Genomic DNA, 44,209 nt, shown 5'->3' with positions numbered 1-44,209 from the left:
CTCTAGCGGCGCGGGGCGCCCAGGACGTCGGCCAGGACCTCTTTCTGGAGGGCGATCAGCTGGCGGATGCCCCGCTCGGCCAGCCCCAGCAGCTGCAGCAGTTCGTCCCGGGTGAAGGGGAGGCCCTCGGCGGTTCCCTGGACCTCCACGAAGCGCCCTGATTCTGTCATCACCACGTTCATGTCCACCCGGGCCCGCGAGTCCTCGGCGAAGGTCAGATCCAGCACAGGCTGCCCGTCCACGATGCCGACGCTGGTGGCCGCCAGGACCTCCCGCACGGGCCAGACCGTCAGGATCCCCGTCTGGCGCAGCAGGTGCAGAGCGTCCACCAGGGCCACGAAGGCCCCGGTGATGGCCGCCGTCCGGGTCCCGCCGTCCGCCTGGATGACATCGCAGTCGATCCAGATGGTCCGCTCCCCCAGCCGCTCCAGGTCCACCGCCGCCCGCAGCGAGCGGCCCACCAGCCTCTGGATCTCCACCACCCGCCCCCCGGGCCGCAGTACGTCCCGGGGGCTGCGCTCCTGGGTCGACCGGGGGAGCATCCCGTACTCGGCGGTGATCCACCCCTGCCCCGATCCCCGCAGCCACTGGGGAACGCGCTCCTCCACGCTCGCGGAGCACACGACCCGGGTGTCCCCCACCTCGATGAGGACGGACCCCTCGGCATACTTCAGGTAGCGCCGGGTGATGCGGACCGGACGCAGCTCCTCCGGCCCCCGGCCGTCGGGACGGGGCATCCTGCCTCACACCTCGTAGGTGGCGCCTTCCTGGGCTACCTCGGCTTCGGCAAACTCCTTCGCTGCGGCCGCCTGGGTCTCCTGGACGTCGCCGCGCGGGTGCAGGTGGGTGAGCAGCAGGCGGCGGGCCCCGGCCCGGGCGGCCAGGGATCCGGCCAGGGACCCCGTGAGGTGTCCCAGGGAGACGGCGAGGTCCGCGTCGGCCTCCCGCAGGGTCGCCTCGCACAGCAGCAGGTCGCACCCCCGGGCCATCTCCTCCACCTGCGCCGACGGGCCGGTGTCGGCGGTATACACCAGGCGGCGGCCGCCGGCCCGGACTTCCACCGCATGGCAGGGCACGGGGTGGAGGGTGGGCGCAAAGCGCAGCCGCACCCCGCCCACCTCTCCGGCGCCTTCCTCCAGGGGACGGAAGTGGAACCCTGCGGCGAACTCGCGCCGGGACTCGGGTCGCGGCAGCCACGCCACCAGCGCCCGGGCGGCGTCCGCGGGCGCGAACAGGGGCAGGGGCGGCGCCGGGGGACCGGGCAGCCGTCCGTAGGCCAGCTCGTTGCGCAGCACGTAGATGTCGGTGACGTGGTCGGGGTGCAGATGGGTGAGGACGACGGCGTGGAGGTCGAACGCCGTGCATACCCGGTGCAGGGCCGCCACCACGCCCGATCCGCAATCCAGGAGAATGCGCACCCCGCCGGCCTCCACCAGGTATCCGGGACACGACCCGCCGGCCGGCGGGTAGGGCGACCACTTGCCCAGCACCGTCAGCCGCACGGCCGGCGGCCTCAGGGCGCCGCCTGGGGCACAGGGTAGATGGCCAGGAACCGCACGATGCCGCGGTGGACAGCGGCGGCGATGCGCTGGCGGAAGCCGTCATCCCGCAGGCGCGCCTCGCCGTCGGGGTGGGAGATGAACGCCGTCTCCACCAGCACCGAGGGCACCCCGCTGTCCCGCAGCACCACAAAGCCCGCCGTCTTCACGCCCCGGCTGGGCAGGTCCAGGGCCGCCGCCAGTTCCTCCTGGATCATCTGCGCCAGGGCCAGGCTCTGGGGAGTGAGGTAGTAGGTCTCGGTGCCGTCGACCGCCGCCCGCGGGCTGGCGTTGGCGTGGATGCTGATGAACACCGTCGCCCCGCCCTCCCGGGCCAGGCGAGTGCGCTCGGACAGGTCCACGAACACGTCCGCGTCGCGGATCATCAGCACGCGGATTCCGTCGGCCACCAGGAGGTCCCGGACGCGGCGGGCAATGTCCAGGACCACGTCCGCCTCCCGCAGGCCCGTAGGACCCAGCGCACCCGGATCCTTGCCCCCGTGGCCGGCGTCGAGGGCCACCACGTGGGCCCGGGCGACGGATGCGTCCAGGTCGATGACCAGGCTGCCGCCGGACTGGGCGATGAGGTAGTTGAGCTTGCGCTTGAGGGTGACCACCACCCGGGTAACCGGGGGGCGCGCGGTGAACTGCGCCGCCCGCACCACCGCCACCGCCGGCCCGTGGACCGCGATCTCCTGCCGCACGGGGACGAAGACAGTGTCGGCGATGTCCACCGCCAGGCGGTCCGGGTAGACAAACTCCCGAACCCGGTACTGCACCGGCCCGGTGGTCTGCACCACGACCCGCCCGGCCTGTCCGGAGGGTTCGAAAGCCACGCCCAGGATCCGGGCCGGGCCCTGCTGTGGCGGGGCGTCGGCCCGGGCGGAGGTCTTGGGGGTCACCCGCAGCGTCACCGCGTAGGTGGTGGGCGACGCCGTCACCTGAAGATCCACCGGATCGGTCAGGTCGAATACCACCCGGGTGATGTAGGGCTTGATCTGAAACTGGCCGACGCGGATGCGGATCACGCCCGCCGCTCCCGCGGGGTACTCCCGCTGGGCCACCCGCAGGGCGGCGTTCTGGAGGTCGACCACCAGGCGGTCGGGGTTGGTCAGGACGGTCGAGTCCACCTGCACAGGCCCGGTGGCATCCACCACCACCTCCACGATGCCGTCCTTGACCTGGGGGGTGAGGGCGGTGATCTGGGAACTGACGTGCAGGATCCGCGCGGCGTCGTCAAACGCCACCCAGGCCCCCAGCAGCTGCGCCACCGCCTGCACGGGGATGTACGGAACGCCGTCCACCAGCACCGGCGCGGTGGGCAGCGGGCGGGCCTCCCCGTTGACCGTGGCCTGGGCCTCGCCCATCCGCAGCCGGATGGTGGTCTGCAGGCGGTTGGTGACCACGACGGTGCGGTCGGCCTCGTAGTAGGCGGCCACCGCTCCCAGCGGGTCCCACAGTCCCGTGGGGGGAGCCAGGACCTGGCCGTCGCGGATCAGGGCAGGCGCGGGGAGGGGCACCTCAACGCCGTTGACCACCACCCGCACGCCGGCGGCGTGGCCGGACGCGGATGCTGGCGGCGCACCCATCGCCACGACCGCCAGGAGTGCGGCTGCGACGCCCTTCATGCCCCTCCCTCAGCGTGCGCTCACCACCTGCCGTTCCCCTGGAGTGCCCTTCCTATACCGCCTCTCCCGGTCCCCCTCTGTTTCTCCCGCCGGGAGACTTCTCCTGCGGCGGGAGGACGCCCGGACGCGTGGAACTTCCGGACCGGCGCTCCGTCCACCTTCAGAGGAGAGGATGACCGTGCGCATCGACATCCACATGATGTACCGGACACTGGCGGAGGTCCCAGATGTTGTGCGGACGGCCGAGCGGCTGGGGGTGGATGGCGTCTGGGTCAGCGAGACCGCCCACGATCCATTCCTGGGCGCGGCCCTGGCGGCCGAGCACTCCGCGCGACTGCTGGTCGGGACGGGCGTGGCCATCGCCTTCACCCGCAGCCCCACCGTCCTGGCGCATCTGGCCTACGACCTGGCGGAGGCCTCCCGGGGGCGTTTCGTGCTGGGGCTGGGCACCCAGGTGCGAGCCCACATCGTACGCCGGTACGGCCTGACCTGGGATGCCCCGGCGGCCCGGCTGCGCGATGTGGTGGGGGCGGTGCGGGCGGTCTGGGAAGCCTGGCGCACCGGCGCGCCGCTGGCCTACCGCGGCCGGTACTACACCCTCACCCTGATGACGCCCGCCTTCTCCCCCGCCCCCCACCCCTACCCGATCCCCATCATGACGGCGGGGGTCAACCCCCGGATGTGCCAGGTGGCCGGAGAGGTGGCCGACGGGTTTCTCGTCCACCCGCTGCACACCCGCGGCTACCTGACCGACGTCATCCGCCCTGCCCTTGCCCGCGGCCGCGCCCGCGGCGGTCGCCCGGATCCGTGCCCGGTGGTGGCCAGCGTGCTGGTGGGGGTGGGCGAGTCCGCGACGGCGGTCCGCGATGCGGCGGCGCGGGTGCGGGAGCGCATCGCGTTCTATGCCAGCACGCCCTCGTACCGGCGCGTGCTGGACCACCACGGGTGGGGAGAGCTGGGCGTGCGGCTGCGGACGCTCGCCGCCCGGGGCGCGTGGGCGGAGATGGGAACCCTCATCCCCGACGAGATCCTCCACGAGGTGGCGGTCGTCGGCGGGCCCGAGGACGTGGGCGACCGCCTGCGGGAGCGCTACCGGGGACTGGCGGACCGGGTAGTCCTGGACGGCCCGCCCCTGCCCGGCCGGGAGGACGTCTGGAGCGCGCTCCTGGACCGCTGCCGCGCCTGACAAGCCGTCATGCCGGCGGGCAGCCGTCGCCTGCCCGACCTCGCCGCGTCCGCGGTCGGCACCCGTCCCCTACCCTGCGCCGCCGAACAGCACAAACCGGCTGGTGCCGATGTACTGGGAGGCCAGCACGTTCAGCGGTTTGCGGGCCAGGGGGAACATCTCGGCCAGCGCCTCCAGCGGGCGCTCCATTCCCAGGCGTCGGGCCATCCGGTGGCTGGCGGCCAGGCGGTAGAAGCGGCGCCCCTCCTCCTCGTACTCCTCGAGGGTCCGCCGGAACCGCCAGCGGCTGGCGGGCGGCGCGGCTGCGCCGGGAGGCCGGGCCAGGGGATCCACGTGCTCGGGGAAGATGCCCGTAATGAACAGGGCGATGTCGGCGACGCGCCGCAGGATGGGAAAGCGCAGTTCGTCGGGCATCAGGGCGGCCAGGGCGATCATGTCCTCACTGTCGAAGTCACTGAAGCGGCGGCGCCGCACCCGCCCCCCTTCCTCCACCTCCAGCAGAAAACTGTCGGTGCGGGTGAACGAGACCAGCATCTCCACCAGGTAGTCCAGGATCTGCGGGTCCGCCAGGAGATCGCCGGCGCGCCGGGCATCAAAGACCGGCACCCGCTCGGTGCCCAGTCTCTCCACGGTGTACGGCGCCGTCCGCAGCTCCCGCCGCACGCGCCGCAGGAGGACGCTGAACAGCAGCCAGGGCGTCACCCGGACCAGGGCGTCGCCGGACCGCAGCCTCTCCAGCAGCCGGTCGTCCTCCAGCAGCTCCTCCAGGGCCTCCGGGTTCTCCCGCAGGCGCTCGACGGCCCGGCGGGGATCCCGGTCGGGCAGCAGCGTCGCCGCCACAAAGCGCAGGTCCGCATCGGTGAGACGCGCCACCACCGACATGGCGTGTCCTCCTCCTGCTATCTACTCTACCCGATCCGCGGGATCGGCGGGATCTGCCACCCCTCGGTCAGGCAGGCCCCGGGCCCCCAGGTGGGAAGGGGCCGCGCCATTCACATGGGCGTGACACGCCCCCGATAGGAGTTCCCCTGATGCGTGGCCCGGGCGGTCCCTGCGGGATGCCCGCGCGAGGGGGTGGCGTGGTGGGAGACCTGGAGCGCTACATCGTCGAGGAGTGGGCCGAGGACTACCGGCACGGGCGGCTCCCCCGCCGCGAGTTCCTGAGGCGCATCGCCCTCATGGCCGGCGGGGCCGCCGTGGCCCTGCCGGTTCTGCGGGAACTGGGCATCGCGGCGTCCGCCGAGGAGGTGGCGGCTGCGGCGGCTGGCGCACCCGCGCCGGCCGCCCAGGCGTCGGGGGTGACCGTGCCGCCCGACGATCCCGCCCTCCACGCCGGCATGGTCACGTTTCCGTCGGACTCGCTCACCGTCCACGGCTACCTGGCACGCCCGCGGCTGGGCGAGCCGGTCCCGGGGGTCATCGTCATCCACGAGAACCGGGGGTTGCTGGAGCACTTCAAAGACGTCTGCCGGCGCTGTGCGACGCTGGGCTATGCCGCCCTGGCGGTGGACCTGGCGTCCCCCGCCGGAGGCACCGCGCGATTTTCGGACCTGGCGGAAGTCACGGCCCTCCTGGGCCGGACGCCCCCCGAGCAGCTGGTGGCCATGCTGAACGCAGGCGTGGCCTACCTGCAGGGCCAGCCCTTCGTGCGGCGGGATCGCATCGGGGCCGTGGGGTTCTGCTTCGGGGGTGGCATGACCTGGCGCCTGGCCACCCGCAACCCGGCCATCCGGGCCGCGGTCCCCTTCTACGGACCGAACCCGCCCCTGGAAGATGTCCCCCGCATCCGCGCCGCGATCCTGGCCATCTACGGCGAGCGGGACACCCGCATCAACGCCGGCATCCCGGCCATCCGGGAGGCCCTCCAGCGGGCCGGGGTGATCCACGAGATCGTCATCTACCCGGGCGCCGACCACGCCTTCTTCAACGACACGGGCGCCCGCTATCACGAACCCTCGGCGCGCGACGCCTGGCAGCGCACCGTGGCCTGGTTCGAGCGGTACCTGAAGGGGAACTGACGGGATCCGGGATCAGAGATCAGGGATCAGAATCCGGGATCGGGGGCGGGCTCACCGTCCGACGTTCCAGCGGTTCCAACGCTCCGACGTGCCAACGCCCTGACCCTTCAACGCTTCCACGCCGAAGTGACGGCGAACAACGCCAGCGCCGCCAGGACGATGGCTCCCCCGGCGGGCAGATCCAGGTAAAACGCGGCGGCCATCCCGCCCACCACGGCCGCCAGCGCCACGGCGACCGCCAGCAGCAGCGCAGCCCGGAAGGCCCGGGCCAGACGCAGGGCGGTCACGGCGGGGATGACCACCAGCGCGCTGGTCAGCAGGACCCCCACCACGCGCATCGCCACCACGACCGTCACGGCCACCAGCACTGTCAGCAGCAGGTTCAGGGCGTCCACCGGCACGCCCTGCACCCGGGCGCTCTCCTCGTCGAACGTCACGGCGAACAGATCCTTGTACAGCCCGGCCACCGCCCCCAGGACCAGAATCCCCAGGACCAGAATGGCCCACAGGTCGGCCGGCTGCACGGCGGTGATGGACCCGAACAGGTAGGCGAAGAGGTCCACCGTCAGACCCCGGCCCAGCCCCAGCAGGACGACCGCCACCGCCAGGCCTCCGGACAGGTACAGGGCCAGGGCCGCTTCCCCGTACAGCCGACCCGATGCCCGGAGGCGTTCCACCCCCACCGCCCCCACCACCGAGACGGCCAGGGCCGCCGCGCCGGGGGGCGCCCCGGTCACCAGCCCCAGGGCCACCCCGGCCAGCGCCACGTGGGCCAGGGTGTCGGCAATCAGGCTGAGGCGGCGCAGGACCAGGAACACGCCGATGATCGGCCCGACGGTCCCGATCATCAGGCCGGCCAGCAGCGCCCGCCGCATGAAGTCGTACTGGAGGATCTCGGGCACCACGGACGTCTTCTCCTGACTCAGTGCCGGTGGGCCACTACCAGGCTGTCGGCGCGATACAGGGCGGCCAGGGCCCCCGATGCCATGGCGTCGCGGGGTGATCCGTGGAACACCAGGCGGCGGTTGAGACAGGCCAGGTGGGTGACCTCCGCGGCCACCACGCTCACGTCGTGGGAGACCAGGACCAGGGTGGTGCCCATCTCCCGGTTCAACCGTCGCAGCAGGGCGTAGAACTGGTCCTGGGCGTCCAGGTCCACCCCCACCGTGGGCTCATCCAGCAGGAGCAGCTCGGGCCGGCTGGCCAGAGCGCGGGCGATCAGGACCCTCTGCAGCTGTCCGGCCGACAGCCGCCCGATGGGCCGGTCCCGCAGGTCGTCGACGCCCACCACCTCCAGGGCGTGGAGGGCCGCCGCCCTGTCGGCGGGCGTCCAGGGGCGGCCCAGGCCCCGCACCCCCGTGCGCCCGCTCAGCACCACCTCCAGCACGGTGGCCGGAAACCGGGTGTCCACGGCCGCGGGCTGCTGGGGCACGTACCCGACCCGATGCCACTGACGGAATGCCGCCAGGTCGGTGCCGAACAACCTCACGTGCCCGCAGGTCGGGCGCACCAGCCCCACCAGGACCCGCAACAGCGTCGTCTTGCCCGCCCCGTTGGGTCCGATGATGCCCACGAAATCTCCCCGCTCGATACGCAGGGAGACTTCGTCCAGGATCCGCTCCCCGCCGGCATCCACGCAGACGTGCTCCAGTTCGGCCACGGGGGACCCGGCGGGCCGTCTGGAAGGTGGACCGACGGGATGCTCCATGGCCGCGCGCTCCGCGGGGCGCCCTAGCGGCACCCCAACCCCTCCCGAAGAGATCGCAGGTTCTCGTACATCGCGGCGACGTACGACCGTCCCCGCCGCAGGTCTGCCTCGCTCACCGTCTCCAGATCCGACAGCGGCAGCACCCGGGCCCCCACCTCCCGGGCCAGGACGTCCGCGGCCTTCCGGCTGCGCCGCGGGTCGGCGAAGATCACCCGGAGGCCCCGGGCGCGGGCCAGAGCCGCCAGGGAGGCCATTCGGGCGGGGCTGGGCTCGGCCTCCGCCGTCGGCCCGCTGATGGCGATCTGCACCAGCCCGTAGCGGGCGGCCAGATATCCGAACGCTGCGTGGGCGGCAAGGAATTCCCTGTGCCGGCAGGACGCCAGCCCGTCCCGATAGGCCCGGTGGAGGGACCGCAGCTCCTGCCGCAGCCGGGCCTCGGCCTGGCGGTAGACCGGTTCTCCCGCCGGGTCGGCGCGCGCCAGGGCCGCCGCCACGGCCGCCGCCACGGCCTCGGCGGCCACCGGATCCAGCCACAGGTGCGGGTCTGCCTCCAGCCCCGCGCCTGTCAGCACCGGAGCCGCCGCTTCCGCGGCCACCACCCGCACCGCCGGCAGGTCCGCCAGCAGCCTGTCGGCCCAGGGCTCCAGGCCGCGCCCGTTGACGATGACCACCTTCGCGCTGCGCAGGCGGACCACGTCCCGGGGCGTGGGCTCGTAGTCGTGCGGCGCGACCCCGGGGGGCACCAGCACCAGGACCTCCGCCCGGTCCGCGGCGATCTGCCGGGCGAACTCGTACAGGGGGTACGAGGACGCGACCACGACCACCCGGCCCGGCGCCGCCTGGGGCCGCGCGCACCCCGCCAGCGCCCCCGCCAGCAGAACCCCGGCGGCCACCCGCCTCACCGCGCCGGGCGCAGGCAGCGGGCGCACCGGCCGAACAGGTCCAGGCGGTGCTCCTGCACCACAAACCCCCGCCCGGCGGCCAGGCGGTGCGCCCGCCGCACCGGGCAGGCGTCCAGCCGCTCGACCCTGCCGCAGAGGATGCATATGAGGTGGTGGTGGTGACCGGCCAGCTCGTAGCGGGTCCGCCCGTCCCCGATGTGCACCACCCGCGCCACGCCCGCCCCCGCCAACGCCTGCAGCGTCCGGTACACCGTGGCCAGGGCCAGCCGGGGATGATACCGGCGGGCGCGCCGGTGGACGGCGGCGGCATCGGCGGCGCATCCCAGGCCAGCCAGGGCCCGCACCACCGCCTCCCGCTGGCGGGTCAGCCGCCGTCCCATCGCCCGCAGCCGGGCCAACGATGCCGCGCACTCGACCGGTATCCGCGCCGCAGCCATGGGTCTGGATCCGGGCCCTCCGTTGCGGCTACATGAGAATGATTCGCAACACGCCGGCAGGGGGCACAGTACCACGCGGGCGGGTCCCCGTCAAGCGCGCCGGCCCGGCGCAGGCGTCACACCGGTGTCGGGACCACGCGGTCGCCGCCAGCGGCCTTGGCCTGATACATGGCGCGATCGGCGGCACCCAGCAGGCCCGCAGCGGTCGTTGACGGCCTTGAACCCGTCCAGTTCCACCATCAGCAGGCTGAGGGGCGCCTCAGGCGCGGCCGCCTGTTCCCGTTCCAGGACCTGGCGCAGGGCCCGGAGGTTCCCCAGGCCGGTGAGGCTGTCGGTCCGCGCCAGGCGGGCGATCTCCAGGACCTGCACCCGCAGGGCGGCGGCCACCAGCACGATCGTGTAGAACAGCCCGATGTAGCTGACCAGGTAGGCCCCCACGGGCGCGTCGGCCGTCACCCGCACCGACGCGAACCACCCGGCCTGCCCGAGGGCGGCGCCCGCGACCAGGAACGCGCTGCACAGGGTGGCCACCGCCATCCCCCACCTCAATCCCCGCAGCATGGCCTCCACGGCCGCCGCCACGCTGTAGGCCCACACGAAGGGCCCCCGCACGCCGCCGGTGCCCTGGACGCCGATGGTGACGAGGACGACGGCGGTGACCACGTGGGCCACGGGGAGCCACCGGGGCAGGATCCCGTGGTCCAGGGCGGCCCGCTCGACCCAGGCCGCCGCCACCAGAGCGGCCCCCAGCCCTACCACCAGCGACGCAGGCGCCGGCATGCCCAGGGCGCGGGCCACCAGGACAGTCAGCACCACCCCCGCGGTCACGCCGGGCGTCAGGCGCGCCACAGCCCGCTGGGCCAGCGGGGGGTCTTCCGCCGCCCCCACCCAGAGATCGGCCGGAGTGTGCCCGAGCCCGCTCCTCAACCGGGCGAGGATGCCGGGCCCGGAGCTCCGATCGGGCGGACGCGAGGAGAGCACAGCCACGCTCAATCCTCCTGAGGTTCCCCTGCCCGCGGGACGGCCCGCTAGACCCGGCCGGCGCCCGCGGGGACGCCTCTGGCGGCGGCGGGGGCCTTCCGCTATACTGGGGGTTGCTGCCTGTCTTACGTTGGGGACAGAAAGTCCGCATCGTGGACACACCGACGGGGACCGGCGTCAAGAGCATCGATCGGGCGTGGGCCCTTCTCGCGTCCCTCGGCGAGGCCGGGCAGCCCCTCACGGTCCGGGACCTGGCCCGCCGGACGGGCCTGCCCCGACCGACCGTCTACCGCCTGGTAGACGCCCTCGCCCGCCACGGCGCGGTGGTGATCCAGGACGGAACCGTGGCCGTGGGGCACCGGGTGCTGTGGCTGGCCGGCCAGCGCCTGGCCCAGCTGGAACTGCGGGCGGCGGGCCGCCCCTACCTGATGGACCTGTGCCGGCAGGTGGGCGAGACCGTCCACCTGGGCGTCCTGGAGCAGGGCCACGTGGTGTACATCGACAAGGTGGAACCGCCCCGCCCCCTGCGCATGGCGTCCACCATCGGCGCCATCATGCCCGCCCACAGCACTGCCCTGGGCAAGGCCATGCTGGCCTGGTCGGACCCCCGCGCGGTCCGGGAGATCGTCGCCCAGCGCGGACTGCCCCGCCGGACCCCCCGCACCATCACCACCCTGGCGCGCCTGCAGCGGGAACTGGCGGCGGTGCGCGCCCGGGGATTCGCCGTGGACAACGTGGAGAACGAAGACGGCATCCGGTGCGTGGGCGCGCCCATCTTCGACCACCGGGGTCGGGTCGCCGGGGCGGTGAGCATTTCCGGTTCGGTCAGCACCATCAGCCTGCGCCGGGCCCGCGAGGAGCTGGGGCCCCGGGTCCGCGAGACGGCGGCCCGCATCTCCCGGGTCCTGGGATGGTCCGGCGCGCAGAAAGGAGGCCTGCCGTGATTGACCCCCTGGATCGGGCTGTGAGGGATCGGTGGCTGGCCGTGACCACGGCCTCGGTGGCGGACGCCGTGGACCGGGTCATCCGGCGCCGCGGCTTCATGGCCGCGGAGATCAAGCCCCTGGCGCCGGTCCGGATCGTGGGGCCGGCCGTGACGGTGCTGGAGCGCCGCAGCCTGGAGGCCCACCCTCCCCGTCACGCCCTGGACGCCATCGACGAGGCCCCCCCGGGCTCCATCATCGTCATCGCCACCGACGATCCGGAGGCCGCCCGGGACGTGGCCCTGTGGGGCGGGCTGATGACCGTGGCCGCGGTCACCCGGGGACTGGGCGGAGTGGTCCTGGACGGCGGAGTGCGCGACGCCGAGGAGATCCGGCGCGAGGGGCTGGCGGTCTTCGCCCGCTCGGTGGTGCCCTCCACCACCGTGGGCCGCTACGCCACCGTCGCCCGCGACATCCCGGTGGTGTGCGGGGGCGTCCCGGTCCACCCCGGGGACATCGTCGTGGGGGACGGCGACGGCGTCGTGGTCGTGCCCCGGGAGGCGGCCGCGGAGGTGCTGGCCGCCGCCGAGCAGATCGAGCAGGCCGAGCGGGCCGTGGCCCAGCGCATCCGCGAGGTGGGCAGCATCCGGCGGGCGGTGGAGGAGTTCGCCCGGATCTAGGACGTCGCTCCCGTCCGGGGCGGGGCCGGTCGGGATCGCCTCCGGGGGTCTGGGGCCGAGCGGGAGAGGCACCATGCCGGACATCGTCGCCCTGGGAGAGCCCATGGCCGAGTTCGCCGCCGTCGACTTCGGCGCCCTGGACGAGGTGTACACCTTCCGGCGCGGGTGGGGAGGCGACACCTCGAATGTGGTCGTCGCGGCCGCCCGACTCGGCGCGTCGGCGGGGTACATCACGCGGGTGGGAGACGACGCCTTCGGCCGGTCATTCCTGCGCCTGTGGGCCCAGGAGGGGGTGGACGCCTCCCGGGTGGTGGTGGACCGGGAGGCGTCCACCGGCGTGTACTTCATCGCCCGCTACGCGGGCGGCCACAGCTTCACCTACTACCGCGCGGGGTCGGCGGCCAGCCGGCTGACGCCGGGCGACCTCGATCGCGACTACCTGAGGCGGGCGCGGGTCGTGCACACCAGCGGCATCACCCAGGCCATCTCGCCCTCCGCCCGGGACACGGCGGCCGCCGCCATGGAGATCGCGCGCGGCGCCGGCGTCCGGGTCAGCTACGACCTGAACCTGCGGCCGCGGCTGGCTCCGGTGCCTCACCTGCGGACCCTGGTGGCGGAAGCCCTTCCCCGGGCAGACATCGTGTTTCTCAGCGAGGAGGACGCCGGCCATCTGGACGACACCCGACCGGCGGAGGCGGTGGCCGAGGACCTGTGCGGCCGCGGACCGCGCCTGGTGATCCTGAAGAGGGGCGCGGCCGGGTGCCTGGTGATCACCGCCGGCGGCGAGCGCTGGGCGGTGCCCAGCTGGCCGGTGGAGGTGGTGGACGCCACGGGGGCAGGCGACGCCTTCGACGCCGGCTTCCTGGTGGAGTGGCTGCGGGGGGTCCCGCCGCCGGAGGCCGCGCGCCTGGCCACGGCGGTGGGCGCCCTGACGGCGGCGGGCCTGGGGGCCGTCGCTCCCCTGCCCACCCGCGCCGAGGTGGAACGGTTCATGGTGCAGCATGGCGATTCCCGGACGAAAGGAGGGACACGGTGATGCGCAGCAAGCCAGCAGTCCTGGCGGCCGCCGTGGTGCTGGTCCTGGCGGGATGGGGGGTGACCACCAGCCGCGCCGGACCGGCCCTGATTCCCCTGAAGGTGGGGATCGTGGCGGCCATCGACCAGCTCGGCGTCCCGGTGGCCCTGGACCGGGGCCTGTTTGAAAAGTGGGGGCTGGATGTGACCATTGCCACCCCCTACCCCACCGGCGTGGATCAGCTCAACGCCCTCCAGGCGGGGGAGATCCAGATGGGGCAGGTGGGCGTCCCCATGATCGGGGCCGTCCTGCGGGGTATGGACCTGGTGATCGTGGGCAATTACTCCGGTTCGGCGGTCCGGCTGGGCGGGGACAACACCATGGCCCTGGTCACCCGCAAGGGCAGCGGCATCCGGACCATCCAGGATCTGCGCGGCAGGCGGGTGGCGGTCTCCTTCGGGACCATCAGCCACCTGTACATTCTGGGCATCCTGGAGAAGGCCGGGCTCACCGTCCGCGACCTGACCCTGGTCAACACCCCGCCCCAGGAGATGCCGGTGGCCCTGCGGGGCGGGGCGGTGGACGCCTTCGCCACCTGGGATCCCTGGCCGGTGATCGCCCTGCGGGAGATTCCCGACACCTATGAGGTGGTGCGGGGCGGAGGCTTCATCGGCTTCATGGGGTTCAACGTGGCCCTGCGCGGGTGGGCCGAGCGCAACCAGGAGACCATCGAGCGCTTCCTGGCCGCCCGGGCGGAGGCGGACAAGTTCATGCGGGCCAACCCGGTGCAGACCGCCATCATCGCCGTGCGCTGGCTGCCGGGGCTGCGGCCCGAGGTGGCCCTGCAGGGGGTGCGCAACAACCTGCCCACCATCGACATCCGCATCTCCTGCTACAACTACCTGGCGCTGCACAATGGCGTGCAGACCCTGCACCGGCTGGGGTTCATCCCGGGGACATTCGATGTGAACCGGGTGTTCATGCCCGGGCCCATCCTGAACGTGATGCGCAACCACCCGCAGCTGTTCGACGACCTGCCGCCCATTCCGCGGAACGCGCAGGTGGGGCCGGGGTTCGTGTTCCGGGGAACGTGCCCGTAGGATGACCCGGCAGGCCGGAGCCGGCCCGGATGCGGGCCGGGCGCGCGTGGGGTCGCCGGCGCGGCGATGGCTGGGGGCGGCGCTGTGGTTCGCCGCCCCCTTCGCCGCGCTGGTCCTGGCGTGGCATCTGACGGTGCGCCTGGCCGGGATTCCCCTGCGGGTGTTCCCCGCCCCCGCCGACGTGGCCGCGGCGCTGGTGCAGCAGGTGCGCACCGGTGACCTGGCCGACCACATCGCCCAGAGCCTGCGCCGGGTCCTGGTGGGGACAACCCTGGCGGTGGCCACCAGCATCCCGCTGGGGGTGGCCATCAGCTCCAGCCGGGTCCTGGCGGGCCTGCTGCTGCCGGTCCTGCGGTTCTTCTCGGTCCTGGCGGGCATCGCCTGGATCCCCCTGGCGACCCTGTGGTTCGGCTACGGCTTCGGTGCCATCACCTTCATCATCTTCAACGCGGTGTTCTTCATCGTGCTGTACAACACGCTGCTGGGCGTGAGCAGCATTCCCCAGGTCCTGCGGGACGCCGCCCGGTGCCTGGGAGCCCGCCCCTGGCATGTCCTGGTGGAGGTGCTCCTGCCGGGGGCGCTGCCCAACATCGTGACCGGCATCCGGACGGGCATGGGATTTGCCTGGCGCGGGCTGATCGCCGCCGAGATCATCGCCACCAACGCCGGCCTGGGCTACATGATCTTCCTGGCGCGGGACTTCTACCGCACCGAGGTCATCGTGCTGGGCATGATCCTGATCGGCGCCCTGTGGGTGCTCATCGACCGGTCCGTGCTGGCGCCCCTGGAGCGCCGCACCATCGAGCGGTGGGGCCTGACCCGGGGGGCGCCATGAGGGGACGCCTGCGCCGCCTGGTGGGGTGGGGCCTGACGCGGCCGGCGGTCCAGGCCGCCCTCCCCTTCGTCCTCCTGGTGGGCGTCTGGCAGCTGGTGGTGGAGCTGGAGATCTACCCCCGGGCGTTCTTCCCCGGCCCTGGCGACGTGGCGGCCGCCCTGGTGGCCCTGACCTACAAGGGCATCCTGCCCGCCTACCTGCAGGACAGCGTCACCCGCCTGGCCGTGGGCACCGCGGTGGGCGCGCTGGTGGGCATCCCGCTGGGCGTGCTGATCGGCCTGCACCCCCTCAGCTACCGGTTCTTCTGGCCGCTGATCATCTTCTTCCAGGCCATCGGCGACATCGCCTGGCTGCCCATCCTGCTCATCTGGTTCGGCTTCACGCTGACCACCATGACCTTCGTGATCGTCTACACCGTGGTCTTCCCCATCATCTTCAACACCGCCCTGGGAGTGCGCACCGTGCCCGTGGACGTCATCCGCGCCGCCCAGTGCCTGGGCGCTTCCCGGAGCCAGATCCTGTGGGAGGTCCTCCTGCCCGGCGCCTTGCCCAACATCATCACGGGGCTGCGCACCGGCCTGGGCTACGGATGGCGCGCCCTGATCGCGGCGGAGATCATCGTGGGCACCAGCGGCATCGGCTTCATGATGTTCGACGCGCGCCGATCGGGCAGCGTGGTGGAGATGATCCTGGGAATGATCCTGCTGGGGCTGCTGTGGTATGCGGTGGACGCCGGAGTGCTGCGCCCGGCGGAGCAGGCCACCGTCGAACGCTGGGGACTGGTCCGCGCCACGGGGTGACCGGAGATGGACGGCGGCCTGATCATCCGCAACCTCAGCAAGGTCTACTCCAATCCCTACACCGGCGAGCACGTGGTGGCCATCGAGGACGTCTCGCTGGAGATCCCGCCCGGAGAGTTCGTGGCCATCCTGGGGCCCAGCGGCTGCGGCAAGACCACCCTGCTCAACATCGTGGCGGGGTTCCTGCCTCCCACCCGCGGCGAGATCCTGCTCAACGGGCGGCGCATCCAGGGCCCGGGGCCGGACCGGGGCGTGGTGTTCCAGAGTTTTGCGCTGTTTCCCTGGAAGACGGTGCTGGAGAATGTGGCCTTCGGCCTGAAGATGCGCGGCGTGCCCCGGGCGGAGCGCGAGCGCATCGCCCGGGAATACATCGCCCTGGTGGGGCTGGTGGGCTTCGAGAACCGCTACCCCCACGAGCTGTCCGGGGGCATGCAGCAACGGGTGGGCGTGGCCCGCGTCCTGGCCAACAACCCGGACCTGATGCTCATGGACGAGCCGTTCGCCAGCGTGGACGCCCAGACCCGCATGACCCTGCAGGAGGAGCTGTCCCGCATCTGGGAGGCGCGGCGGCCCACCATCCTGTTCGTCACCCACGACGTGGAGGAGGCCGTCTTTCTGGCCAACCGGGTCGTGGTCCTGACCCCGCGGCCGGCCCGGGTGCGCGCGACGGTGGACGTCCCCCTCGCGCGCCCGCGCCGGTGGCAGGCCCTGGTGGAAGACCCGGACTACAAGAGCCTGGTGGCCCGGGTCCTGGCGCTGGTCCGGGACTCCGCGGGATGACCCCGAGCCGGCTCGCGTCGTCCCGTCCGGCCCGGATCCTTCTCGCCGCGGCGGTCCTCACCGCGGCGTGGCAGGGCTGGCTCGCCTGTCAGGCCGGACCCAAGATCCCGGCGGACCTGGACCGGTACGTCTCCGAGCGCGGCGCGGTGGACCTGCTGGTGGTGCTGCGGTTCCCGCCCGAGCGGTTTCACATCCTCACCTTCCAGAAGTTCGGGCGGGTGTCGGGGACCCGTGACCACGCCGTGGAGGTGCGGGCCGTTCCCCGCCGGCGGGTGCGGGAGATCGCGCGCCTGTACTGGGTCCGGGAGATCCGCCCCCTGACCGACGAGGCGCCCTGAGGGTCAGGGCGGCAGCAGCAGGGCCTTGCCGGGGAGCTGGCGGGACTCCAGCGCCCGGTGGGCATCGGCAGCGGCGGCCAGGGGGTACGTCCGGGCGATGCGGACACGCACCTCCCCCCGTTGCACCCATCCGAACACCGCCCGCGCCCGCTCCAGCAGTTCCTCACGGGTGGCGGTGTAGTGGCCCAGGCTGGGCCGGGTCACAAAGAGAGACCCTTTGGCCATCAGCGTGAGCGGCGAGATGGCCGGCGGCGCGCCGCTGGCGTTGCCGAACAGCACCAGGTAGCCCCGGGGCTGCAGCACGTCCAGGTCCTTCTCGGCGGTGGCGCGCCCGACCCCGTCGTACACCACGTCCACGCCCCGACCGCCGGTGATCCGGCGCACGGCCTCCACGAAGTCCTCCTGGTCGTAGCGGATCACGTGGTCGGCTCCCGCCTCCCGGGCCAGGCGGGCCTTCTCCTCGCTGGAGGCGGTCCCCACGACCACCGCCCCCAGCCGCTTGCACACCTGCACCAGGATTTGCCCGGTCCCTCCCCCGGCGGCGTGCACCAGGACCGTCCGGCCGGCCCGCAGGGGGTACGTGCTGTGGGTCAGGTAGTGTGCGGTCATCCCCTGCACCATGACGGCCGCGGCGATGTGGGCGTCCAGGCCCTCGGGCACGGGCACCAGGCGGGCGGCCGGGACCACGGCGTACTCGGCGTAGGCGCCCGGATACATCGCCCACGCCACCCGGTCGCCGGGCCGCAGATCGTCCACCCCCGGCCCCACCGCATCCACCACCCCGGCGGCCTCGGATCCCGGGGTGAAGGGCAGGGAGACCTGGTACAGGCCGGTCCGATGGTACGTGTCCAGGAAGTTCAGCCCCGCCGCGTCGACCTTCACCCGGACCTCCCGCGGGCCCGGGGTCGGGACCGGCACCTCCTCATACTGCAGGACCTCTGGCCCTCCGTGGGCGTGGATGCGAACGGCCTTCACGGATCCTCCCCCTTGTATTGACCGGCACAGCCGGCCTCCAGTATAGCGGCCGCGGAGGGTGCCGGCCACCCCGCCCGGAGGGATGAACACGGGCGCCGGCGGGTACGTTATGGTGATGGAGGGACCTCCGGGCCGAGGTGGAAGTTCATCAGAGGGAGGGGACCCATGGGAGTCTGGCGCTGTCCGCGGTGCGGAGCCACGGTGACCCTTCAGCCGCAGTTCGGGGAGATCGTGGCGGTGTACGACCTGTGCGGCCGCCGGGATCCCCGCTCCCCCTCCGCTCCCGTGCGCATGGAGCCGGTGAGCGCGGACACGGTGGGTGCCGCTTCCTCGCCCGAGCGGGAGCTGGTCCCCACCCGCTAGGGGGGGCCGCGCGCCTTCCCCGGCGGCCGCCGGGCAGCCCGCCCGTCGCCTGACCGTCACGCGCCGGGCATGCCGTCGCGTTGAGGCCTTCGCCGCGCCGCCCCCGGTCTGATCCGCATGGACCCCGGGCATGCCTGCTGCGGAGGAAACGGCCGCCGGCGGACGAATCACCCGATCCCGGCATCCCATGGACGCGCCGCGCCTGCAGCGCTTTGACGGCAACCCCATCCTGGCGCCCACCAGCCGGTGGTGGGAAAACCGTTGGGTCTTCAACTGTGGAGCCACCCTCTACCAGAACCGGGTGGTGCTGCTGTACCGGGCCCAGGGGGCCGACTGGGTCTCCCGCTTCGGCCTGGCGGTGCTGGAGGACGGGGTGCGGGTCGTCGAGCGCAGCCCCCGTCCGGTCTTCGAGCCCGCCCTGAACAACCCGTGGGAGAGGCTGGGTGTGGAGGACCCCCGGGTGACGTTTCTCGACGGGCGGTACTTCATCTGCTACACGGCGGCCTCCCTGTATCCGGCCCTGCGGCCGGTCCGCCGGCGGGGGCCCTCCCCCTTCGACGACAACGGCGTCCCCTGGCGGACGCGGATCGCCATCGCCACCACCCGCGACTTCGTGCTTTTCCGCCGCGTGGGGCTGGCCTTCCGCCAGTGGGACGACAAGAACGGAGCCCTGTTCCCGGCCCGCATCCGCGGGCGGTACTACCTGCTCCACCGGATCTTCCCCAACATCCACCTGGGGACGTCCCTGGATCTGCGCCGCTGGCGGGACCTGGGGCCCATCCTCACCGTCCGGCCGGGAAGCTGGGACAGCAACCGCATCGGCCCGGGGGCACCGCCTCTGTGGACTCCCTATGGCTGGCTTCTGTTCTACCACGGGGTGGACGACAGCCGCGTCTACCGTCTGGGGGTGGCCCTGCTGGATCTGGAGCACCCCCGCCACGTCCTGGCGCGAGCTCCCAACCCGATCCTCGAACCGGAGGAGCCCTACGAGCGGGAGGGCCTGGTGCCCAACGTGGTGTTCACCTGCGGGGCGGTGGAGCTCGGGGACCGCTACTTCGTGTACTACGGGGCCGCCGACAGCGTCATCGGCGTGGCCAGCGTCTCCCGCCAGGCTCTGCTGCAGTGGGCCGCCGACGCCGCCCGGACAGCCCCCTCGGTGCCGGCGCGCCTGATCCGGGCCGCGCGCCGCGAGGCCTACGAGGTGGCCCGTCACCGCAGGACAGGCTGAGGCCGCAGCCGGAAGCCCGCCCGCCGGCGGGGGCGAGGCGGCACCGTGTCCACGCCCAGCAGCCGGCCCAGGCTCAGGCGGGCCAGCAGGAAGGTGATGGTGGCCTCGGCCCCGCAGTTGAGGTTGACCCCGCCGGGATGCAGGCCGTCGTGGCAGGCTCCCGTGCGGGGGTCGTAGACGGCCGCGCCGGCGGTGTTCCGACCGGCAAACCAGCCAAACGCCTCCTCCGCCAGTCGGCGATAGCGGGTCTCACCGGTGGTCTCCGCCGCCACCACGTACAGTTCCACCAGGCTCCCCGCATCCACCGGCTGCTGATCGTACCACGCCCGGGGGCCTCCGCGGGGATACCACCCGCGGTTGCCCACCGGCACCAGCACCCGCTCCCCTCCCCCGACCGGGAGGTGAAGGGTCCGCTCCAGGAACCCTGTGGTCTCCTCCGCGCCCCGCCGGAACCGCTCCAGGCCCGTCAGGCGGTAGACATCCCACAGGGCCGCGGGCAGGCGGCCGGGCTCGTAGGTCAGGATGTCCTCAAACCACACCCACTCCCCGCCGCTGTGGTCGTCCAGGGCCCGGAGCAACCGGTCGCCCAGCACGGTGGCCAGGGCCTTCGCCTCGGGCCGTCCCGTGGCCCGACAGTAGGCGGTCAACCCCAGGATGGCATTGGCTTGGCCGCGGCAGGACCGCAGACCGTCCAGGTGCGGCCACACGCGGTGCAGGATGAACTCCGCCGTGCGGCGCAGGGAATCGGGAAGGGAGGACGCCACCACCTCACCGCAGGCCCACGCGCACCGGCCCAGGCAGTCCTCGGAGCCCGGGCGACCGTCGGGCCGCCGGTCGTACCGGATCAGGTGGACGAACGTGCCGTCCTGCCGCTGGGCGTACAGCAGGAAGCCCAGGGTGGTCCGGGCCAGGGTCTCCCGCCACCGCAGGGGAGGCAGGCGCGCGGCCACCACCAGGGCGCGGGCGTTGTCGTCGGTGGCGTAACCGCTGGCGGGGTCCTGCACCCCGAAGCGGGCAAACTGCAGGACCCCCGTCTCATCGGTGAGCCGGCGCAGGTGGGCCACGGACAGCGGAGGGAGCATGGCGGTCTCAGAAGGCCACGGCGCGGGCGGCGGCCACCTCGGCAAACAGCTCGCCATAGGCCGCCGCCACCCGGGGCCACGCCATCTGCCGGCCCAGGCTGTAGGCGGCGCGCTGGAGCCGTTCCCGCAGGTGAGGATCCTCCAGCAGGCGCGTGATGGCCGCCGCCATCTCCCGGGGAGCGCGGAATGGCACCAGCAGGCCCCGCCCCTCGGCCAGCACATCCCGGGCGTACAGGTAGGGGGTGGAGATGATGGCCCGCCCGCATCCCAGGGCGTAGGACAGCGTGCCGCTGACGATCTGGCGCGGGTTGTGATAGGGGGTGATGTACACGTCGGTGGCCAGCAGGTAGCGGATCAGCTCCCGGTCGGGCAGGTAGCGGTTCTCGAACCGCACGTGCTCCTCCAGGCCCCGCTGCCGCACCCGCTCCTGCAGCCACTCCCGGTAGCTCTCGCCCTGCTGCCGCCGGACCATGGGGTGGGTTTCCCCCAGCACCAGGTACAGCACGTCGGGATGGCGGGGCACCACGTGGACCAGGGCGTCGATCACGTCCTCGATGCCCTTGCCGGGATTCAGCAGACCGAAGGTGGACAGCACGCGCCGGCCGGACAGGCCCAGGTCGGCCTTGACGCGCGCCGGATCCTGCCGGCTCACCGGCGGCACGCCGTGGGGGATGACGCGCACGCGCCGGTCGTCCACCCCGTACTCCCGCCTCAGGATGTCCACCGCCGACCGGGTCATCACGACCACGGCGGCGCTGTGCTCGCACAGCGCCCGGATGATGGCCTCAGCCACCGGAGGCGGATCGGGGAGGACGGTGTGCAGGGTGGTCACCAGGGGGACGGTCGGTCGTTCCCCCAGCCGCAGCACGTAGGCGCCCCACTCCCCGCCGAAGATCCCGAATTCGTGCTGCAGGTTCACCACATCGACTCCCGACGCCGAGAGCTCCCGGGCCGTCCGGACGTAGGTGTCGACGTCGTGCTGGAGAATCCGCCAGCGGACGCGCGGCGGGTAAGGGCGCGCCACAGCGTCCTCATCCACTGCGGCCACCACGGCCTCCACCGGAGGATTGTGGCCGGCCAGCGCCTCGATCAGGTCCCGGGTGAACGTGGCGATCCCGCACTCCCGCGGCGGGTAGGTGCTGACGAATGCCACCCGGACCCGGCGGGAGGGACGGTCATCGGAGTCGGTCAGGATCCGGTCCACCATGGATCTCACCTGCCGCTTCCGACGCCCCGCAAGGGGCCTCCCACAATCGAAACGACAGCTGGAAACGCGCCGGACGCGGCTGGTCCGGCGGGGTCGGTATGCGATTGTGATGCGCGGCTTCGCCGCTATTATACCAGCCGGCCCGTGTCAGGGAAACCCGGTCCGCGCCCGGGGCCGCGGGCGAATCGGTCGGCTACCCGATGGCGCTCGCGTCCCCTCGCCCTTAGGATACGCCCGAGGAGGGTGATGACCGCGATGCCGCGCATCCTGCCTGTGGTGCTGGCGGCAGTGCTGGGTCTGGCCGCGGCGGCCGTCCCGGCACCCGCCGGTGACTTCTACGTGGCCCTTGCGCCGTATCTGACCACCACCCATCCGTGCACGTACCACGTCAAGGGGTCCTGCCAGGGCGAGCTGGCGGGTGCGACGTTCCGCTACTGGCTGCGGTCCACCGACGGGACGGTGAGCCGCAGCGGCGTGGTGCGGGCCGGGGACGACGGGTTCGTGGAGCTGTGGGTCCCGCCCCACAAGCGCTACGTGATCACCTTCGCCTACCAGGGACGGCGGGGCACCGGAACCTTCTCCTCGTTCCCCCGCGACCCCACCTGCATCACCACCATCCGGCTCCGCTAGGGTGCAAGGTCCGCGGCCCCGCCGGTCAGGACTTGGGCTGCAGCCCGAAGACCTGGTACTGGAGCGTGATGTAGTCCCTCCACTGGTCGGGCACGCTGGCTTCGGGGAAGATGGCGGTCACCGGGCACACCGACTCGCAGGCGCCGCAGTCGATGCACTCTTCCGGGTGAATGAACAGCTGGGCCAGTAGCTTCTCCTTGGGCACGCCCTCGGCGGGAACGTGCACCGCTTCACCCTTGGGGATCACCTGCTTGTCCGGCCCGGGACCGGTGGACGGGTCGGGAACGACGAAGCTGCCCACCTCGTCCACGTACTCGTAGATGCAGTCGACCGGGCAGACCTCCACGCAGGAGCGGTCCTTGGTCCCAATGCACGGTTCAGCGATGATGTATGCCACCGCACACCTCCCGTCGCAGGTCTGCACTTCCGACACCAGCGTACCCGCGACATCGGCCGCGGGCAATAGCCGCAGGCGAACCTATGTTCACTGGTCTATTGATCCCAGGAGGATTCAGAATGCGGAGTTTTGAATACAGTACTCAGTACTCCGAATACGGAGGGCTTTCGATGGTCGAGCGTGCTCCCGCCATTCCCATCCTGGCCGCTCCGCTTCCCCCGCGGGAGCCGGTCAGCCAGGTGATCTACCGGCACCTGCGCCAGCACCTTGCCGACGCGAGGATTCCTCCGGGGACGCGGCTGCACGAGGTCGAGCTGGCCGCCGCGTGGCGGCTAAGCCGGACGCCGGTGAGGGAGGCGCTGCGGCGGCTCGAGCTGGAAGGGTTTCTGCGCCCCGCCGGACGTCGGGGGTTCGAGGTCCCCGTCCGGACCCGCTCCGACCTGGAGGACCTGTTCGACCTGCAGGAGGTGCTGGAAGGCCTGGCGGCCCGGCGGGCGGCCGAACGGGCGGCGGCCCCCGCCGTGGCCCGGCTGAACGACCTCATCAGAGCCCACGGCGCCGCCCTGCAGCGGCGGGATCTGGACGGGGTGCTGGCCGCCCACGAGGAGCTCCACCGGGCGATCACCGCTGCTGCCGGCAACGCCTGCCTGGCGGCGGTGGTGGACCTGGTGCGGGCCCACCTGCAACCCGCACGCATGCGCGTCCTCCGCACCCGGGAGCGGGCCACACGGTCGTTTCGCGAAATGGCCAAGGTGACGGCCGCCATCCGCGCCCGCGATCCGGCCAGGGCGGAGGCCGCGATGCGCGAGCACCTGGCCAGCGTTCGCGCGGACGTCCTCGCTCAGTGGGACCAGGCATGATCCGGCGCCCGCTCGGGTGGACGGGAGTGCCCGTGCCGGTCATCGGCCAGGGCACCTGGCAGATGGAGCGGGACGGCCGTCGGGCGGTGGCTGCCCTGCGGGCCGGGCTGGACGCCGGCATGACCCACATCGACACCGCGGAGATGTACGGAGCCGGCCGGGTGGAGGAGATCGTGGGGGAGGCCATTGCCGGCCGCCGCCACGAGGTGTTCCTGGCGTCCAAGGTCCTCCCCGAGCACGCGACCTTCCCGGGCGTCCTGCGCGCCTGTGAGGGCAGTCTGCGGCGCCTGCGTACCGAGTGGCTGGACCTGTACCTGCTGCACTGGCCCTCGACCCATCCCCTGGAGGAGACGGTGCGGGCGTTCGAGCGTCTGGTGCGGGAGGGCAAGATCCGTTTTTACGGGGTCAGCAACTTCGACGTGCCCGATCTGGAAGGCGCGGTGGCGGTCGCCGGCGAGGGGCGCGTGGCGTGCAACCAGGTTCTCTACCACCTGGGCGAGCGCGCCATCGAGCACGCCGTGCTGCCCTGGTGCGAGGCCCGCGGCATCGCCGTGGTGGGCTACAGTCCGTTCGGCTCCGGCGCCTTCCCCTCCCCCCGCTCCCGCGGCGGGCGGGTCCTGGAGGAGATCGCGCGGGCGCGGGGCGCGACCTCCCGCCAGGTGGCCCTGGCGTTCCTGGTGCGGCGGCCCTCCCTGTTCACCATCCCCAAATCCTCGTCCGTGGAGCACGTGCGGGAAAACGCGGGCGCAGGCGACCTCGTCCTGACCGCCGAGGAGACCGCGCGCATCGAGGAGGCGTTTCCCGCAGGACCACCGCGGCGCACCCTTCCGGTGCTCTGAGGGCCCCCGCCGGACGGCCGCACTCCCCCGTGCGGCCTCCGGCAGCCTCGCAGAGCAATCCCGCGAGACGGGGTTCGGTGCCCGCCGCGCCGCTGCGCCAGCCTTGTCGATGGCCTGTGCTTCCGGTCCCTGACCCGTGGGGCGCCCCGCGCCTAGCCGTCTCCCACGAAGCGTTCGATGGCCTCGGCGACGCGCTCCGGCGCCTCGAGGCTGGGGAAGTGGCTATTGGTGGACAGACGCTCCACACGGAACCAGGGGTTTTCGACGGCGAACGCCCGCTGGGCTGCCAGGAACTCCGGGTGCGGCGGCTGGGCGTACAGGTGGAGCGTGGGTACCGGCGGGTCCAGGGCGCGCAGGGCCCTGAGCCCACTTCCCGCTTCAGCGTACGCCCGGGTGATCTCCCGGCCGGCCCGTGCCCACCATTCGTACCCGTACGAGCCCATGTCCTCCTTCACAAACCGGGTCACCACCGGGTCGTCCACGTGCTCCAGCCACATGGCGAAGAGACCCGCCCGTGCCTGCTCCCAGCGGTCCCGGTCCTGAAGCGCCTCCAGCACCGCCAGGAATGGCGGCGGCGGGTCCAGGATGAGCCAGTCCAGCAGCACCAGCTTGGGCACTCGATCGCCCAGCCGTCGCCGCAGCTCGAGGGCGATCCAGCTCGCGTGGGCCTGGGCGACGGGAACCACCCGCCGTGCGCCGCTCGCCCCGATGACGGCCAGAGCGTCTTCGACCAACGCCTCAGACCCGAAGTCGCCCTGGGGCAGCTCCGAGCCTCCGTGGGCGCGCCAGTCCAGAGACACCGTCCGCCTCGTGGAGGATACGCGAGGCAAGAGCCGCTCGAATACGCGCCGGCTGGAGCACCAGCCGGGCAGCAGCAGAAGGGCCGGCTCACCACTGCCTGAGTCCACATAGTCAATGGACACGCTCCCTGCGGCGATGGCCCGAGGCATGTTCCACCTCCACCGTGAGGAAGTCAATTGCCGCTTTCTATTGGGCACACAATTAGACGGGCCGGGGGTTGGCACCCGCGGCTCGCCTGCATCAGATCTGGTGGAGGCGGCGGGAATCGAACCCGCGTCCTGGGAGAGCGAGGGCCAGGCGTCTACGCGCGTATCCCGGGTTTGGCATCTCGCGTCCAGGCCCTCCCCCGGGCGGGATGCCCGGACGCCAGCCCTGCTGGGGTTCCCGCGACGGCGGCCGGGCCGGCCGGTCGCCGCAGTAGCCGGCTGGTGGCGCCCTTCCCGGGCCGCCGGCCCTCCCGGGTGGACGTACGCTGCTACTTAGGCAGCGTAGGCGTACTGTGTGTTGGCGTGTATGCGCCGTCCGGCTGATTAACGAGGTCCCGGACCCCCTCGGCGCGCAGCCTCGCTTCTGCCATCCCAGTCGAGACCGTTCGCCCCCGAATCCGCCTTCATTATACCACGGAGGTGCCGGCCGTCCGGTCAGGTGGCCAGCAGCGCCGCGCCCCGCGCCGCGTCGAACCCCATCTCCTGGGCCGACTCCACCACCGCCCCGCCCAGGGGGATCCGCCGGCACCGCTCGATGCGGACCCGGGCGGCCTGGCAGATGGGGCACTGGTGGATGACGATGCGCATCCAGGTGCGGTCGGACCGCTGCACCCGCCCGGCGCGGACCCGCGCCAGCAGCGCCCGGGCTTCCAGCGGACGGCGCTGGTGGATCGCCGTCTCCCACTCGCGCACCGCTGCCTGGTTCGCGCTCTCCACCAGGTGGCGCAGCTCGTAGAAGCGGCGGTTCTTCCAGCAGAAGGGAACGCCGGTCAGGTACGAAATGGTCCACCCGGTGCTGACTCCCGCCGCCAGGATCTCCACCAGCAGCCGCACCATCCCCAGCCACAGGGCCGCCGGCGCCGGGAGGGGAATCTGGGCGGGCATCTGGGCGCTGATGGCCGCCGCGGCCTGGGACACCAGCAACCGCAGGTAGTCCAGCACCGCCAGCAGGTCAAAGCCGTCCCCCGCCCCCACGCGCGTCCGGTAGGCGAGGTAGTCCAGCAGGACCGCTCCGGCGTAGGCGGTCACCCCTCCCACCTGGGCAAAGATGCGAAAGCTGGCGGTGTCGTGGTTGTGGGTCAGGCGGATGGCCGCCACCACGCCCAGGGCCGAGGCGGACCCCACCAGCGCCGCGCCCACGGGCACGGCGGCCAGCACGTTGGCGTGGGCCAGGGAGACCAGATGGGCCAGGTAGGCGGACGCGCAGGTGGTCAGGGCGGCCAGGACGACCGTCAGGGCGGCAGGCACCGGGATCCCCTCCTGCCCGTGATGTGCCCGCGCCCCGCCCGTCCTAGGCGCGCCCTCCCGGGGCGGGGCCCCGGCGGCGCAGGGCCCGCGCGATGCGCCGGGCGGCCTCCCGCTCTTCGATGGCGGCCCGACGGTCGTACTGCCGCTTGCCCCGGGCCAGGGCCAGCTCCACCTTGGCCATCCCCCGGGAGAAGTACACCCGCAGGGGGATCAGGGTGTAGCCCTTCTGGGAGACCTTGCCGGCGAGCCGGCGGATCTCGTGCCGGTGCAGCAGCAGCTTGCGCCGCCGCAGGGGGTCGTGGTTGAAGATGCTCCCCGCCTCATAGGGAGGGATGTGCATGTGGTACAGCCAGACCTCGCCGTTCTCGATCCGGGCGTACGCCTCCTGGATGCTGGCCCGGCCCGCCCGCAGGGACTTCACCTCGGTCCCCGTGAGGACCAGCCCCGCCTCCAGGGTGTCCTCGATGTGATAGTCGAACCGCGCCCTCCGGTTGGTGGCCACAACCCGCTCCGCGCTCTGGGTCGCCATCGCGACTCCTCCCGGGTCAGCGCAGCTGACCGCCCACGGCCACCAGCAGCAGGCCCACCACCGCGGCGGCGATCTCCACCGTGCGGGTGGCGGGATGGGCGGCGCCGCCCGCCGCGCCCGCGACGGCCACCAGCGCCAGCACGATCCACCCGGCGGTTTCCAGGAAGGCCCCGAAGGACAGGGGACGCCGGCCGCGCAGGTAGTCCCGGTGGTGCCGGACGACCACCGCTCCCGTGACCACCACAGCCGCCACCCACAGGAGCCGTCCCGGCGTCACGGCAGCCGCACCGCCACCACGCCGGCCCCCTCGGCCACCAGAGTGCCGTCCCGGGTGATCTCCACCCGCCCGGTGTGCAGACCGCCCCGGGATCCGGTCGGACGCGCGGTGACCACCAGGCGGTCGCCGGGCCGCACCGGGCGGCGGAAGCGCACCTCGATCTTCCCCGTGACCGCGGGCTGGCCCCGGACAAACCAGATGTTGGCGAGGGCGTCGTCCACCAGGGCGGCGAGAATCCCGCCGTGGACCAGCCCCTCGTAGCCCACGTGCAGGTCGGTGGGCACGAACGTCGCCTGCACGCCGTCCTGATAGGGCCGGAACTCCAGCCTCAGGCCCATGGGGTTGTCGGGCCCGCAGACAAAACAGCGCCTGGCGTCACGCGACATCGCCGGATCCTCCCGCGGGGGGCGTGCCCGGCTCGCCGTGAGGGCGCCCCCAGGGAAGGGGCTCCCCGCGCACCAGATCCACGGCGTGGCGCAGGGCGGGCAGGATGACCTCCAGCCACTGCTCCACTCCCCGGGGACTGCCGGGCAGGTTGACGATCAGCGTCCGCCCCCGCACGCCCGCCACCCCCCGGGAGAGAACCGCCAGCGGGGTCGCCTGTCCCGTCCGCACCCGGGCCGCCTCGGGAATCCCGGGCACCACCCGCTCGACCACATCCAGCGTGGCCTCCGGGGTCACATCGCGGGGGGCCAGGCCGCTGCCGCCCGTGGTCAGGACCAGGTCCACCGCCAGGCGGTCCGCGTATGCCCGCAGGCGCTCGGCGATCTGCGGCCGGTCGTCGGGCAGCACGTCGTGGGCCACCACCTCCGCCCCGCGGTCCCGGAGGATCCGGACAGCCAGCTCGCCGCTGGTGTCGGGATGCTCCCCCCGGGCGACGGAGTCGCTGAGGGTGAGCACCACAGCCCGCACGCCCCGCAGGTCGGAAGTCATCTACGGTTCCCCGGGCCGCCGGTAGTCTCCGCTGCGGCCTCCGGTCTTGCGCACCAGGCGGATCCGATCGATGGTCATCTCCCTGTCCACCGCCTTGCACATGTCGTAGATCGTCAGCGCCGCCGCCGCCACCGCCACCAGCGCTTCCATCTCCACCCCCGTGGGGGCGCGGGTCCGCACCGTGGCCTCGATCTGCACCGCGCTGGCGCGGTCGTCCAGGCGGAACGACAGGTCGACCCCCGTCAGGGGCAGCGGGTGCGCCAGAGGGATCAGCTGGTCGGCGCGTTTGGCGGCCAGGACGCCGGCCACGTGGGCGACGGCCAGGACGTCCCCCTTGGCCACCTGGTGGTCCCGGATCTGCGCCAGGGTGGCCGGACGCATGCGCACCTCTCCCCGGGCCACCGCCACCCGCAGGGTCGCGGGCTTGTCCGACACGTCCACCATGCGCAGCCGCCCGGAGGCGTCCACGTGGGTCAGCTCGCCCGGGCGCGCGCGCCCGCCCCGCCTACCCACAGAGCCTGACCTCCACCTCGCTGCCTTCGGCCAGGGCGGCATGCGGCGGCACCGTGACCAGCCCGTCGGCCCGCACCATGGACGTGATGATGCCCGATCCGCCCGGCAGCGGCACGGCCCACAGGGTTCCGGTCCGCTCCACCAAGGAGACCCGCACGTGATCTTCGCGGTCCCCGGCCGCCACCGGCCGCGCCAGGCGCGCCCGCACCACCTGCCAGGGGCGGGGCGGCTCGCGCATCCCCATCATCTCCTCCAGGACCGGCCGCACGAAGACGTCGAAGGTCACCATGGCCGAGACCACGTTGCCCGGCAGCCCGAACACCGGCTTGCCCGCGGCCACGGCCAGGATCGTGGGCTTGCCGGGGCGGATGGCCACCCCGTGGACCACGATGCCGGGTGCCCCCAGGGCCGCCACGGCGTCGGCCACCAGGTCCCGCTCGCCCACCGAGCTGCCGCCGCTGAGCACCAGGACGTCGCACTCCCGGTGGGCCTGTCGGGCCACCTGGACCAGCACGGCGAGGTTGTCCTCCACGATCCCGTAGGCGCGGGGGAGCGCCCCCACCTGCTCGATCAGGCCGGACAGGGTGTAGGTGTTCATGTCGTGGATCTGGCTGCCGCGCAGAGGGTGGCCGGGAGCCACCAGCTCGTCGCCGGTCACGATCACGCCCACCACCGGCTGCCGGTAGACCAGGACCTCCGGAATGTCCAGGCCCGCCAGGAGACCCAGATCCTGGGGCCGCAGCCGGCGGCCGGGGCGCAGGAGGACCTCTCCGGTCCGCACGTCGGACCCCCGCTGGACGACGTTCTCCCCGGGCCGCACCGGCCGCTCCACCGCCACCGCGCCGTCCTGGCGCACGGTGTGCTCCTGCATCACCACCGCGTCGGCGCCCTCGGGCAGCATCCCCCCGGTGGGGATCCGGACCGCCTGGCCGGCGCCCACGGTGACGCGCGCGGGTTCATCGACGCGGACCTCGCCGACCACGGCCAGGGTCACGGGGGCCCCCGACGACGCCCCGGCCGTGTCGGCGGCGCGCACGGCGTATCCGTCCACCGACGCGCGGTCAAACGGGGGCAGGTCACCGGAGGCCACGACCTCCTGGGCCAGAACCCGCCCGCGGGCCCGCAGCAGCGGCACCCGCTCCACCCCGCAGGGCTGCGGGCGGTACGCCCGGGAGAACAGCTCCCGGGCCTCCTGGGGGGTCGGCGGGGTGGACACCTTCACGGACCCTCCCCCCGCCGGGCAGCCCGGCGCGGACGGGGGGACACAACCGGCCGGGCCATCAGATCAGGCGCAGCTCCCGCCCCACCCTTTCGAACGCGTCCAGAGCCTTCTGCAGGTGCGTCCGGGTGTGGGCGGCGGTGACGATGGTGCGCACCCGGGCCGTGCCCCGGGGCACCGTGGGAAAGGCGATGCCCTGGGCGAAGACGCCGGCGGCGAACAGCCGGTCGGAGAGCTCCATGGCCAGGCGCTCGTCCCCCACGATCACGGGCGTGATGGGCGTCTCGCTGGCCCCGGTGTTCCAGCCCTGCTGGGCCAGGGCCTTCTTGAAAAAGCGCGTGTTGTCCCACAGCCGTTCGATCAGCTCCGGCTCTTCCTGCACCAGGCGGACGGCGGCCAGGGCCGACGCCGCCACCGCCGGGGGGTGCGACGTGGAGAACAGCAGCGGCCGGGCTTTGTGAATCAGGAAGTCGGCCAGCGTCTGGCTGCCGGCCACGTATCCCCCGATGGCGGCGAACGCCTTGGACAGGGTGCCCACCTGCACGTGCACCCGGCCGTGCAGCCCGAAGTGGTCCACCGTCCCCCGGCCCTGGTGGCCCAGGACGCCGCTGGCGTGGGCGTCGTCCACCATCATGATGGCCCCGAACTCCTCCGCCAGGGCCACCAGGTCCGGCAACGGCGCGATGTCGCCGTCCATGCTGAACACGCCGTCGGTGATCAGCAGCACCCGCCGCGCCCCCCGGGATTCCTCCAGCAGGCGCCGGGCGGCGGCCACGTCCTTGTGGGGGTAGATCTTCTTCTGCGCCCCCGACAGGCGGGCGCCGTCGATGATGCTGGCGTGGTTGAGCTCGTCGCTGACGATCACGTCCTCCTTGCCCAGCAGCGCGGCCACCGTCCCCGCGTTGGCGGTGAACCCCGACTGGAACAGCAGCGCCGCCTCGGTCTGCTTGAACCGCGCCAGCTCCTGCTCCAGCTCCCGGTGGATGGCCATGTTGCCGGCGATGGTGCGCACGGCCCCCGAGCCCACGCCCAGCTCGTCCAGGGCCCGCCGCGCCGCCGCCTTCAGCCGGGGATGGGTGGCCAGGCCCAGGTAGTTGTTGGAGCACAGGTTGATGACCTCCCGGCCATCGTAGCGGGCCACGGGTTCCTGGGGACCCTCCAGCAGCCGGGGCCACCGGAACAGGCCCCGCTCGCGCAGCTCGTCCAGTTCTCGATCCAGATAGGCCAGCGGATTGCCCATGATCCTCCCACCCGTCGTGCCACTGCCCGGCGGGGTCGCCCCGCCAGGGTCGTCTCACAGATAGAGTAGCACCTTGCCGGCGGCTCCGGCCCGCAGGAGGTCAAACGCCTCCTGAAACCGCTCCAGGGGAAACCGGTGGGTGATCACCGGGATCACATCCAGCCCGCGGCGCAGCAGGGCGGTGGCCTCCTCCCAGGTCTGCCAGATCTTGCGCCCGAAGATCCCGGCCAGGCGCGCGCCCTTGAAGATCACCCCGCCGGCCAGGTCCACCCGCACGGGCTGGTCGGGCAGCCCCAGCAGCGAGACCCACCCGCCGGGCCGCAGGGCCCGCAGCCCCGCCGCCAGCCCCGCTTCCGACCCGGACATCTCCAGGACCACGTCCACGCCGTCCCCGCCGGCCTCGCGGATGCGGGCCGCCAGGTCCTCGGTGCGGGCGTCCACCACCAGGTCGGCGCCCATCCGGCGGGCCAGCGCCAGCCGCGCGTCGGAGATGTCGCTGGCCGCGACGAACGCCGCGCCGGCGTGCCGGCAGATGGCAATGGCCATCAGCCCGATGGGGCCGCAGCCCACCACCGCCACCCGGCGGCCGACCAGCGGCGCCTCCAGGGCCGCGTGCACCGCGTTGCCCAGAGGGTCCAGGATGGCGGCCACGTCCCGGGGGATGCCCGGATCCACCTTCCACGCGTTCCGGGCCGGCAGGGTGACGTACTCGGCGAACGCGCCATCCCGGTCGATGCCGACCACCTGGAGCCTCTCGCAGAGGTGGTTCAGCCCCGTCCGGCAGGGCCGGCAGCGCCCGCAGGCGATGTGCCCTTCCCCGCTGACGAAGTCGCCCACGGCCACGCCGTCCACGTCGTCGGCGGTCTCCACCACCGTGCCGCAGAACTCGTGGCCGATGATCCGCGGCGGGATCACCCGGGAGCGGGCCCAGGCATCCCAGGTGGCGATGTGCAGGTCGGTCCCGCAGATCCCGGCGGCCCACACCTGCACCAGGATCTCGCCGGGACCGGGACGCGGTACCGGCACCGTAGCCAGGTCCAGCCCGGGCCCGGCGTCGGACTTGACCACCGCCCGCATCTCAGGCGCCCGCGGCATGGCGGGCCCCCTTTCGCGTCACGACAACCGCCGGCTGGCGGGGCGGGCAAGGAACTCCCGGTACGTCTGCAGGGTCAGCCGCAGGGGATCCGGGGCCTCCTCCACCAGGGCCGCGATCAGGTCCAGGGTCAGGGCCACGGCCTCCTTCAGGCCCCTCACGGCCGGATCGGCGGTCAGCACGGTGTTGAGGCCGTAGCACCGGCAGGCCCGGTGCAGTACCTCGAACAGCTCGAACTCCTCCTGCAGCGTCTCCGGGGCCTGCGGGTGCGCCCGGAAGGCCCGGTACAGCGCCTCCGGGTCGACCCGGCCTTGCCGGGCACCCACCGCCTCCAGCAGACCGTCGATGAACGCCCGCTCGGCCGCGTCGTCCACCGCCCGGTAGGCATTGTAGGCCACCTCGCGGGTCCGGGCCGGAGTCTCCCCCACCAGGAGCCGGCTGATGAACGCTGCCAGGTCCAGCCGCTCTGCCACCGTGGGATCCTCGCGGTCCCGGCGCAGCAGGATGACCGTATGCAGCCGGGTGGGCTCCAGCGGGTTCGCGTACACCCGCTGGGGCGGGAGGACGGCGCCGACGTCCAGCATGGCCCGGGCGTTGTCGAAAGCGATCAGCCGCGCCAGCGTCCGCTTCAGGTCGTCCCGGGCCAGCCCCTCCAGGCCCGGGCCGGCGGAGGCCAGGAGGGTGTCGGCCAGATCCTCGAGCTGGCGGTCGTGGGCCTGCAGGAATGCGGGGGTCACGTCGGGCACGTTCTCCAACTTGGCCTGCAGCATCCGGGGGGCCGCCAGGGGGAAGTTCTCCACCAGGTTGGTCCGCAGGTAGAAGATCTTCTCGGAGGGGAAGGCATACGCGTCCACCGGCGCTTCCAGGTCCAGCGCCTCCACCGGCACCGTCACCTCCCGCTCCTCCAGATCCACCCCGGACACGGTGGCTCCCCCCACGGCCCGCTCCCGCAGCCAGCGGAACACCCGGTAGCCTGCGATCCGCCCGCCTCCCGGCAGGTTCACCGCCTGCGGGTGCATCTGCCGGCCGTCCCGAGTGCGGTGCAGGTACCGCACGTACACCCAGTCGTCGGAGTGAAACCGGGTATCGGGGTGGGACACCAGCCCGTAGGACGACGTGCTCTTGCCGGTCCCGGTGGGCGCGATGTACAGGATGCCCCGTCCCGCCTTCTCCACGCAGGCGCCGTGGATCGAGTGGATGCCCTGCTCCTCGGCCAGGACCCGCCCCACCGCCCCCAGGACCCAGCTCTTCAGCTGCCCGTAGTAGGCGGTGTTGAAGAACACGATGGTGTTGGTGGCGCGGCTGTAGTACGCCGCCTCGGGCTGGTCGGACACCCCGCCCAGAGCGTACACCAGGACGTGGGGATCCCGGGGCGGCACCCGGCCGGTGGCCTCCTGCCATTCCCGGGGGCTGAACCAGTTGTCCACCCAGAAGTCATACAGGTGGTCGGAGTTGGTCAGGGCGCGCACCCGGACGCCGTGGATGATCACGTCGTGCTGGTAGACCGGGTCGGAGCCGGCCGCCCGGATCAGGTGGGTGACGGCGGCCCGCACCAGCTGGTCCCGGCGCCCGGGCTGCCGGTCGACGGCCTTGTCGTGGAGAGCGGTCCGGGTCCGGGTGCGGGTGATGACGTTGGACAGACCCAGGGGACTGCCGGGCCACTCGATGGCGTCCGGCGCGGGTGGGGGTGGAAAGACGATCTGGTCGCTCACGGTCTCCTCCCGAGCTGCATTGCCTTCCCCTTCGACGGCCGGCGCATGGCGTCCTGGGCCGGTAACTGCCGCGTCCGGGCGCGCCGCCTCCTCCGGCCCGCGCGCCCGGGTCAGCCCCGCGGCGAGCGGGCTGTTACCAGACCGTTACCGGCCGGTGACAGATCTACGGCGGAGCGGGTAGACTGCAAGGTAAAGCCGGCGGGCCGCCGGTGGCTCGGTCCGGCCGGTCCCGGGCGGGAGGCGCGATGCCGTTTCTCTATCATCCCCTGGTGGTGCACTTCCCCATCGCCCTGTGGCTCACCAGTTTCCTGTTCGACCTCCTGCACGCCTGGCGGCGGGACCGGACGTTCGCCGTGGCGTCAGCATACCTGGTGGGGCTGGGGCTGCTGGGGGCGGGGGTGTCCATCGTCGCCGGCTTCCTGGACTACCGCCCCCTGGTGGCCGAGGGGGTCGGCCAGGCTTTCATCGACCGCCACCGGGTGCACAGCCTGCTGGCCTACACCGCCACGGGGCTGTACCTGGCCCTGTTTGTCGCCCGGTGGCGGTGGCACCAGATGCCCCGCGCCCTGTCCCTGGCCGCGGCGGCGGCGGGGGCGGTGCTGATCGGCCTGACGGGGTGGTGGGGAGGCGAGGTCCGCCGGATCATGTGACAGACCGGCGGGGGAGAGAGCCATGGCCGCGCGGATCCTGGTGGTCGACGACGAGCCGCATATCGTGGAACTGGTGCGCTACAACCTGCTGCGGGAGGGGTTCGACGTGGTGACCGCTGCCGACGGCGGCGAGGCCCTGGCCCGCGCCCGGGACGCGCGGCCGGACCTCATCATCCTGGACATCATGCTGCCGTCGGTGGACGGGCTGGAGGTGTGCCGGCGGATCCGGCGGGAGTCCGCCGTCCCCATCATCATGCTCACCGCCCGGGACGGGGAGGTCGAGCGCGTGGGAGGGCTGGAGTCCGGCGCCGACGACTACGTCACCAAACCCTTCTCCCCCCGGGAACTGGTGGCCCGGGTGCGCGCCATCCTCCGGCGCACCGCCACCCCCGCCGCCCCCGCAGCCCCCGGCCCGCTGCGGGCGGGAGCGCTGGTCCTGGATCCCGCCACCCATGAGGTGACGCTGGGGGGCCGCCCCGTGGACCTCACCGCCAAGGAGTTCGAGCTGCTGCGGCTGCTGATGAGCCATCCCAACCGGGTCTTCACCCGGGACTTCCTGCTGGAGCGGATCTGGGGGTACGACTACTACGGCAGCACCCGGACGGTAGACATGCACATCAGCCGCCTGCGGGAGAAGATCGAGGATGATCCGGTGACGCCCACCTACATCGTCACCGTGCGCGGGGTGGGCTACAAGTTCAAAGGGGCCGACGGCTCCCGCCGGGGGACGCCGGAGGCCCGCTGACGCCGGGAGGCGACACCCGTGCGGTCCATCCGGTGGAAGCTGACCTCGTCCTACCTGCTGCTGGTCCTGCTGGTCCTGCTTCTGGTGACCGCCTACGGGGCCCGGGCCCTGCACCGTTCGTACATCAACTCCTACGCGTACGCCGTGTCCATTCAGGCCAAGGTCATCTCCCTGATGATGCGGGAGTACGCCGGCGACCGCAACCTGGCGGACCTGCAGCCCATGGTGCAGACCCTGCGGTGGCGCCGGGAGGCCACCATCACCCTGATCGACGCCACCGGGCGGTCGGCGCCGCCGGTGGACCCGGGCGCGCCCGAGGTGGCGGCGGCGTTCGCCGGCCGCGAGAGCCAGGCGGTGCGCTATGACCCGGCCACCGGAGAAGTGCGCGTGTTCGCCGCGGCCCCGGTGCTGGGCCCCGACGGCCGGATCGTGGGCGTGGTGCAGGTGTCCGCCCCGGAGGCGTGGGTGTGGCGCCAGCTGCGGCGCCAGGCGCCCGGCGCCCTGGGCGCCGTCCTGGTGGGCCTGCTGGCGGCGTGGGTGGTGGGATCGCGGCTCAGCCGGCGCCTGACCCAGCCGCTGCTGCAGCTGGGCCAGGTGGCCGAACGCCTGGCCGCCGGCGACTTCGCCGGGCGCGTCCCCCACGACGACACCGAGGAACTGGCCCGGCTGGGCCGGACGTTCAACACCATGGCCGACCACCTCCAGCGCACCATCGCCGAGATCACCGCCGAGCGCAAGAAGCTGGAGGCCATCGTCGGCGGCATGACCGACGGGGTGGTGGCCACCGACCGGCACGGTGCGGTCGTCCTGTTCACCCGCGCCGCCGCCGAGCTGCTGGGGACGCCCCCCGACTCCGCCCTGGGCCGGCCGGCCCGGGACGTCCTCCGGGGCGGGCGCCTGGCCGCCCTGCTGGAGGACGCCGCCCGGGGGCGGATCATCGCCGAGGAACTGCCCCCCGGGCTGGTGGGCGACCGGGTGGTGGAGGTCCACTGCGCCCCCTACCGGGACGACCGGGGCGAGGTGATCGGCGCGGTGGCCGTCCTGCGGGACGTGACGGAGCTGCGGCAGACCGAGCGGCTGCGCCGGGAGCTGACCGCCAACGTCTCCCACGAACTGCGGACGCCGCTGACCTCCATCAAAGGGTTCACCGAGACGCTGCTGGACGGCGCCATGCGCGACGAGGCCACCTGCCGCCGGTTCCTCACCATCATCCAGAGCGAGGTGGACCGGCTGGTGAAACTGGTGGACGACCTGCTGGACCTGTCGCGCCTGGAGAGCCGCCATGTGACCCTGGACCTGCAGCCGGTGGACGTGGGCGCGCTGGTCGCCCACACGGTGGACAAGCTGCGCCCCCTGGCCGACGCCGGCGGGCTGACGTTCGTGGTGCAGGCGCCGCCGGGCGTCGTGGCGCCCGCCGACAGGGACCGCCTGGAGCAGGTCCTGACCAACCTGATCGACAACGCCCTCAAGTACACCCCCGCCGGCGGCCGCGTGGAGGTGGCGGTGCATCCCCGGGCGGGCGAGGTGGAGGTCACCGTGTCCGACACCGGCCGCGGCATCCCTGCCGAGGACCTGCCCCACGTCTTCGAGAGGTTCTACCGGGCAGACCGCTCCCGGACCCGCGGGTCGGGGGGCACGGGGCTGGGGCTGGCCATCGCCCGCCACATCGTGGAGGCCCACGGCGGCCGCATCGCGGTGCGCAGCCGCCCCGGTGAAGGGACCACCTTCACCGTGGTCCTCCCCCGCAACGGCGGCTCCCGAACCGGCCAGGAGGGCTGACGGAGAACGTCCGCGCAGGCCGTGCGGGGATTCGCGCGTGCCAGCGGGGGTTCGCGCCGGGTGCGGCGCCCCGCGGCTCAGCCGCCCAGATAGGCGCGGCGCACGTCCTCGTCGGCCTGCAGCTCGCGGGCCGACCCCGACAGCACGATCTCGCCCGTCTGCAGCACGTAGCCCCGGTGGGCGATCTGCAGGGCCATGTAGGCGTTCTGCTCCACCAGCAGGACGGTGGTCCCCTGGCGGTTGATGCTGGTGATGGTCTCGAAGATCTGCTCCACCAGGACCGGCGCCAGCCCCATGCTGGGCTCGTCCATCAGCAGGACCCGGGGGCGGGCCATCAGGGCCCGTCCGATGGCCAGCATCTGCTGCTCGCCACCCGACAGGGTCCCGGCCACCTGGTGGCGCCGCTCCTTCAGCCGCGGGAACAGGGTGAACACCCGCTCCAGGTCCTCCTGGATGCCGTCCCGGTCGGTGCGGGTGTAGGCGCCCATGGACAGGTTCTCCAGGACCGTGAGCTGGCCGAAGATACGCCGCCCTTCGGGCACCTGCACCACGCCCCGGCGCACGATCTCGTGGGGCGGCAGCGCCGCCAGGTCCTCCCCGGCCAGGGTGATCCGGCCCTGGCGGGGGCGCAGCAGGCCGCTGATGGTGTTGAGGGTCGTGCTCTTGCCGGCGCCGTTGGCGCCGATGAGGGTGACGATCTCCCCCGGCTCCACCGTCAGGGAAATCCCCTTCAGGGCGTGGATCTGCCCGTAGTAGACGTGCAGGGAGTCGACTTCCAGCAGCGCCATCGTCTCACCCGGCGGACGCGCCCACCCGCCGCGTCCCCAGGTACGCTTCAATGACCCGCGGGTCGTTCTGCACCTGCTGAGGGGTCCCCTCGGAGATCTTCACCCCGTAGTCCAGGACCGTCACCGTCTCCGAAATCCCCATCACCACCCGCATCTGGTGCTCGATGAGCAGGATGGTGATCCCCAGCTCGTCCCGCAGCCGGCGGATGAACGCCATCATCTCCACGGTCTCCCGGGGATTCATCCCGGCGGTGGGCTCGTCCAGCAGCAGCAGCCGGGGCCGGGCCGCCAGGGCCCGGGCGATCTCCAGCCGCCGCTGCTCCCCGTAGGGCAGGTTGCGGGCCAGGAAGTGCTCCCGCCCGGCGAGGCCGACGAACTCCAGCAGCTCGCGGGCGCGGCGCACCGCCTGGGCCTCCTCCCGGGCCACCGACCGCGCCCCCAGGACCGCCCCCACCCAGCTGCTGGTCAGGTGGAGGTGCATGCCCACCAGCACGTTGTCCAGGACCGTCATGTTGGCGAACAGGCGGATGTTCTGGTAGGTGCGGGCGATGCCCAGGGCGGCGATCTCGTCGGGCCGCAGCCCCACCAGGGAGTCCTCGCCGAAGACGATGGCCCCCTCTTCGGGACGGTAAAAGCCCGTGACGCAGTTGAAGAACGTGGTCTTGCCGGCTCCGTTGGGGCCGATGATGCTGTGGATGGCCCGCTCGCGGACGTCCAGGTCCAGCTGGTTGAGGGCCACCAGGCCGCCGAACCGCTTGGTGACGCCCCGCGCCCGCAGGATGCTCATGGCCGTCTCACCCGTCCACCTCCACCCGGCCCTCGGCGCGAGCCGCCACCGGCAGGGCGGCGGGCACCGCCGGCTCGGTCTCCGCGGCCTCCCGCAGTTCCCGCCGCTGGGCGGCGGCCGGCAGCAGGCCCTCCGGCCGCAGGAGCATCATGGCCACCAGGACGGCGCCGTACACCAGGAAGCGGAACTCGCCGAACTCCCGCAGCAGCTCGGGCAACCCCACCAGGGCCAGGGAGCCCACCACCACGCCCGGAGTGCTGCCCAGCCCGCCCACGATGATCAGGGCCAGCACGTTGATCGAGATCAGCAGCTGGAAGCTGTGGGGGAACACCGACCCCACCATGACCGCGAAGATCGCCCCGGCCACCCCGGCAAACGCCGCCCCCAGCCCGTAGGCCAGCAGCTTGACCTGGACCAGGTTCACCCCCAGCGCCTCGGCCACGTCCTCGTCTTCCCGGATGGCCATCCAGGCCCGCCCCAGCCGGGACCGCTCCAGCCGCCACGCCACGTAGGCCACCAGGGCCGAGCCGACCAGGGTCACGTAGAACAGGTGCTGGGGGCCGGACAGCTCATACGGACCGATGTGCGGCTTGGGGATGGCCAGCACTCCCTGGGAGCCTCCCAGCCACGGCCGCAGGAAGTCCGACAGGACCAGCAGGCGGGTGATCTCGCCGAATCCCAGAGTGGCGATGGCCAGGTAGTCCCCGCGGATGCCCAGCACGGGAATGCCCAGGATCACCCCTGCCACCAGCGAGACCGCGACCGCCACCGGCACGGCGGCCCAGAACGACCAGCGGGCGATGCCCAGAGGACCCGTGGACGTCAGCAGGCCCACGGTGTAGGCGCCGATGGCGAAGAACGCCACAAAGCCCAGGTCCAGCAGCCCCGCCAGCCCCACCTCCAGGTTCAGCCCCAGGCCCATCAGAGTGTACAGGCCCACGATGACGATGACCTGGGCCACGAACGGCCCGCCGGCCACCGGCACCAGCAGCAGCGCCAGCAGGCCCGCTCCCAGCAGCGCCGCGCGCACCAGGCCCCGGCCCACCGGCGGCATCTTCCGGACCCGGGCCTGCGCGGGACGGCTGACCCGGGGCCAGATCCCGGCGGCGGCGGCCGTGCCCAGGAAGGCCGCGGTTCCTCCGGGCACCGACGGCCCGTCGGGGGCGTACAGGAACTCCCGGACCAGCGCGGGCAGACCCTCGGACTGCAGGATGAGCTGGATCAGCTCCTGGAAGATGCTGAGGACGAGGACCGACGCCACGCCCCAGCTCACCGGCCGGCGCCAGACGGCGGGAACGACCACGGCGGCGGCCCCCAGCCCGCCCGCGACGGCGCCCAGGATCGGGATCGCCCAGACGGCGGCGGCCCCGCGGTCAAAGGTCAGGATCCGGAACAGGGCCGGGGAGGCGTTGACGAACATCGTCCGCAGGTTCACCCGCTCCCCCGCCAGGACCAGGACCGCCACCGGCACGGCCGCCGCACACCCCGCCAGTCCCCCGGCCAGCAGGCCGGCGCCGCCCCGCGCGCGGGCGGCGCGTGCGGCGGTGTACCCGCTGCCGAAGACCGCCAGCAGGAGCAGGCCCTGCCCCAGGGACACCACGCCGCTGAGGATGGCGCGGGCATGCATCATCTCCACCATGCCGGCGAGGGACACGAAGACGGCGGCCGCGCCCCACACCAGACCCGCAGTCACCGCCCGGCGCAGTGCAGGAGGACCCGCCATGGTTCGCTCCCTACGCCTTCTTGGCCGCCAGGCGCTCTCCCAGGATGCCTGAAGGCCGGAAGATCAGGACCATGACCAGCATGGTGAAGGCGATCACGTCCTTCAGCTGGTAGGGGGCCACAATCCCCAGGCCGTCCAGGAACAGGGCCGGCCCCACCGACTCCACCACGCCCAGGAACAGCCCCCCCAGCATGGCGCCGGGGATGTTGCCGATCCCTCCCAGGACGGCGGAGGTGAACGCCTTGATGCCCGGCACAAACCCCATGAAGAAGTGCACCTGCTTGAAGACCAGGGCGTACAGCACCCCGGCCGCCCCGGCGGCGGCTCCGCCGATGGCAAAGGTGAGGACGATGATCCGGTCCACGTCGATGCCCATCAGGGCCGCAGCATCCTTGTCTTCGGAGACGGCCCGCATGGCCCGGCCCACCTTGGTGCGCATCACCACCTGGTACAGGGCGAACATGAACAGGGCGGCGGCCACCAGGACCACCGCCTGGGTGCGCAGGATGCCCACCCCGGCGATCTGCCACTCGCCCCGGAAGACGGCGAACTCGGGATACGCCTTAAAGCCGGACCCGTACAGCCCCCGGAACGCGTACTGCAGGAAAAACGACGCCCCGATGGCGGTGATCAGGGGCACCAGGCGCGGCGCCCGCCGCAGAGGGCGGTAGGCCACCCGCTCCACCAGGACCGCCACGCTGGTGGAGGTCGCCGCGGCCACCACGACGACCAGCAGCAGGGAGACCAGGGGGTGGCGGTTGAGAAAACCCGACGCCGCCAGGGGCGCGGCCACGAAGTAGGCGGTGTAGGCCCCGCTCATGAACACCTCGCCGTGGGCGAAGTTGATCATGCGCAGGATGCCGTAGACCATGGTGTAGCCCAGGGCGATGAGGGCGTAGATCCCCCCCTGGGCCAGGCCGAAGACGACAAAGTCCAGCCACTGCTCGCTCGTGTAGCGGCCCAGGCGCAGGGTGCCGATGGTCCCCCACACCACCACCACCAGCACCGCCAGCCGGAACGCCCACAGGAAGGCGTCCACGAACGACAGCCGCCGGATCCTGGATCGGACTGCGACCGCCTCGGTGGCCAGACTCTCCCCCTCCGAATGCGCTTCCTATCAACGTACTGGGGGGGACGGACACCGTCAAGGGTCATCCGTCCCCCCGCGACCCGGCCCCGCTCGGGCGCGCCGGCCTAACGCTTCATGGACCAGAGCTTCTTCGGGTCGGTGCCCGGGTTCCACTTGGCCGGGTCCGCCGAGATCGTCTGGTAGACGGCGATCTTGGGGTCGGCGCAGTCCCCGTAGGGGGTGCAGGTCAGCGTCCCGGTAATGCCCGGGAAGTTCCGCGTCGCGTACAGGGCGTCCCGCAGGGCCTTGCGGCCGATGTAGGTGTTGCCCTGGGCGTCCTTCTTCGCCACCTTCTCGATGGCCGCGAAGATCATCATGGCCGCATCGTAGGCGTGGGCGTGGAACGCCGACAGGGGCTTCTCCCCGTACTTGCGCTGGTGCTTGTTGAGGAACTCCTGGTACTTGGGACCCAGGGCCTCCACCGACAGGTCGGGGCTGGAGTTGTAGACCCCCTTGGCCGCCTCTCCCGCCGCCTTCCAGAAGTCGGGCGAGAAGGTGCCGTCGGCGCTCATCAGCCTGACCTGCTCCAGGCCGGCCACTTCTTTGGCCTGCCGGGTGATGTGGCCGCCGGCGGCGATGAAGATCGGATAGTAGATCAGCTGCGGCCGCCCGGCGGCGATCCGGGTCAGGACCGGCCGCATGTCGGTGTCGGTGGGGGAGATGGCCTCCTGGGAGGTGATGGTCCCGCCCAGGCGCTTGAAGACGTCGGCGAACACGTTGGCCAGGCCCTCGGCGTACGGGCTGCCGTCGTGGATGGTGGCCGCCCGCCGCAGGCCCAGGAAGTGGAAGACGAACTGGGCCGCCGCCCGCCCCTGCACCAGGTCGTTGTGGGCGGTGCGCAGGTAGCCGTCATAGTCCGGCCCCCGGTTGGGGTCCGTCAGCCGGGGCGCGGTGTTGGACGGCGACACGGTGACGATGCCGGCCTTCCACAGGATAGGGGCGCCGGGCACGGCCTCACTGCTGCAGCTGCTGCCGATGGCGGCCACGATCTGGCGGTTGGCGGCCAGCTTGGTCGCCGCCGTCACCCCACCCTCGGCGTTGCAGCCCGAGTCCTCGCCGATCAGCCGGATGGGGTGCCCCAGCAGCCGGCCCCCCTTGTCGTCGATGGCGATCTCGATGCCCCGGCGGCTGTCAATGCCCAGGCTGGCGTCCGGACCGGCCACCACCAGCCAGTAGGCGATGATCAGCGGCTGGCCCCGGGCAATGCGCACCACCCCGATGGGGTCGGTCACCGGCCCCACGGTGGCGGCGGGGGCCGCCGGGATCAGGGCACCTGCGGCCAGGAGCACGGCCAGCCCCGCGACCAGCGGAATCCGCAGTGGTCTCATCCGCACCTCTCCCCCCTTTGTCCGCAGTATGGTTCAGATCACCCGTCCAGCCACACCCGCCTCGCTCTCGTCGCCCGCGCTCACCTCCTTGCCCGGCCGGCCCTGTACCGGGCCCGGCCGCCATGATCCCCTCCGCAGCACCGGATCCGCGGGCGCGCTCGCCACCTGTGACGTACACGTACGGGACGCCTGCTACGTTCGCCGCCCACCCCCCCACTCCTCCCGCAGGCCTCCCTCCGCCTTCCCGAGCAGGGGCGGCGGGACCCGGCCGGGTGCCGGAGCTACGGGTAAATCCCCCGGGTCATCAGGGCGTCGGCCACCCGCTCGATGGCCCGGATCAGGGCGGCGGTGCGCAGGGGCACCGACCGCTCCTGGGCGGTCCGCAGGACCTGCCCGAAGCTGCGGACCATGATCCGCTCCAGGTTCTGGTTGACCTCCTCCTCGGTCCAGAAGAACTGCTGCAGCCCCTGCACCCACTCGAAGTACGACACGATCACCCCGCCGGCGTTGGCCAGGATGTCCGGGACCACGGTCACCCCCCGGTCCACCAGCACCGCGTCCCCGTCGGGGGTCACCGGCCCGTTGGCCCCCTCCACGATCACGCGGGCCTGGATCCGCGGGGCGTTGGAGCCGGTGATCTGCCCTTCCAGGGCGGAGGGCACCAGGATGTCGCAGGGCAGCTCCAGCAGTTCCTCGTTGGTCACCCGGTCGGCGCCGGGAAAGCCCGCCACCGAGCCGTGTTCCTCCTTGAAGCGGAGCACCGCCCGGGGGTCCAGGCCCCGGGGGGTGTAGATCCCGCCTCCCGAGTCGCTGACCCCCACCACGGTGCACCCCTGGTCGTGCAGCAGGGCCGCCGCCACGGAGCCCACGTTGCCGAACCCCTGCACCACCACCCGCATCCCGGCCAGGGACAGTCCCAGGTGGCGGGCGACCTCCCGGGTGACGATGGTGACTCCCCGCCCGGTGGCCTCCACCCGGCCGTGGGAGCCGCCGATGCTCAGCGGCTTGCCGGTCACCACCGCCGGCACCGAATAGCCCCGGTGCATGCTGTAGGTGTCC

Annotated in this window: 48 protein-coding genes and 1 other RNA gene; 18 read left to right on the top strand and 31 right to left on the bottom strand. The window is 72.7% G+C overall.

Translation table 11 applies throughout. The features are described from left to right. Positions 1–2: 2 nt before the first annotated feature. From rph to RB150_08095, 3 genes are read right to left on the bottom strand one after another with little or no spacing between them, the layout of a single operon-like run. The gene (rph, locus tag RB150_08105) at positions 3–737 is read right to left on the bottom strand and encodes a ribonuclease PH (GenBank protein ID MDQ7820497.1); all 735 of its coding nucleotides are present in this window, start codon (positions 735–737) and stop codon (positions 3–5) included. A gap of 6 nt (positions 738–743) precedes the next feature. Then, positions 744–1,502: an MBL fold metallo-hydrolase gene (locus RB150_08100; GenBank protein MDQ7820496.1), complete on the bottom strand. Its 759-nt coding sequence runs from the start codon at positions 1,500–1,502 to the stop codon at positions 744–746. An 11-nt stretch (positions 1,503–1,513) separates the two neighbouring features. Further along, a complete protein-coding gene (locus RB150_08095) occupies positions 1,514–3,166 on the bottom strand; it encodes an N-acetylmuramoyl-L-alanine amidase family protein (protein ID MDQ7820495.1) in 1,653 nt (550 codons plus the stop codon). 172 nt (positions 3,167–3,338) lie between these two features. On the opposite strand from RB150_08095, the gene RB150_08090 reads away from it, so the two are divergent. After that, positions 3,339–4,352 carry a TIGR03617 family F420-dependent LLM class oxidoreductase gene (locus RB150_08090; GenBank protein MDQ7820494.1) on the top strand — a complete coding sequence of 338 codons (1,014 nt, stop codon included), beginning with the start codon at positions 3,339–3,341 and terminating at the stop codon, positions 4,350–4,352. 69 nt (positions 4,353–4,421) lie between these two features. On the opposite strand, the gene RB150_08085 is transcribed toward RB150_08090, so the two are convergent. Beyond that, positions 4,422–5,234, bottom strand: a complete 813-nt coding sequence (locus RB150_08085; GenBank protein ID MDQ7820493.1) for a hypothetical protein — start codon at positions 5,232–5,234, stop codon at positions 4,422–4,424. 197 nt (positions 5,235–5,431) lie between these two features. Between RB150_08085 and RB150_08080 the strand changes: the two genes are divergently transcribed. Beyond that, positions 5,432–6,370: a dienelactone hydrolase family protein gene (locus RB150_08080; protein MDQ7820492.1), complete on the top strand. Its 939-nt coding sequence runs from the start codon at positions 5,432–5,434 to the stop codon at positions 6,368–6,370. A 107-nt stretch (positions 6,371–6,477) separates the two neighbouring features. Here RB150_08080 and RB150_08075 read toward each other — a convergent pair whose 3' ends face one another. The 5 genes from RB150_08075 to RB150_08055 form a co-directional block, all read right to left on the bottom strand. Continuing rightward, positions 6,478–7,275, bottom strand: coding sequence for a metal ABC transporter permease (locus RB150_08075; GenBank protein MDQ7820491.1), 798 nt, complete (start codon positions 7,273–7,275; stop codon positions 6,478–6,480). 17 nt (positions 7,276–7,292) lie between these two features. Next, positions 7,293–8,078, bottom strand: coding sequence for a metal ABC transporter ATP-binding protein (locus RB150_08070; protein MDQ7820490.1), 786 nt, complete (start codon positions 8,076–8,078; stop codon positions 7,293–7,295). Positions 8,079–8,101: 23 nt separating this feature from the next. After that, positions 8,102–8,971: a zinc ABC transporter substrate-binding protein gene (locus tag RB150_08065; GenBank protein ID MDQ7820489.1), complete on the bottom strand. Its 870-nt coding sequence runs from the start codon at positions 8,969–8,971 to the stop codon at positions 8,102–8,104. Between the two features lie 5 nt (positions 8,972–8,976). Beyond that, positions 8,977–9,417, bottom strand: a complete 441-nt coding sequence (locus RB150_08060; protein MDQ7820488.1) for a Fur family transcriptional regulator — start codon at positions 9,415–9,417, stop codon at positions 8,977–8,979. A 90-nt stretch (positions 9,418–9,507) separates the two neighbouring features. Continuing rightward, the gene (locus tag RB150_08055; GenBank protein MDQ7820487.1) at positions 9,508–10,404 is read right to left on the bottom strand and encodes a GGDEF domain-containing protein; all 897 of its coding nucleotides are present in this window, start codon (positions 10,402–10,404) and stop codon (positions 9,508–9,510) included. 146 nt (positions 10,405–10,550) lie between these two features. Here RB150_08055 and RB150_08050 point away from each other — a divergent pair, with 146 nt between their 5' ends. The 8 genes from RB150_08050 (at position 10,551) to RB150_08015 (ending at position 16,869) form a co-directional block, all read left to right on the top strand. Further along, the gene (locus tag RB150_08050; protein MDQ7820486.1) at positions 10,551–11,342 is read left to right on the top strand and encodes an IclR family transcriptional regulator; all 792 of its coding nucleotides are present in this window, start codon (positions 10,551–10,553) and stop codon (positions 11,340–11,342) included. Further along, complete coding sequence (locus RB150_08045; protein ID MDQ7820485.1) at positions 11,339–12,001, top strand: RraA family protein; 663 nt, start codon at positions 11,339–11,341, stop codon at positions 11,999–12,001. Before RB150_08050 ends, RB150_08045 begins: the two co-directional genes overlap by 4 nt. A gap of 73 nt (positions 12,002–12,074) precedes the next feature. Next, positions 12,075–13,037 (top strand): sugar kinase, encoded by a 963-nt coding sequence (locus tag RB150_08040; protein ID MDQ7820484.1) that lies wholly within the window; start codon positions 12,075–12,077, stop codon positions 13,035–13,037. After that, positions 13,037–14,116: an ABC transporter substrate-binding protein gene (locus RB150_08035; GenBank protein MDQ7820483.1), complete on the top strand. Its 1,080-nt coding sequence runs from the start codon at positions 13,037–13,039 to the stop codon at positions 14,114–14,116. Before RB150_08040 ends, RB150_08035 begins: the two co-directional genes overlap by 1 nt. Position 14,117: 1 nt before the next feature. Then, a complete protein-coding gene (locus RB150_08030) occupies positions 14,118–14,951 on the top strand; it encodes an ABC transporter permease (GenBank protein MDQ7820482.1) in 834 nt (277 codons plus the stop codon). After that, positions 14,948–15,751, top strand: a complete 804-nt coding sequence (locus tag RB150_08025; GenBank protein ID MDQ7820481.1) for an ABC transporter permease — start codon at positions 14,948–14,950, stop codon at positions 15,749–15,751. Before RB150_08030 ends, RB150_08025 begins: the two co-directional genes overlap by 4 nt. 6 nt (positions 15,752–15,757) lie before the next feature. Beyond that, positions 15,758–16,531, top strand: a complete 774-nt coding sequence (locus RB150_08020) for an ABC transporter ATP-binding protein (GenBank protein MDQ7820480.1) — start codon at positions 15,758–15,760, stop codon at positions 16,529–16,531. Continuing rightward, positions 16,528–16,869: a hypothetical protein gene (locus RB150_08015; protein MDQ7820479.1), complete on the top strand. Its 342-nt coding sequence runs from the start codon at positions 16,528–16,530 to the stop codon at positions 16,867–16,869. The genes RB150_08020 and RB150_08015 overlap by 4 nt, the downstream gene beginning before the upstream one ends. A 3-nt stretch (positions 16,870–16,872) precedes the next feature. On the opposite strand, the gene RB150_08010 is transcribed toward RB150_08015, so the two are convergent. Next, a complete protein-coding gene (locus RB150_08010; protein ID MDQ7820478.1) occupies positions 16,873–17,844 on the bottom strand; it encodes a quinone oxidoreductase in 972 nt (323 codons plus the stop codon). A gap of 165 nt (positions 17,845–18,009) precedes the next feature. Between RB150_08010 and RB150_08005 the strand changes: the two genes are divergently transcribed. Together RB150_08005 and RB150_08000 are read left to right on the top strand one after the other, a co-directional pair. Then, complete coding sequence (locus RB150_08005; GenBank protein MDQ7820477.1) at positions 18,010–18,207, top strand: hypothetical protein; 198 nt, start codon at positions 18,010–18,012, stop codon at positions 18,205–18,207. 187 nt (positions 18,208–18,394) lie between these two features. Further along, positions 18,395–19,435: a glycosidase gene (locus tag RB150_08000; GenBank protein ID MDQ7820476.1), complete on the top strand. Its 1,041-nt coding sequence runs from the start codon at positions 18,395–18,397 to the stop codon at positions 19,433–19,435. Here the strand turns inward: RB150_08000 and RB150_07995 are convergent. Both RB150_07995 and RB150_07990 read right to left on the bottom strand, forming a co-directional pair. Next, a complete protein-coding gene (locus RB150_07995) occupies positions 19,417–20,517 on the bottom strand; it encodes a hypothetical protein (GenBank protein MDQ7820475.1) in 1,101 nt (366 codons plus the stop codon). The genes RB150_08000 and RB150_07995 overlap by 19 nt on opposite strands. Before the next feature lie 7 nt (positions 20,518–20,524). After that, positions 20,525–21,724, bottom strand: a complete 1,200-nt coding sequence (locus tag RB150_07990; GenBank protein MDQ7820474.1) for a glycosyltransferase family 4 protein — start codon at positions 21,722–21,724, stop codon at positions 20,525–20,527. Between the two features lie 246 nt (positions 21,725–21,970). On the opposite strand from RB150_07990, the gene RB150_07985 reads away from it, so the two are divergent. Further along, complete coding sequence (locus RB150_07985; protein MDQ7820473.1) at positions 21,971–22,354, top strand: CueP family metal-binding protein; 384 nt, start codon at positions 21,971–21,973, stop codon at positions 22,352–22,354. A gap of 25 nt (positions 22,355–22,379) precedes the next feature. Here the strand turns inward: RB150_07985 and RB150_07980 are convergent, their stop codons facing one another. Then, positions 22,380–22,751: a ferredoxin family protein gene (locus RB150_07980; GenBank protein ID MDQ7820472.1), complete on the bottom strand. Its 372-nt coding sequence runs from the start codon at positions 22,749–22,751 to the stop codon at positions 22,380–22,382. Between the two features lie 170 nt (positions 22,752–22,921). Here RB150_07980 and RB150_07975 point away from each other — a divergent pair, with 170 nt between their 5' ends. Beyond that, the gene (locus tag RB150_07975) at positions 22,922–23,611 is read left to right on the top strand and encodes a GntR family transcriptional regulator (GenBank protein MDQ7820471.1); all 690 of its coding nucleotides are present in this window, start codon (positions 22,922–22,924) and stop codon (positions 23,609–23,611) included. Continuing rightward, positions 23,608–24,450: an aldo/keto reductase gene (locus RB150_07970; GenBank protein ID MDQ7820470.1), complete on the top strand. Its 843-nt coding sequence runs from the start codon at positions 23,608–23,610 to the stop codon at positions 24,448–24,450. Before RB150_07975 ends, RB150_07970 begins: the two co-directional genes overlap by 4 nt. Positions 24,451–24,602: 152 nt before the next feature. On the opposite strand, the gene RB150_07965 is transcribed toward RB150_07970, so the two are convergent. The 12 genes from RB150_07965 to RB150_07910 all read right to left on the bottom strand — a co-directional run bounded on the left by RB150_07965 (position 24,603) and on the right by RB150_07910 (position 34,221). Continuing rightward, complete coding sequence (locus tag RB150_07965) at positions 24,603–25,400, bottom strand: alpha/beta hydrolase (protein MDQ7820469.1); 798 nt, start codon at positions 25,398–25,400, stop codon at positions 24,603–24,605. A 98-nt stretch (positions 25,401–25,498) separates the two neighbouring features. Continuing rightward, positions 25,499–25,851: a transfer-messenger RNA gene (gene ssrA / locus RB150_07960) on the bottom strand. A gap of 41 nt (positions 25,852–25,892) precedes the next feature. Then, positions 25,893–26,705 (bottom strand): hypothetical protein, encoded by an 813-nt coding sequence (locus RB150_07955; protein MDQ7820468.1) that lies wholly within the window; start codon positions 26,703–26,705, stop codon positions 25,893–25,895. Positions 26,706–26,748: 43 nt separating this feature from the next. Continuing rightward, a complete protein-coding gene (gene smpB, locus RB150_07950) occupies positions 26,749–27,234 on the bottom strand; it encodes an SsrA-binding protein SmpB (protein MDQ7820467.1) in 486 nt (161 codons plus the stop codon). A 16-nt stretch (positions 27,235–27,250) separates the two neighbouring features. Continuing rightward, on the bottom strand, positions 27,251–27,511 hold the full coding sequence (locus RB150_07945) for a hypothetical protein (protein MDQ7820466.1): 261 nt from the start codon (positions 27,509–27,511) through the stop codon (positions 27,251–27,253). Beyond that, positions 27,508–27,897, bottom strand: a complete 390-nt coding sequence (locus RB150_07940; GenBank protein ID MDQ7820465.1) for a PaaI family thioesterase — start codon at positions 27,895–27,897, stop codon at positions 27,508–27,510. Before RB150_07940 ends, RB150_07945 begins: the two co-directional genes overlap by 4 nt. Then, on the bottom strand, positions 27,887–28,444 hold the full coding sequence (locus RB150_07935; GenBank protein MDQ7820464.1) for a MogA/MoaB family molybdenum cofactor biosynthesis protein: 558 nt from the start codon (positions 28,442–28,444) through the stop codon (positions 27,887–27,889). The genes RB150_07940 and RB150_07935 overlap by 11 nt, the downstream gene beginning before the upstream one ends. Further along, the gene (moaC, locus tag RB150_07930) at positions 28,445–28,957 is read right to left on the bottom strand and encodes a cyclic pyranopterin monophosphate synthase MoaC (protein MDQ7820463.1); all 513 of its coding nucleotides are present in this window, start codon (positions 28,955–28,957) and stop codon (positions 28,445–28,447) included. Further along, the gene (locus RB150_07925) at positions 28,950–30,179 is read right to left on the bottom strand and encodes a molybdopterin molybdotransferase MoeA (GenBank protein ID MDQ7820462.1); all 1,230 of its coding nucleotides are present in this window, start codon (positions 30,177–30,179) and stop codon (positions 28,950–28,952) included. Before RB150_07925 ends, moaC begins: the two co-directional genes overlap by 8 nt. 58 nt (positions 30,180–30,237) lie before the next feature. Further along, positions 30,238–31,416 carry a glycine C-acetyltransferase gene (locus tag RB150_07920; protein ID MDQ7820461.1) on the bottom strand — a complete coding sequence of 393 codons (1,179 nt, stop codon included), beginning with the start codon at positions 31,414–31,416 and terminating at the stop codon, positions 30,238–30,240. A gap of 54 nt (positions 31,417–31,470) precedes the next feature. After that, positions 31,471–32,511, bottom strand: a complete 1,041-nt coding sequence (tdh, locus tag RB150_07915) for an L-threonine 3-dehydrogenase (protein ID MDQ7820460.1) — start codon at positions 32,509–32,511, stop codon at positions 31,471–31,473. Positions 32,512–32,529: 18 nt separating this feature from the next. Beyond that, on the bottom strand, positions 32,530–34,221 hold the full coding sequence (locus tag RB150_07910) for a hypothetical protein (GenBank protein MDQ7820459.1): 1,692 nt from the start codon (positions 34,219–34,221) through the stop codon (positions 32,530–32,532). Between the two features lie 245 nt (positions 34,222–34,466). Here RB150_07910 and RB150_07905 point away from each other — a divergent pair, with 245 nt between their 5' ends. Genes RB150_07905 through RB150_07895 form a run of 3 tightly spaced genes read left to right on the top strand, consistent with a single transcriptional unit; the run spans position 34,467 to position 37,395 of the window. Further along, a complete protein-coding gene (locus RB150_07905) occupies positions 34,467–34,871 on the top strand; it encodes a DUF2231 domain-containing protein (protein MDQ7820458.1) in 405 nt (134 codons plus the stop codon). Positions 34,872–34,893: 22 nt separating this feature from the next. Beyond that, complete coding sequence (locus RB150_07900; protein ID MDQ7820457.1) at positions 34,894–35,616, top strand: response regulator transcription factor; 723 nt, start codon at positions 34,894–34,896, stop codon at positions 35,614–35,616. A gap of 18 nt (positions 35,617–35,634) precedes the next feature. Continuing rightward, complete coding sequence (locus RB150_07895) at positions 35,635–37,395, top strand: ATP-binding protein (GenBank protein ID MDQ7820456.1); 1,761 nt, start codon at positions 35,635–35,637, stop codon at positions 37,393–37,395. Between the two features lie 77 nt (positions 37,396–37,472). Here the strand turns inward: RB150_07895 and RB150_07890 are convergent, their stop codons facing one another. The 6 genes from RB150_07890 to RB150_07865 all read right to left on the bottom strand — a co-directional run. Next, entirely contained in the window at positions 37,473–38,183 is a 711-nt protein-coding gene (locus RB150_07890; protein ID MDQ7820455.1) for an ABC transporter ATP-binding protein, read from the bottom strand. 4 nt (positions 38,184–38,187) lie between these two features. Then, positions 38,188–38,970 carry an ABC transporter ATP-binding protein gene (locus RB150_07885; protein ID MDQ7820454.1) on the bottom strand — a complete coding sequence of 261 codons (783 nt, stop codon included), beginning with the start codon at positions 38,968–38,970 and terminating at the stop codon, positions 38,188–38,190. 7 nt (positions 38,971–38,977) lie between these two features. Then, entirely contained in the window at positions 38,978–40,693 is a 1,716-nt protein-coding gene (locus tag RB150_07880; GenBank protein MDQ7820453.1) for a branched-chain amino acid ABC transporter permease, read from the bottom strand. A 10-nt stretch (positions 40,694–40,703) separates the two neighbouring features. Beyond that, entirely contained in the window at positions 40,704–41,732 is a 1,029-nt protein-coding gene (locus RB150_07875; GenBank protein MDQ7820452.1) for a branched-chain amino acid ABC transporter permease, read from the bottom strand. A gap of 155 nt (positions 41,733–41,887) precedes the next feature. Continuing rightward, entirely contained in the window at positions 41,888–43,150 is a 1,263-nt protein-coding gene (locus RB150_07870) for a branched-chain amino acid ABC transporter substrate-binding protein (protein MDQ7820451.1), read from the bottom strand. A 281-nt stretch (positions 43,151–43,431) separates the two neighbouring features. Further along, on the bottom strand, positions 43,432–44,209 hold a 778-nt coding region (locus RB150_07865), incomplete at its 5' end, for a glutamate dehydrogenase (GenBank protein MDQ7820450.1).

This window comes from Armatimonadota bacterium (genome assembly GCA_031081675.1).
Taxonomy (GTDB): domain Bacteria; phylum Sysuimicrobiota; class Sysuimicrobiia; order Sysuimicrobiales; family Kaftiobacteriaceae; genus Calidihabitans; species Calidihabitans tengchongensis.
Note: the sequence above shows the minus strand (reverse complement) of the source record. Positions and strands in the feature narration are given on the sequence as shown.

Excerpts from the sequence above, each read along its gene's own strand:
- rph (MDQ7820497.1), bottom strand. The coding sequence starts at position 737 with ATGCCCCGTCCCGACGGCCGGGGGCCGGAGGAGCTGCGTCCGGTCCGC.
- RB150_07870 (MDQ7820451.1), bottom strand. The coding sequence starts at position 43,150 with ATGAGACCACTGCGGATTCCGCTGGTCGCGGGGCTGGCCGTGCTCCTG.
- RB150_07985 (MDQ7820473.1), top strand. The coding sequence starts at position 21,971 with ATGACCGCGATGCCGCGCATCCTGCCTGTGGTGCTGGCGGCAGTGCTG.
- RB150_07940 (MDQ7820465.1), bottom strand. The coding sequence starts at position 27,897 with ATGTCGCGTGACGCCAGGCGCTGTTTTGTCTGCGGGCCCGACAACCCC.
- RB150_07905 (MDQ7820458.1), top strand. The coding sequence starts at position 34,467 with ATGCCGTTTCTCTATCATCCCCTGGTGGTGCACTTCCCCATCGCCCTG.
- RB150_07885 (MDQ7820454.1), bottom strand. The coding sequence starts at position 38,970 with ATGAGCATCCTGCGGGCGCGGGGCGTCACCAAGCGGTTCGGCGGCCTG.
- RB150_07965 (MDQ7820469.1), bottom strand. The coding sequence starts at position 25,400 with ATGCCTCGGGCCATCGCCGCAGGGAGCGTGTCCATTGACTATGTGGAC.
- RB150_07880 (MDQ7820453.1), bottom strand. The coding sequence starts at position 40,693 with ATGGCGGGTCCTCCTGCACTGCGCCGGGCGGTGACTGCGGGTCTGGTG.
- RB150_08040 (MDQ7820484.1), top strand. The coding sequence starts at position 12,075 with ATGCCGGACATCGTCGCCCTGGGAGAGCCCATGGCCGAGTTCGCCGCC.
- tdh (MDQ7820460.1), bottom strand. The coding sequence starts at position 32,511 with ATGCCGCGGGCGCCTGAGATGCGGGCGGTGGTCAAGTCCGACGCCGGG.
- RB150_08085 (MDQ7820493.1), bottom strand. The coding sequence starts at position 5,234 with ATGTCGGTGGTGGCGCGTCTCACCGATGCGGACCTGCGCTTTGTGGCG.
- RB150_08030 (MDQ7820482.1), top strand. The coding sequence starts at position 14,118 with ATGACCCGGCAGGCCGGAGCCGGCCCGGATGCGGGCCGGGCGCGCGTG.
- RB150_07990 (MDQ7820474.1), bottom strand. The coding sequence starts at position 21,724 with ATGGTGGACCGGATCCTGACCGACTCCGATGACCGTCCCTCCCGCCGG.
- RB150_08000 (MDQ7820476.1), top strand. The coding sequence starts at position 18,395 with ATGGACGCGCCGCGCCTGCAGCGCTTTGACGGCAACCCCATCCTGGCG.
- RB150_07935 (MDQ7820464.1), bottom strand. The coding sequence starts at position 28,444 with ATGACTTCCGACCTGCGGGGCGTGCGGGCTGTGGTGCTCACCCTCAGC.
- RB150_07920 (MDQ7820461.1), bottom strand. The coding sequence starts at position 31,416 with ATGGGCAATCCGCTGGCCTATCTGGATCGAGAACTGGACGAGCTGCGC.
- smpB (MDQ7820467.1), bottom strand. The coding sequence starts at position 27,234 with ATGGCGACCCAGAGCGCGGAGCGGGTTGTGGCCACCAACCGGAGGGCG.
- RB150_08090 (MDQ7820494.1), top strand. The coding sequence starts at position 3,339 with ATGACCGTGCGCATCGACATCCACATGATGTACCGGACACTGGCGGAG.
- RB150_07995 (MDQ7820475.1), bottom strand. The coding sequence starts at position 20,517 with ATGCTCCCTCCGCTGTCCGTGGCCCACCTGCGCCGGCTCACCGATGAG.
- RB150_08035 (MDQ7820483.1), top strand. The coding sequence starts at position 13,037 with ATGCGCAGCAAGCCAGCAGTCCTGGCGGCCGCCGTGGTGCTGGTCCTG.
- RB150_07975 (MDQ7820471.1), top strand. The coding sequence starts at position 22,922 with ATGGTCGAGCGTGCTCCCGCCATTCCCATCCTGGCCGCTCCGCTTCCC.
- RB150_08020 (MDQ7820480.1), top strand. The coding sequence starts at position 15,758 with ATGGACGGCGGCCTGATCATCCGCAACCTCAGCAAGGTCTACTCCAAT.
- RB150_08095 (MDQ7820495.1), bottom strand. The coding sequence starts at position 3,166 with ATGAAGGGCGTCGCAGCCGCACTCCTGGCGGTCGTGGCGATGGGTGCG.
- RB150_07970 (MDQ7820470.1), top strand. The coding sequence starts at position 23,608 with ATGATCCGGCGCCCGCTCGGGTGGACGGGAGTGCCCGTGCCGGTCATC.
- RB150_08070 (MDQ7820490.1), bottom strand. The coding sequence starts at position 8,078 with ATGGAGCATCCCGTCGGTCCACCTTCCAGACGGCCCGCCGGGTCCCCC.
- RB150_07890 (MDQ7820455.1), bottom strand. The coding sequence starts at position 38,183 with ATGGCGCTGCTGGAAGTCGACTCCCTGCACGTCTACTACGGGCAGATC.
- RB150_08060 (MDQ7820488.1), bottom strand. The coding sequence starts at position 9,417 with ATGGCTGCGGCGCGGATACCGGTCGAGTGCGCGGCATCGTTGGCCCGG.
- RB150_08025 (MDQ7820481.1), top strand. The coding sequence starts at position 14,948 with ATGAGGGGACGCCTGCGCCGCCTGGTGGGGTGGGGCCTGACGCGGCCG.
- RB150_07900 (MDQ7820457.1), top strand. The coding sequence starts at position 34,894 with ATGGCCGCGCGGATCCTGGTGGTCGACGACGAGCCGCATATCGTGGAA.
- RB150_08015 (MDQ7820479.1), top strand. The coding sequence starts at position 16,528 with ATGACCCCGAGCCGGCTCGCGTCGTCCCGTCCGGCCCGGATCCTTCTC.
- RB150_08005 (MDQ7820477.1), top strand. The coding sequence starts at position 18,010 with ATGGGAGTCTGGCGCTGTCCGCGGTGCGGAGCCACGGTGACCCTTCAG.